Annotated in this window: 58 protein-coding genes (1 of these 58 running past the window's edge); 52 read left to right on the forward strand and 6 right to left on the reverse strand. The window is 55.4% G+C overall.

Annotated elements, in window-relative coordinates; all coding sequences use genetic code 11:
- Positions 1-223 precede the first annotated feature (223 nt).
- The 5 genes from MHI24_RS30335 to MHI24_RS30355 are packed head-to-tail and all read left to right on the forward strand — an operon-like array spanning position 224 to position 3,755.
- Positions 224-1,198, forward strand: a complete 975-nt coding sequence (locus MHI24_RS30335) for an ABC transporter ATP-binding protein (RefSeq protein ID WP_340023270.1) — start codon at positions 224-226, stop codon at positions 1,196-1,198.
- Positions 1,191-1,937, forward strand: coding sequence for an ABC transporter permease (locus tag MHI24_RS30340; RefSeq protein ID WP_340023271.1), 747 nt, complete (start codon positions 1,191-1,193; stop codon positions 1,935-1,937). The genes MHI24_RS30335 and MHI24_RS30340 overlap by 8 nt, the downstream gene beginning before the upstream one ends.
- Positions 1,937-2,311, forward strand: coding sequence for a GntR family transcriptional regulator (locus MHI24_RS30345; RefSeq protein ID WP_340023272.1), 375 nt, complete (start codon positions 1,937-1,939; stop codon positions 2,309-2,311). The genes MHI24_RS30340 and MHI24_RS30345 overlap by 1 nt, the downstream gene beginning before the upstream one ends.
- 14 nt (positions 2,312-2,325) lie before the next feature.
- The gene (locus MHI24_RS30350) at positions 2,326-3,027 is read left to right on the forward strand and encodes an ABC transporter ATP-binding protein (protein ID WP_340023273.1); all 702 of its coding nucleotides are present in this window, start codon (positions 2,326-2,328) and stop codon (positions 3,025-3,027) included.
- Entirely contained in the window at positions 3,021-3,755 is a 735-nt protein-coding gene (locus MHI24_RS30355) for a hypothetical protein (RefSeq protein ID WP_340023274.1), read from the forward strand. The genes MHI24_RS30350 and MHI24_RS30355 overlap by 7 nt, the downstream gene beginning before the upstream one ends.
- A 78-nt stretch (positions 3,756-3,833) precedes the next feature.
- Here the strand turns inward: MHI24_RS30355 and MHI24_RS30360 are convergent, their stop codons facing one another.
- The gene (locus tag MHI24_RS30360; protein WP_340023275.1) at positions 3,834-4,217 is read right to left on the reverse strand and encodes a PilZ domain-containing protein; all 384 of its coding nucleotides are present in this window, start codon (positions 4,215-4,217) and stop codon (positions 3,834-3,836) included.
- A 95-nt stretch (positions 4,218-4,312) separates the two neighbouring features.
- Here MHI24_RS30360 and MHI24_RS30365 point away from each other — a divergent pair, with 95 nt between their 5' ends.
- The 6 genes from MHI24_RS30365 (at position 4,313) to MHI24_RS30390 (ending at position 8,986) form a co-directional block, all read left to right on the forward strand.
- Complete coding sequence (locus MHI24_RS30365) at positions 4,313-4,918, forward strand: pentapeptide repeat-containing protein (protein WP_340023276.1); 606 nt, start codon at positions 4,313-4,315, stop codon at positions 4,916-4,918.
- 117 nt (positions 4,919-5,035) lie between these two features.
- Positions 5,036-6,667 (forward strand): diguanylate cyclase, encoded by a 1,632-nt coding sequence (locus MHI24_RS30370; protein ID WP_340023277.1) that lies wholly within the window; start codon positions 5,036-5,038, stop codon positions 6,665-6,667.
- A gap of 421 nt (positions 6,668-7,088) precedes the next feature.
- Positions 7,089-7,892, forward strand: a complete 804-nt coding sequence (locus MHI24_RS30375) for a glucosaminidase domain-containing protein (protein WP_340023279.1) — start codon at positions 7,089-7,091, stop codon at positions 7,890-7,892.
- Positions 7,893-7,896: 4 nt separating this feature from the next.
- Positions 7,897-8,178 (forward strand): holin, encoded by a 282-nt coding sequence (locus MHI24_RS30380; protein WP_340023280.1) that lies wholly within the window; start codon positions 7,897-7,899, stop codon positions 8,176-8,178.
- 99 nt (positions 8,179-8,277) lie between these two features.
- Positions 8,278-8,700, forward strand: coding sequence for a hypothetical protein (locus MHI24_RS30385; protein ID WP_340023281.1), 423 nt, complete (start codon positions 8,278-8,280; stop codon positions 8,698-8,700).
- Between the two features lie 151 nt (positions 8,701-8,851).
- Positions 8,852-8,986, forward strand: coding sequence for a YjcZ family sporulation protein (locus MHI24_RS30390; protein WP_340023282.1), 135 nt, complete (start codon positions 8,852-8,854; stop codon positions 8,984-8,986).
- Positions 8,987-9,053: 67 nt separating this feature from the next.
- Here MHI24_RS30390 and MHI24_RS30395 read toward each other — a convergent pair whose 3' ends face one another.
- On the reverse strand, positions 9,054-9,629 hold the full coding sequence (locus MHI24_RS30395) for a hypothetical protein (protein ID WP_340023283.1): 576 nt from the start codon (positions 9,627-9,629) through the stop codon (positions 9,054-9,056).
- 398 nt (positions 9,630-10,027) lie between these two features.
- On the opposite strand from MHI24_RS30395, the gene MHI24_RS30400 reads away from it, so the two are divergent.
- The 3 genes from MHI24_RS30400 (at position 10,028) to coaD (ending at position 11,928) form a co-directional block, all read left to right on the forward strand.
- Entirely contained in the window at positions 10,028-10,450 is a 423-nt protein-coding gene (locus MHI24_RS30400) for a hypothetical protein (RefSeq protein ID WP_340023284.1), read from the forward strand.
- 367 nt (positions 10,451-10,817) lie between these two features.
- The gene (rsmD, locus tag MHI24_RS30405) at positions 10,818-11,426 is read left to right on the forward strand and encodes a 16S rRNA (guanine(966)-N(2))-methyltransferase RsmD (RefSeq protein WP_340023285.1); all 609 of its coding nucleotides are present in this window, start codon (positions 10,818-10,820) and stop codon (positions 11,424-11,426) included.
- Positions 11,410-11,928 (forward strand): pantetheine-phosphate adenylyltransferase, encoded by a 519-nt coding sequence (gene coaD / locus MHI24_RS30410; RefSeq protein WP_340023286.1) that lies wholly within the window; start codon positions 11,410-11,412, stop codon positions 11,926-11,928. The genes rsmD and coaD overlap by 17 nt, the downstream gene beginning before the upstream one ends.
- Here coaD and MHI24_RS30415 read toward each other — a convergent pair.
- Positions 11,894-13,138 (reverse strand): nucleoside recognition domain-containing protein, encoded by a 1,245-nt coding sequence (locus MHI24_RS30415; RefSeq protein WP_340023287.1) that lies wholly within the window; start codon positions 13,136-13,138, stop codon positions 11,894-11,896. The genes coaD and MHI24_RS30415 overlap by 35 nt on opposite strands.
- A 159-nt stretch (positions 13,139-13,297) precedes the next feature.
- Here MHI24_RS30415 and MHI24_RS30420 point away from each other — a divergent pair, with 159 nt between their 5' ends.
- On the forward strand, positions 13,298-14,338 hold the full coding sequence (locus MHI24_RS30420) for a PDZ domain-containing protein (protein ID WP_340023289.1): 1,041 nt from the start codon (positions 13,298-13,300) through the stop codon (positions 14,336-14,338).
- Here the strand turns inward: MHI24_RS30420 and MHI24_RS30425 are convergent.
- On the reverse strand, positions 14,328-15,566 hold the full coding sequence (locus MHI24_RS30425; RefSeq protein WP_340023290.1) for a nucleotidyltransferase family protein: 1,239 nt from the start codon (positions 15,564-15,566) through the stop codon (positions 14,328-14,330). The two genes, MHI24_RS30420 and MHI24_RS30425, sit on opposite strands and share 11 nt — an antisense overlap.
- A gap of 249 nt (positions 15,567-15,815) precedes the next feature.
- On the opposite strand from MHI24_RS30425, the gene MHI24_RS30430 reads away from it, so the two are divergent.
- The 22 genes from MHI24_RS30430 to MHI24_RS30535 all read left to right on the forward strand — a co-directional run bounded on the left by MHI24_RS30430 (position 15,816) and on the right by MHI24_RS30535 (position 40,153).
- Positions 15,816-16,337 carry a DUF177 domain-containing protein gene (locus MHI24_RS30430; RefSeq protein WP_340023291.1) on the forward strand — a complete coding sequence of 174 codons (522 nt, stop codon included), beginning with the start codon at positions 15,816-15,818 and terminating at the stop codon, positions 16,335-16,337.
- Positions 16,338-16,388: 51 nt separating this feature from the next.
- The gene (gene rpmF, locus MHI24_RS30435; protein WP_019911234.1) at positions 16,389-16,562 is read left to right on the forward strand and encodes a 50S ribosomal protein L32; all 174 of its coding nucleotides are present in this window, start codon (positions 16,389-16,391) and stop codon (positions 16,560-16,562) included.
- 274 nt (positions 16,563-16,836) lie between these two features.
- Entirely contained in the window at positions 16,837-17,433 is a 597-nt protein-coding gene (fapR, locus tag MHI24_RS30440) for a transcription factor FapR (RefSeq protein WP_238655240.1), read from the forward strand.
- A complete protein-coding gene (plsX, locus tag MHI24_RS30445) occupies positions 17,417-18,406 on the forward strand; it encodes a phosphate acyltransferase PlsX (RefSeq protein ID WP_340023292.1) in 990 nt (329 codons plus the stop codon). The genes fapR and plsX overlap by 17 nt, the downstream gene beginning before the upstream one ends.
- 8 nt (positions 18,407-18,414) lie before the next feature.
- Positions 18,415-19,404: a beta-ketoacyl-ACP synthase III gene (locus MHI24_RS30450; RefSeq protein ID WP_340023294.1), complete on the forward strand. Its 990-nt coding sequence runs from the start codon at positions 18,415-18,417 to the stop codon at positions 19,402-19,404.
- 25 nt (positions 19,405-19,429) lie between these two features.
- Positions 19,430-20,353 carry an ACP S-malonyltransferase gene (fabD, locus tag MHI24_RS30455; RefSeq protein ID WP_340023295.1) on the forward strand — a complete coding sequence of 308 codons (924 nt, stop codon included), beginning with the start codon at positions 19,430-19,432 and terminating at the stop codon, positions 20,351-20,353.
- A 49-nt stretch (positions 20,354-20,402) separates the two neighbouring features.
- Complete coding sequence (gene fabG, locus MHI24_RS30460) at positions 20,403-21,152, forward strand: 3-oxoacyl-[acyl-carrier-protein] reductase (protein ID WP_340023296.1); 750 nt, start codon at positions 20,403-20,405, stop codon at positions 21,150-21,152.
- Positions 21,153-21,275: 123 nt separating this feature from the next.
- Positions 21,276-21,509 carry an acyl carrier protein gene (locus tag MHI24_RS30465; RefSeq protein ID WP_238655165.1) on the forward strand — a complete coding sequence of 78 codons (234 nt, stop codon included), beginning with the start codon at positions 21,276-21,278 and terminating at the stop codon, positions 21,507-21,509.
- A gap of 186 nt (positions 21,510-21,695) precedes the next feature.
- A complete protein-coding gene (fabF, locus tag MHI24_RS30470; RefSeq protein WP_340023297.1) occupies positions 21,696-22,934 on the forward strand; it encodes a beta-ketoacyl-ACP synthase II in 1,239 nt (412 codons plus the stop codon).
- Between the two features lie 14 nt (positions 22,935-22,948).
- Complete coding sequence (gene rnc, locus MHI24_RS30475) at positions 22,949-23,653, forward strand: ribonuclease III (protein ID WP_238655167.1); 705 nt, start codon at positions 22,949-22,951, stop codon at positions 23,651-23,653.
- A gap of 170 nt (positions 23,654-23,823) precedes the next feature.
- Positions 23,824-27,393, forward strand: a complete 3,570-nt coding sequence (gene smc / locus MHI24_RS30480) for a chromosome segregation protein SMC (protein ID WP_340023298.1) — start codon at positions 23,824-23,826, stop codon at positions 27,391-27,393.
- A 36-nt stretch (positions 27,394-27,429) separates the two neighbouring features.
- On the forward strand, positions 27,430-28,428 hold the full coding sequence (ftsY, locus tag MHI24_RS30485; protein WP_340023299.1) for a signal recognition particle-docking protein FtsY: 999 nt from the start codon (positions 27,430-27,432) through the stop codon (positions 28,426-28,428).
- Positions 28,429-29,236: 808 nt separating this feature from the next.
- Entirely contained in the window at positions 29,237-30,700 is a 1,464-nt protein-coding gene (locus tag MHI24_RS30490) for a circularly permuted type 2 ATP-grasp protein (protein WP_340023300.1), read from the forward strand.
- 52 nt (positions 30,701-30,752) lie between these two features.
- On the forward strand, positions 30,753-31,706 hold the full coding sequence (locus MHI24_RS30495; RefSeq protein ID WP_340023302.1) for an alpha-E domain-containing protein: 954 nt from the start codon (positions 30,753-30,755) through the stop codon (positions 31,704-31,706).
- Positions 31,703-32,569 (forward strand): transglutaminase family protein, encoded by an 867-nt coding sequence (locus tag MHI24_RS30500; protein WP_340023303.1) that lies wholly within the window; start codon positions 31,703-31,705, stop codon positions 32,567-32,569. The genes MHI24_RS30495 and MHI24_RS30500 overlap by 4 nt, the downstream gene beginning before the upstream one ends.
- Positions 32,570-32,702: 133 nt before the next feature.
- Complete coding sequence (locus tag MHI24_RS30505) at positions 32,703-33,512, forward strand: SDR family NAD(P)-dependent oxidoreductase (protein ID WP_340023304.1); 810 nt, start codon at positions 32,703-32,705, stop codon at positions 33,510-33,512.
- A 210-nt stretch (positions 33,513-33,722) separates the two neighbouring features.
- On the forward strand, positions 33,723-34,508 hold the full coding sequence (locus MHI24_RS30510; RefSeq protein ID WP_340023305.1) for a DUF2087 domain-containing protein: 786 nt from the start codon (positions 33,723-33,725) through the stop codon (positions 34,506-34,508).
- Positions 34,509-34,565: 57 nt separating this feature from the next.
- Positions 34,566-34,967, forward strand: a complete 402-nt coding sequence (locus tag MHI24_RS30515; RefSeq protein WP_340023306.1) for a GIY-YIG nuclease family protein — start codon at positions 34,566-34,568, stop codon at positions 34,965-34,967.
- A gap of 136 nt (positions 34,968-35,103) precedes the next feature.
- Positions 35,104-35,505: a DnaJ family domain-containing protein gene (locus MHI24_RS30520; RefSeq protein ID WP_340023307.1), complete on the forward strand. Its 402-nt coding sequence runs from the start codon at positions 35,104-35,106 to the stop codon at positions 35,503-35,505.
- A gap of 212 nt (positions 35,506-35,717) precedes the next feature.
- On the forward strand, positions 35,718-38,210 hold the full coding sequence (gene hrpB, locus MHI24_RS30525; protein WP_340023308.1) for an ATP-dependent helicase HrpB: 2,493 nt from the start codon (positions 35,718-35,720) through the stop codon (positions 38,208-38,210).
- 118 nt (positions 38,211-38,328) lie between these two features.
- A complete protein-coding gene (locus MHI24_RS30530; RefSeq protein WP_340023309.1) occupies positions 38,329-38,928 on the forward strand; it encodes a general stress protein in 600 nt (199 codons plus the stop codon).
- A gap of 865 nt (positions 38,929-39,793) precedes the next feature.
- The gene (locus MHI24_RS30535) at positions 39,794-40,153 is read left to right on the forward strand and encodes a helix-turn-helix transcriptional regulator (RefSeq protein WP_340023310.1); all 360 of its coding nucleotides are present in this window, start codon (positions 39,794-39,796) and stop codon (positions 40,151-40,153) included.
- A 49-nt stretch (positions 40,154-40,202) separates the two neighbouring features.
- Here MHI24_RS30535 and MHI24_RS30540 read toward each other — a convergent pair whose 3' ends face one another.
- On the reverse strand, positions 40,203-40,766 hold the full coding sequence (locus MHI24_RS30540; protein ID WP_340023311.1) for a TraR/DksA C4-type zinc finger protein: 564 nt from the start codon (positions 40,764-40,766) through the stop codon (positions 40,203-40,205).
- Between the two features lie 189 nt (positions 40,767-40,955).
- On the opposite strand from MHI24_RS30540, the gene MHI24_RS30545 reads away from it, so the two are divergent.
- From MHI24_RS30545 to MHI24_RS30590, 10 genes are all read left to right on the forward strand, one after another.
- Positions 40,956-41,345 (forward strand): DivIVA domain-containing protein, encoded by a 390-nt coding sequence (locus MHI24_RS30545; protein WP_238655180.1) that lies wholly within the window; start codon positions 40,956-40,958, stop codon positions 41,343-41,345.
- A 76-nt stretch (positions 41,346-41,421) separates the two neighbouring features.
- A complete protein-coding gene (locus MHI24_RS30550; RefSeq protein WP_340023312.1) occupies positions 41,422-44,151 on the forward strand; it encodes a CHASE3 domain-containing protein in 2,730 nt (909 codons plus the stop codon).
- Between the two features lie 169 nt (positions 44,152-44,320).
- Complete coding sequence (locus tag MHI24_RS30555; protein WP_340023313.1) at positions 44,321-45,187, forward strand: PRD domain-containing protein; 867 nt, start codon at positions 44,321-44,323, stop codon at positions 45,185-45,187.
- Positions 45,188-45,207: 20 nt separating this feature from the next.
- Positions 45,208-45,717, forward strand: a complete 510-nt coding sequence (locus tag MHI24_RS30560) for a PTS glucose transporter subunit IIA (protein WP_340023314.1) — start codon at positions 45,208-45,210, stop codon at positions 45,715-45,717.
- 46 nt (positions 45,718-45,763) lie between these two features.
- Positions 45,764-47,218, forward strand: coding sequence for a PTS transporter subunit EIIC (locus MHI24_RS30565; RefSeq protein WP_340023315.1), 1,455 nt, complete (start codon positions 45,764-45,766; stop codon positions 47,216-47,218).
- A 97-nt stretch (positions 47,219-47,315) separates the two neighbouring features.
- On the forward strand, positions 47,316-48,596 hold the full coding sequence (locus MHI24_RS30570; RefSeq protein ID WP_340023316.1) for a stalk domain-containing protein: 1,281 nt from the start codon (positions 47,316-47,318) through the stop codon (positions 48,594-48,596).
- 213 nt (positions 48,597-48,809) lie between these two features.
- The gene (locus MHI24_RS30575) at positions 48,810-49,325 is read left to right on the forward strand and encodes a sigma-70 family RNA polymerase sigma factor (protein WP_340023317.1); all 516 of its coding nucleotides are present in this window, start codon (positions 48,810-48,812) and stop codon (positions 49,323-49,325) included.
- Positions 49,326-49,348: 23 nt separating this feature from the next.
- Positions 49,349-50,464 (forward strand): hypothetical protein, encoded by a 1,116-nt coding sequence (locus tag MHI24_RS30580; protein WP_340023318.1) that lies wholly within the window; start codon positions 49,349-49,351, stop codon positions 50,462-50,464.
- Positions 50,461-51,444 carry an ABC transporter ATP-binding protein gene (locus MHI24_RS30585; RefSeq protein WP_340023319.1) on the forward strand — a complete coding sequence of 328 codons (984 nt, stop codon included), beginning with the start codon at positions 50,461-50,463 and terminating at the stop codon, positions 51,442-51,444. The genes MHI24_RS30580 and MHI24_RS30585 overlap by 4 nt, the downstream gene beginning before the upstream one ends.
- Complete coding sequence (locus MHI24_RS30590) at positions 51,441-52,322, forward strand: ABC transporter permease subunit (protein WP_340023320.1); 882 nt, start codon at positions 51,441-51,443, stop codon at positions 52,320-52,322. The genes MHI24_RS30585 and MHI24_RS30590 overlap by 4 nt, the downstream gene beginning before the upstream one ends.
- A 93-nt stretch (positions 52,323-52,415) precedes the next feature.
- On the opposite strand, the gene MHI24_RS30595 is transcribed toward MHI24_RS30590, so the two are convergent.
- A complete protein-coding gene (locus MHI24_RS30595; RefSeq protein WP_340023321.1) occupies positions 52,416-52,742 on the reverse strand; it encodes a helix-turn-helix domain-containing protein in 327 nt (108 codons plus the stop codon).
- A 164-nt stretch (positions 52,743-52,906) separates the two neighbouring features.
- Between MHI24_RS30595 and MHI24_RS30600 the strand changes: the two genes are divergently transcribed.
- The 5 genes from MHI24_RS30600 to MHI24_RS30620 form a co-directional block, all read left to right on the forward strand.
- Positions 52,907-53,689 carry a GTP cyclohydrolase II gene (locus tag MHI24_RS30600; RefSeq protein ID WP_340023322.1) on the forward strand — a complete coding sequence of 261 codons (783 nt, stop codon included), beginning with the start codon at positions 52,907-52,909 and terminating at the stop codon, positions 53,687-53,689.
- A gap of 79 nt (positions 53,690-53,768) precedes the next feature.
- Entirely contained in the window at positions 53,769-54,824 is a 1,056-nt protein-coding gene (locus MHI24_RS30605) for an ABC transporter ATP-binding protein (protein WP_340023323.1), read from the forward strand.
- A 70-nt stretch (positions 54,825-54,894) separates the two neighbouring features.
- Positions 54,895-55,689 carry an ABC-2 family transporter protein gene (locus MHI24_RS30610; protein ID WP_340026844.1) on the forward strand — a complete coding sequence of 265 codons (795 nt, stop codon included), beginning with the start codon at positions 54,895-54,897 and terminating at the stop codon, positions 55,687-55,689.
- 7 nt (positions 55,690-55,696) lie between these two features.
- A complete protein-coding gene (locus MHI24_RS30615) occupies positions 55,697-56,482 on the forward strand; it encodes an ABC-2 family transporter protein (protein WP_340023324.1) in 786 nt (261 codons plus the stop codon).
- Positions 56,483-56,693: 211 nt separating this feature from the next.
- Positions 56,694-57,384, forward strand: the 5' portion of a protein-coding gene (locus MHI24_RS30620; RefSeq protein WP_340023325.1) for an ROK family protein. 290 nt of this gene lie beyond the right edge of the window; the window shows 691 of its 981 coding nt (coding positions 1-691); the start codon lies at positions 56,694-56,696; the stop codon falls past the right edge of the window.

Raw genomic sequence — 57,384 nt, forward strand, 5'->3', positions numbered from 1 at the left:
CCTCCTCAAAAGAAAGAATAGCAATGCAGTGAGAGACTGCCGGTTGCAATACTATTCTATGTCTGCGGTGAGAGAGTGGTTTGGTTGAAACCCCTGCAGCAATCGCCTGTTTGCAGACAACCCTCGCGAAAATTTTCACAATTCAGCTTTACAAAGTATATTCCCTAGTGTACTATTTAACTAACACACTGATACAACAACCAATCAGCACAAGGAGGCTGTCATGAATTCAACCACACAACATTCAGATGGGCTGTCCGGCCCGGAGCGGGGCCCCGCTGTACTTGAGATGCAGGCCGTCAGCAAAATCATCAAAGGCAAGGCGATTGTAGATAAGCTCAGCTTCGACATCCGCAGAGGAGAGATCGTCGGGCTGCTGGGTCCGAACGGCGCCGGCAAAACGACCACCATCCGCATGATGACCGGACTGATCCGCATGAGCGGAGGGGATGTCCTGATCCATGGGCACAGCATCAGGAACAATTTCAAACAGGCAATCGCGCATATCGGAGCCATCATCGAGAACCCGGAGTTCTATCCCCATATGACCGGGTATGACAATCTGCTGCAGTATCTGCGGATGAGTGACGGGGCTGATGTATCGCGGATTGACGAGGTAGTGGAGCTGGTCGGACTCCAGGAGGCGATGAACAAGAAGGTGAAATCCTATTCTCTGGGGATGCGCCAGCGTCTGGGGATTGCCCAGGCTCTGCTGCATTCACCCAAGCTGCTCATTCTGGATGAGCCGACCAACGGGCTGGACCCTGCCGGAATACGGGAGATGCGCGATTATATGCGGAAGATTGCCGAGGCCGAAGGCATTGCCATTCTGATCTCCAGCCACATGCTGGCCGAGATTGAACAGATCTGCCACCGAGCGGTGGTCATTCAGAACGGCAAGCTTGTCACCGTTACTCAGATCGCTGAAGCGCCGGAGGCACGAAGCGAAGTATCGCTCGCCATCCGGGTAGACCAGGTAGAAGCTGCGCGAAGAGTCGCCGGGGAGCATCAGCAGGTGAAGGTAACCGGTACGGATGAAGCCCATTCCGAGCTGCATGTCCATCTGCCGGATGGAGCAGTGCCTGGACTGGTGGCAGCCTTGAGCGAGGCGAAGGTCGGAGTCTACCGCATCACCGAGAACAGACAAAGCCTGGAAGAAGATTTCCTCAAATGGACAGGGGGCAACCGCATTGCGTAATTTTAACCGGCTTGTACTGAATGAGTGGCTCAAAATAACGAAGAAACGCAGCTACATCGTTCCTTATCTCATGGTGCTGGTGTTTGCGTTAGCGGTGGGCTATATTACGCATACCTTCACGACAGATATGTTCGCCTCAGCGGCAGACTTCACTGCCGAAATGCTGCTTCCTACGGGCGTAGGCCAGATTATGGCGATTCTGGTGATCACCGGCACTGCGGGCATTGTCTCCAGGGAATATAGTCAAGGAACGATCAAGTTTCTGCTGATCCGGGCCCGCAGCCGTACAGCTATCCTGGCGTCCAAGTATGTCACTGTGCTGCTCTATACACTCAGCCTGCTTCTGGCAGCCGGGGCAGCGGTGTTTATCTCAGGGGGGATTTTCTTCGGTCTTAGCGGAGGGAAGGCCGGAATCGCCGGGATTCTCACCTCGCTGCTGTATTGCACCATCTACTGCACGGTGTACGCCACAATTGGCTTCATGCTCGGGATTCTGACCAAATCTACAGGAATAACGATTGGGGCAACGATTTTTGCTACAACCATTGATAAAATGATCATCTCCCGCGAGTTCTACAAGTATGTTCTATTCCCGAACCTTAATCTTGCCGCTTACCGGGATGGCGGTGCGCCTATGCAGGGGATGACCCTGAGCTTCTCGGTTACGCTGTTATGTGTCTACATGGCGGTGTTCCTCTTCGCAGGGTTTGCCGTCTTCAGACGCAGGGATGTTGCTTGATGGTTATCGAATTCGATAACAACCAGCCGATCTACCTCCAGATCATGAATTACATCAAGGGGGAGATTGTTACCGGCAAGCTGAAGCCCGGCGACAAAATCCCCTCTGTCCGGGAGCTGGCCGCTGAATTGCAGATTAATCCGAATACCGTTCAACGAACCTTTCAGGAACTGGAGCGTGAGACCATCGTGGAGACCCGGCGGGGGATGGGCAGATATGTAACCGGAAGCGAGGAGACGATTCTGACGATCAAGCGGGAGATGGCCCGGGATGTGCTGGACCGCTTCATCCGCGGGATGGAGGAGCTGGGCTTCCAGGGGGAAGATATTGTGGCTGCAGTAGCAGAGAATCTTCAGCGGCGGGACCAAGAATAGGGGGATCGACAAGAGTGGATGATTTACTGGAATTACAGGAAGTAAGCAAACGGTTCGGCCACAAGCAGGCGCTAAATCAGATTTCCCTCAAGCTGGGGGCGGGCTCGATCACCGGACTGCTGGGCAACAATGGCAGCGGCAAAAGCACTCTGATGAAGCTGATAGCCGGGCTAGCCTGGCCCGACGCAGGACATATTTCGGTCCTTGGGGTTCCGGTTGGCCGGAGGAGCAAGGAGCTTGTATCCTTCATGCCGGACCGGCCGCTGACTGAATCATGGATGAGTGTAGGGGATGCGCTGAGATTCCAGCAGGATTTCTTCCCGGATTTCGATCAGGCCAAGGCGCTGCGGATGCTGGATTTCATGAAGCTGCGGGTCCAGGATAAGGTTCAGGCATTGTCCAAAGGGATGAACGAACGACTGCAGCTCACCCTTGCGCTGTCCCGCCGGGCCAGGCTCTATATGCTGGATGAGCCGATCGGAGGCGTCGATCCGGTGGCGCGGACCAGAATTCTGAATGCGCTGATGGAATTCTATGAGGAAGACAGCAGCATTCTGATTTCAACCCATCTGGTGACGGATATCGAACGGATCTTTGATGAGGTGATCTTCCTCAAGGAAGGGGAGGTTGTACTGCACCGGCCGGTGGATGAGCTTAGAGCCGAGCGCGGAAAAAGTATGGATGAACTGTTCAGAGAGGTGTATGCTGAATGCTGAAGCTGTTGAAATATGATCTTAGACGCAGAAGGGAACGGATTCTCGTCTTCATCGCCATTGCCGTCCTGATTCAGCCGGCCTTATGGATATCCAACTCCAGGATGGATAAGAACCTTCTGACGCTGAATCTTACAGTGTATACGGTGCTCGCCATGGCGCTGCTTCTGATGGCCGTCCTCGGATACATCCGTAATCTGAGGTCGTACCCGCGGCGGCTGCTGCCGGTGACCGCCCTGCAGACGGTATTGTCGCCGCTCCTGCTGGCTTTGCTGCTGATGATGGTAGTGATTGCTGTGGTTCTGGCCCAATTGGGGCTATACCGTCTGTTTGATCCGCTGGATTTTCTGCCGGACCACCTGTTCACGCTTGGAACTAGAATAGTCCTGCAATTTGTCTGGTCTGCGGGAATTCTGATGATTATGATGATGTTCGCCATAACTGCGGCACTCAGCCTGCGCTCCAAGTGGAGGGTGTGGATCGGGATTGCTATTCTGTTTGTACTGCAGAACGGAGTATCTTTTCTGGAGAAGGTGATGTTTGACATCTACTTTGTGGGGATGGAACGTACGTTCAATCTGGAGTTTTATAATCAGGAAATGCGGCCGGAGAACGGCATCACACTCCGGTATCTGCCCGATAACCCATGGCCGTTGCTGTTCGAATCCGCCTTAGCCTTCCTGCTAATCTATGGTATGGTTGTAATGGTGAAGCGGAGAATTGAATTATAGTATTCTATTGTACACAAGCAAGGCTCCCGGTCAGCCTTGCTTGTGTTTGTGTGCATAATAATGGTGCAATCGTCTTAACTACAGTCCCTGGGCGCTTGTGCCGCTGGTCCAGATCTCCAGCTCGCGCAGCAGCTGTGCCTCCTCGTCCTCCTGCAGATCCAGCCTTACACCATACTGGTACTGCCCGAGGCCGTACATCCAGCCCCAGCGGACACTGCCCACAAATTGCAGCTTCTCCTCCGCCAGCTGGAAATGAATGATCAGCTTCGTGTCCCCTGCGGTGAAGCGGAGATTCAGCGGGGTGCGGACCTTGCAGCCGGAGCGGCTGAGGTCGAGCAGGACACCTTCGGTTAATTTTCCGGCCCCCGGTCCGGAATTGCCGGCAGGAATCTCCAGCCAGCAGTCGATGGGCTGGTTCATCACGTAACGGAACGGTTCTTTTCTGCTGGAATCATCCATCATTTACCTCCGCGATTTTATTTGCTATTATAGCGGAACGGTTATGCTTGGACAATCTCCAAAAGTAGTATTTTTCAAAAATAAGAGAGGTGCAGACGATGTACCAATATAACAATGAAACCTTCCGGCAGCATAATTTCGATTATGCCTCGCTGCAGGACGGTGAGATTAACGGATGTCTGTTTGAGCAATGCTCGTTCAGAGGGGCTTCCATGGAGGAGATGACCTCAAGCGGCTGCCGCTTCGTGGACTGCGATTTCACCGGCGCGCAGCTTAATGCCTCCGTACACAGTAACGGGGCCTTCACTAACTGCCGTTTCACCGGAGCCAATCTGTTCGTGGCTAAATTTGAGCATTGCAAAATGGTCGGCTCGGACTTCGCCAATGCCTATATGGACGGTATTACACTGACCGGAGGGGACTGGGCCTATACGAATCTGCGCCATCTGAATCTCAGCCGGCAGGATCTGCGGGGCATCCGGTTCACGGAGGCAGATATGCTGGGCTGCAATTTGCAGAAGGCGGATCTGCGCGGGGCAGATCTGAGCCGGGTCCAGCTCAGCCAGTGCAAGCTGGCGGGTGCCGATCTGCGCGATGCGAAGCTGGAAGGGGTAGACTTGAAGAGCCTGGATCTGGCAGGGGTGCGTCTGGATGTGGAGCAGGCCGTGCTGCTGGCCAGGTCCATGGGCGCGAAGGTAGGCTAACCGCGTGCTGTTCTGTTCCCTGGGGGCATCCGAAATCGGCGAATTATGCGGGAGCTTATATTATATTTCTGCCGCGCCTTTCCGATAAATAGGTATCGACCCTTGAGGAGAATGTATATGTCATTAAGTCTTCGTACTCTACTATCCACTGCATTCGCAGTCATTATCATTCTGTTAACGGCTCTGCTCAGCTATGTGATCGGCAACCGCACCATCTCTACCGCCCAGGTCAGCATCGGAAGCTCTCTGGCGGCTGAAGCCAGACAGATGTCCGAGAAGCTCGATCATTTCATGTGGTCGCGTTCGGGAGAGATTGAGGTATTAAGCAAGCTGAATGCTTTTCAGCAGCCGGCAGCCCCTGAAGAAGCAGGGAGGCTGCTGGACCAGCTGAAGAAGAGCCTGCCAGTGTTCACTTGGGTAGGGTTTCTTGATCATCAGGGGAAGGTTCTGGCTGCTACGGATCATATCCTGCAGGGGAAGAACATCAGCCAGCGGCCGGTATTTCAGGAAGGCCTGAAGGGGACCTTCATCGGCGATGTGCATGATGCGGTGCTGCTCTCCAAGCTGCTGCCGAACCCTACCGGTGAAGCGCTGCAATTCGTGGATGTAAGTGTGCCGGTCAAGGACCAGCAGGGCCGGACCACCGGCGTGCTCGCCGCCCACCTCAGCTGGGAATGGTCGCGCGAGGTTGAAGCCTCCATCTTGGAGCCGCTGAAGGAGCGGCTGGATGGCATAGAGGTATTCGTGGTCAGCAAGAAGGATCATACCATCCTGCTCGGTCCCAAGGCGCTTCTGGGCAGAACCATGACCAGTGAGGCCTTGTCCAAGGCGGGCAGCGGCACAAGCTCATGGATGATCGAGCAGGGCCCCCGCAAGGACGGGTATTTGACAGGCTATGCGTATGGTGACGGCTATCAGAATTATCCGGGCTTGGGCTGGACAGTCATCATCCGTCAGCCGGCGGCCATAGCATTCGCTTCGGTGCATCAGCTTGAACGCTTTATTCTGGTCAGCGGGCTGTTGACAGCCCTGCTCTTCGCGGTCATCGGCTGGCTGCTGGCCGGATGGATTACCCGGCCGCTGCGGAATATTACCCGCACAGCCGATCTGCTGAGCTCAGGGGCCGATGTGGAGATTCCATCCTCCAACCGGTTCAAGGACGTAGCGATTCTGTCCGCTTCCCTGCGCAATCTGGTCAGTAATCTGACCAAGACCGAGACGAAGCTAAGCTATATGTCTGATATGGCGCTGCATGACAAGCTTACGGGCCTGCCTAACCGCGCGGCACTCGACGACTTCCTGGCCCATGCGGTCAGCAAGGCGAAGCAGAAGCGGACAACGCTCAGCTTCTTGTATATGGATCTCGACGGCTTCAAAAAAGTCAATGACACCTACGGCCATGCAGTAGGAGATGCCCTGCTGCAGGAGGTAGCCTTCCGGCTGATGGAGTGCACGCGGGACAATGAAATTGTAGCCCGGCTGGGCGGGGATGAATTCGTGATTATCCTCAATACCTCAGCGGCCAAGCCGATGAAGGAAGCGGAGATTGTGGCTTCACGGATTATCAGCCGTATCAACCAGCCGGTAATGATTAAGGGGGAGGAGCTTCGTGTGGGCTGCAGTGTCGGGGCCGCTGTCTGGACTCCCGATGGCGGCGATACGGTGGAGACGCTGCGGCTGGCGGATGAAGCCTTATATATCTCCAAGCGGAGCGGCAAGAACCGGATAACGTTCGAGGCCGCATCTTAAGGGCAAGTTAAATTATCCATAACTGTTCCATACCAACAACCTTTTGTCTGAGTAAGCGGGGGACCCCCGGCTGCCGGACCAAAGGTTGTTTGTTTATATTTGCTGATAGCATTCAGCGTAACCGCTTGCGCGGCTTAGACCACCATTTGACCCACAGAAAACCTTCGTCATCCCGAAAGAACTTAATGCCAATTAGCTTCAGCGGTGTCCAAAATTCCTTGAAATAGTATGAAGGCATAGTTCGTAAGACCCTCCGTTATAGTTAATTGTTACTAGTTTACGCCAGTGTGGAAGATTTTACAATACATATGCAAGGAATATTGTACTGGATTCTGCAAGTTTCCATATACATCATAGCAGGGATAAGCACAGGCCATTTGACTGGAGGCGCATTTAATATAGTAGGAAAGGAAGTGATGACATGACGGAATCCGAGTTTATTGCGAAAATGATCCCGTATGCCGTAGCGGATATGCAGCGCAGCCGTATCGCAGCCTCCCTGACGATTGCTCAGGCGGCCCTGGAATCCGGCTGGGGCAGCAGCAGCTTAACAGTCAAGGCTAACAATCTGTTCGGAATCAAGGGCGAGGGTCCGGCAGGCAGCCTGCCCTTTCGTACAACGGAATACAGGAACGGGCAGGCGGTTCAGGTCACGGCCAAGTTCCGCGCCTATCATAACTGGGGGGAATCTGTGACGAATCATTCAGACCTGATTACCGGCGGGGTCTCCTGGAATCCAAAGCTGTATACCAAGGCTATCAATGTGGACGGCAAGACGGCTGCCCGCGAGATTGCCGCTGCAGGGTATGCCACCGACCCGGGCTATGCGTCTAAGCTGATTCAGATTATGGATGCCTATCATTTAGTTCAATATGACCAAGTGAAGGAGGATGAGGAAATGTCGGCTGAGGACAAACAGAAACTTGCGGATTTGGAGAAAGAGCTTCAGACGCTGCGGACGCTGCTGGCAGAGCTGACGGTCAGCAGAGATACGCTGAAGACCGGTGTCCAGGAGCAGGGACAGACTATCAAGGGCGTAGCGGAGCGGCTGGCTGTAATTGAAGGCCGTGCTGTGATGAATGTGCCTGCCTGGGCAGAGCCTGCGGTGCGGGCTGCTGAAGCTGCCGGGCTGCTGGATACGCCTTCCGGCGGCAGTTATGATTTCTACCGCATGTTGACGGTGCTGAACCGTGCGGGCTTACTGGTTACCGGCAAGGGGGTATAATCCTATGGATTACGATGCCCTGAACAATGTGCTTGCTTTTGCCTCCGTACTGGCTGTATTCGTAATGGCACTGGTCCAATTAGTGAAGAACAGCGTGAACCTGCCGCGCAATATTGTGCCTGCGGTGGGGCTGGTGATCGGACTGCTGGTTGGAGCTGTAGCGTATCCTTTTACAGATATGAATCTTATTCTCCGGCTGTGGGCAGGAGGGCTGGCCGGGCTGTCGGCGACAGGGCTGTTCGAGCTGGCATTCAACAAGCGGAGCGGATCAACGAGGGATGATTAAGCAGAAAATAGCAAATATAGTGTATTTGTAATGGTAATAAAATACAATCATTAGTAGAATTCTGTAAATACACTATTAAGAAGAAAGGAGATGCTTAAGATGGGAACTTATGTAGATGGAAGAACCTCGCAGAATGCCAGTATCGCCAACTCTATTGCTATACCGATTCTGGTTATTGACACTCCTCAGCTCTTCGGGCAGATCGGGCTGATAACAGAAGGAGTAGGCTCGAACCCCCGTGTGCTTCTCAAAGGAACCATATCGCTTCAGCTTCCGCTTGCTCTTGTAGGGGTTACCATAACTATTGTCAGAGGGACCGAAGCCACAGACCCGGTGGTGTATTCAGCAACGTCAACTTTCAGTTTAAGCATACTGGCGCCGCAGGTCATCACCTTCTCGGCAGATGATTTCAATCCTCCGATCACTCCGCAGTTAACGTACACAGCCTTCGTCTCGGCTAACCTGCTCGGAACCATCCGTGTCGGTCCGGAGAGCTTTGACGGCATCCTGGTTTCTGACTAACTGCTGGTGGGGACATTCTGTTCCGCTGGAGCCTCCTGGCGGGCAGGATGCCCTTGTACATATGCCCTAAATTTAGTCCGTTTCGCCCAATCGGAGCGGAGATTCTGCTCATATTCTGTTCTGTAGTCATAATCAAGAAGGAGGTAATCTCATGGGTGCAGATTGCGGATACGGTGGTAATGTAGGCGGCGTTAATAACTGTGCGGTTGGTCCCTGGACATCCACAGGCGCGATTCTGGTTCTTTATATCCTGCTCGTTATTATTCTGAGTGCCTGCTTCTACTAATCACCGACTTCAGTCGGCACAGCTCCGGTGACAAGCCGGGGCTGTGCTTTTTGTGTTGAATACCCGTTTATTTTGCACCAAGCTCCGCAAGTGTCTTGTCCATCCGGGCTTGATTCGACTGGACGGCGTCACTGTCTGCGGCATTCTCTTCGGTGAAGACAAGCCTGGTATTCTGGCCGAAGTCCACGGCAAATGCTCTGATCGCCTCAGCATCCGGGTGTTTCTGGATAATGACAGCGGATTTAAACAGGTTCACCAGCATATATTCGCCATCCTCGGGATGAGCCAGATAATTCCCCGCAGTATACTCTTCCACGATCTGGGCTTCAAAATCCTTCAGCTCCTCGGCAGACGGAGTGTAGGACTTGGCCAAGACTTCCACTGCGTCGGCCTTCTGCGCTGACGGTGTATCGGTCTGTGCAATCTGCTTGATGGCCGATTCCCAGCTGGCGGACGCCGGATCAGGGCTGGCTTCGGATGGAGGTACGGGAGTAGGGGCAACTGCGGTCGGCTCTGCTCCTGCTGTTGCGGTTGGAACGGCTTGCTCACCCGGATCACTGCAGCCTGCGGCCAGTCCGATCATGCCTGCGGCGGTAATGGCGATGGCCAGGGATTTCCATTTTGTATACAAGGGCTTGTTCATAAGGGTTCCTCCTGAATATATTTACAGAGACTGTATTATACATTAACCTTGCCGGAGCCGATTGAACATACCTATGAACAATCTGTGAGTCTATAGAACTATGTCATTTGAACTGATATAATTGGGTGCACTACTGGAACGATTAAGCTCCGCGCGGAAGCTCAGGAGCAGGACAAGATCCCGGAGGAGGGATCAGCCAGCGCCTCGCTGAAGGTATCCTCCTTGAAGGCAAGCCAGACCAAATCGCTGACCGTCAAGGTCATAGAAACCCGCGGCCGTTATTCCGGTAACTCGGCCTCCTGGAAGTTTGTGTTCAAGATCGAAAAGGTGAAATGATGTAGAATAATAAATTTGATTCTGATACAATCTAATGTACCAAGTTTGAAGGAGCGGAGCGGATGGATAACGAACTGGTGCAGGTACTGCGGACGGTCATTCGGGAAGAAATGGGACAAGTTAATGAACGGCTGGAAGGTATGGAAGGGCGGCTCGGAGGAGTCGAAGGACGCCTCGGAGGTATGGAAGGGCGCCTCGGAGGTATCGAAGAGCGCCTCGACGGTATGGAAGAGCAGCTCGGAGGTATGGAAGACCGGCTGGATGTTATAGAAACCGAGCAGCGGGAAATCAAGCAGAATCTGAGCCAAATTGCAGATAATCAGCAAACGCTATCAGTAGATATGGAAATGGTTAAACGTGCTGTACTCGAAACGAATGAACGTGTAATTAACATCGAATCCATGTTAGAGAACCAGCATACAATTATTGAACTGCTGTCGGCCCGCTCCATTGAGCAGGAGGCTAAGCTGAAGCGGATTAAATAAAGCATACCGGGTCCGGTGCCTTAAGGCATCGGATTTTTTGCTTTTAACGGTTATTATTGTATAAAAAATCGGAGCCCTATTTCTAGGGCTCCTTTCATGGGAGAGGAGAAACCGGACGAAGAGCTTATGGGGAAACGTAAGCTTACTCCGCGGTTGTCTACGACATTTTGCGATGTCGATAATTACAGGATGAACCGTATGAAGGAATTTTATACATGAAGGCCTGTAAAAAATTGCGGTTTGCGCATTGTGACAAAGTAGGACAATCTTTTTATTTCATGGAATAATTGTGGTACTATAGGCTTGGACTTGTGCCCTGACACGGCAATATATAGAGACATTTATGGTAAAAGCAGGTGGATAATCGGTGAGAGTCATATCGGGAAGTGCAAAAGGCAGGCCGCTCAAAAGTGTACCAGGCAATGGAACACGGCCTACTACCGATAAAGTGAAGGAAGCTTTGTTCAGTATGATCGGTCCTTATTTCGATGGAGGCACGGCGCTGGATTTGTATGCCGGCACCGGCGGCCTGGGGATTGAAGCGCTGAGCAGAGGGATGGAAGCAGCAGTGTTCATCGATATGGAGCAGAAGGCTATCGATACGGTGCGTGCAAATCTGAAAGCGGCGAGACTGGAGGCCCAGGCTGAGGTCTACCGCAACGATGCCGGGAGAGCGCTGGGCGCGCTGGAGAAGCGAGGGAGATCGTTTGACCTGGTGTTTCTGGACCCGCCTTACCGCATGAAGCACGGGGATGAGCTGATGACGGCATTAGCGGCCAAGCAGCTGCTGAAGCCTGAGGCGGTAGTGGTGCTGGAGCATGAATCCGGGTATGCGTATCCGGAGGATATTCCGGGATTCCGCAGAATGAAGCAGTCTGTGTATGGTGAGGTGACGATCTCTATTTATCAGTATGAAGCTGCTCTTCCGGAAGATGCCGCGGGCGGCCAGGAGGTTAATGATGAGTCTGCAGATTAGAAAAGAACGTGTCGCCATCTATCCGGGAACCTTCGATCCGGTAACGCTGGGACATATGGATATTATTCAGCGGGCAGCGAAGCAGTTTGACCGGCTGATCGTGGCTGTGCTGAACAACTTAAGCAAGAACCCGCTGTTCACGGTGGAGGAGCGTACAGGGCTGCTGCGCCAGGCGACAGCGGATATTCCGAACGTTGAGGTGGACAGCTTCCGCGACCTGCTGGTGAATTATGTCCGGCACAAGGATGCCCAGGTCATCGTCCGGGGCATCCGGACGGTTACGGATTTCGAATATGAGCTGCAGAATGCGTCGATTAATCATAATCTGGACCCGGAAGCGGAAACGATATTTATGATGACCAATCCGAAGTATTCCTATCTTAGCTCCAGTGTGGTGAAGGAGATCGCCCATTTCGGCGGAAAAGTCTCTGACTTCGTAACACCTGAAGTGGAACAGGCCATGAAGCTTAAGTTCGACCGGTTGGACGGCCGCTCCAGGTAAACAGCCTGACGGCTGCCGACAATGCCAGCAGCAGCAGAATCAGCAGGCCTTGCAGTCCCAGAAGCTGGGGGATGAAGCTCCATAGACCATGGGCTGAGCTTATATCTTGCTCCACCGTACCGGGAGTGAGGCCCGCGCTTGCCGGAAGCACGGCGGAGCGGAGGTTCATCAGCGGCGTCCACAGGAGCAGCGTCAGCACAAAGGCAAGACCGCTGTGCAGCAGCCGGACAGCGGCGAACGGAAGGAACCGGACCTTTGCTACCTTCATGACGGTCAGCGCCTGAAGCTGGGCACAGATGCCGCTCCAGGCCGCTGCCGCAGAGAGCAGTGCCGGCCCCAGCGGGCTGCTGAGGAAGGCTCCGTCAGCACCCGCTGCAGATGTGATAGCACGGGCGCCGAGATGAATCTCCAGCAGGCCCGCTGCCAGAAGCGGCGGCAGCTGCGGAAGCAGCCTGGCTGCGATGTTAATGACTACGGCGAACATGATCATATAGCCGCCGACGATCATCAGGTTCTGCACGGCGGCGGATACCGATTCGCCGAGCACCTTGCCGAAGCCCCGTCCGTCTCTTGCGCGGGCTTCTGCTGCTGCCTGCCGGATTCGGCCGGGCAAGGAGGCCTTGGGACTGGCCGGACTGGCGGTAACAGGGGCCGGGCCGGCCTTCCGCAAGCCATAGCCCTCCAGACGGGAAGCGATGCCGCCTGCCGCAAGGCCAGACAGCCAGTGCAGGCCAAGCAGGACATACCCGGCGGCCGGACTGTGCAGGAAGGCGGTTCCGAACACAATCAGGAGGGTCACCGGACTGGCGTAATGGACGAGGGAAGCCAGCCTTCCCGCCTCCTTGTCCGTAAGATCCCCCTGGCGGTGTAACTGCATAACGCCCTCTGCCCCGGCCGGGAAGCCTGCGGTAAGGCCGAGCACCAGGGTCCAGCCGCCCGCCCCGGGAAGCCGGAACAGCCGCTTCATCAGCGGCTCCAGCAGCACGCCGATGCCATGCACGAAGCCTGAGGCGGTCAGCATCTCCGACAGGATCAGGAAGGGCAGCAGCGCCGGGAAGACGATGGTCCACCAGAGCTTCAGCCCTGCAAGGGAGGCCTTGAACGAGGACTCCGGGGCAAGGACAATGGCGGCGGCGAGCAGGACGGCCGCTGCACCTGCCGCAAAGGGGGCCGTCCCTCTGAGCAGACGGCGTATTCTGAAGTTTATCATTAGAAGCGTCACCTCTTCATAGCTTAGGACATGGGCATAGCTTGTTAACAATCTATGCGGAGGAGACAACCATCATGCCACGGCCGGGGGCTTCCCTCCGGCCGTGGCATCATATTCCATTGCCGGGGCCGCAGGCCGCGGGAAAGAAGGGGAACAGACTTGAGGCAGCAGAAACGCCGGGTGGGCATCCGTGCTACAGCCTATTTATTTTCATTCGTGGTCATTCTCTATGTTGTAGTCTTCATGAATACGCCTTATATTGTCTATCAGCCGGGCAGCGCCTCGGAGGTAGCCCCGATGATCAAGGTGGAGAATGCGGACCCGCAGGAGCAGGGCACCTTCATGATGACCACAGTCTCGGCCAGTTACGCCAATGTGGCTCTACTGATCGCTTCCCTGTTCAACTCCAATTCGGAGGTTGTGCTGAAAGAGACCCGCCTGCAGGATAAGACTGAGCAGGAGTACGCGGCAGAGCAGGTCTTCTATATGAACAGCTCGCAGTCTTATGCCGTTCAGGCCGCTTATCATGCTGCCGGTATCCCGTATGAGGATATTGTGGATTATCTGTATGTGTTCTCTGTGCCGGAGGCGGCCAGCCAGGGCCAGTTCAAGCCGGGGGACAAAATCATCAGTGTGGAAGGCCAGCAGGCCGCCGACCCTGAAGGCCTGTCCAAGCTATTGTCCGTCCATGCGATCGGCGACACTGTGAGTGTAGTGCTGGAGCGCGGCGGCAAGCAAATGAAGGAGCAGGTGAAGCTGGTAGGGGTCAAGAACCCGGAGACCGCGGCGCTGCGGCCGGGCTTCGGTGTTGCCATCGGTGCGGTGCAGAAGGTGGAGCCTAAGGAAGCGGGCAAGGGTGTCAGCTTCGTGGATACGAAGGTGGGCGGCCCGTCTGCCGGGCTGATGTTCACTATGGAAATATATAACCGGCTCACTCCTGGCGACCTGACCCGGGGCCACCGGGTAGCGGGAACAGGTACAATCGATGCAGAGGGCAAAGTGGGAGCGATCGGCGGGGTGAAGCACAAGATTGTGGCCGCAGACCGCAAGGGCGCGGAAATCTTCTTCGTGCCGAAGGACAACTATAAGGAGGCCAAGGCCAAGGCAGACCAGATCGGTACTAAGATGAAGCTGGTCTCTGTGTCCACCCTGTCGGATGCCTTGAAATACATGGAGGAGCTGCCGGAGATCAAATCCTGACCGGCGGCTCCAGATAATCGCTGTAGAGATCGCTGCGCAGCGGGTTCTTATAGGCTCCGGCGAACACAGCAGCAGCCTGGAGGTCCCGCTCCAGCATAGGATGGTCGAAGCGGGCCGGGCTGGTTACCACCGGGAGCGTTGCCCGCTGCTTCATAGCTTTCAGCAGCTCCCGGCCGCTCTTGCGGAAGCCAAGGATGCGGATGTAGCCCGGCCCCCGGGAGAGTGCAAGCGGGGACAGCTCTGCCTTGCTGTGATTCAGCAGGGTATGAAGCAGCAGGCGCTGGAGCCGGGTAAGGGTGTACCGCTTGCTCTTCAGCTCCTGGAGCAGTCCGCTGACGGTGAACTGTTCGAGCCGGGGCAGGATGCGGAGCAGGCGGTTCTCCAGCCCTTCGTTCATGTCCTGCACCGCATTCAGCTCCGCAGCGGTGCGGGTGGATAGCACATGGCGCAGCGGGATGCGGAAGTCCTCCAGGCCGACCGGGCCGCGGCCTGCGGCGATCTCCCGCTCCAATATGGAGCGGCTGTACTCCGGCATGTACGCCGCCGGAGAACCGCCCTCGTGCAGCAGCCTGCGGATGGCTGTGGCACTGGCAATGCCAGACCCGCCGGTTAGCGGGTCGTGGAAGCCCGCGCCGGTGCGCGGCACGGTCAAGGGCGTGATCGCGCTGCCCAGCCGGCGCAGCGCGATCAGGTAGTGCAGGCCGAGGCTGTTGTTGGGCTGGCGCAATATATGTAGGACATCATCCGGTTTCTCCTCTCCCATGAAAGAGGCCTCCCAGACCGCCGCCGCCGCTGCGCTAAAGGCAGCGGGGAATCCCGCGCCCTGCGACAGGCGAACGCGGATCTCCTCCTTAAGCGCACTGCTCTCCTCGGCCAGGAACCCGGCCAGGGGCAGCAGCGCGCCCAAAGTGCCGGCTTCGGAGCCGAAGCACAGCAGGTCCGCAACCCCGGTTGCTTCCAGCAGGGAGACCGCTCCGAAGGCGAACCATTCCGCCGGCTGGACCGCATACGCCACAGGCAGCTCAATCACCAGATCGGCGCCCATATGCAGCGCCATCTCGGTGCGGGCGCGCTTGCTCACCGCAGCCGGCTCGCCGCGCTGGGTGAACGGGCCGCTCATGATAACGATGGCGCGGTCCGCGCCCGATATTCTTTTGGCCTCATTGAAGTGATGGACATGCCCGTTATGTAAAGGGTTATATTCGGCTATAATACCTACAGTTCTCACAGTTGCTTCACGCCCCGATCCGGGTTTTCTGTTGAAATATAAGAATTTATATGTTGCACACGATAACTTATCCTTATATTTCTCGCTGAAACGATACCGTCCTTAAAAAGGCCGGCAAAGCCGTTTCTGCTTGTATAACATAGGTATATCATAAATTGTCCCGGCCTCTGAAACAATATCAAGGGAAATTGGTTGACAAACTCAGGGAATAATAGGTATAATAAATTTTGTTTGTTTGGAGTGATGAAGATGAACATTCACTTTCGCAAATTAGCGAATGCCGACGAACCTGCCGTGCTCCATGAAGTTGTGGATGTACGCGAGTTTGTCAAAGGACGCAAGGATATTCTTGCTGTAGCCCCACTCTCAGTAGACCTTAAAGCGCTGCCCGCGGGAACCGATAGTGTGAACGTGGTGGGAACATTGAAGGGCGAAGTGGACATGTTATGTTCACGTTGTCTGAGTGAGGTCAGCAGCAAGCTGAACATTCCTTTCGTTGAGACTTTCAAGTGGCTGAAACAGCCCATTCTTCCAGAGGACGAAGATGAGGAGATCATCTACATCCAGGATGAGATGGTAGATCTGATCCCGTTCGTGGAAGAAACTTTCGTACTGCACTTGCCGGATTCGGTATTGTGCAAGGCAGACTGTCTTGGTCTTTGTCAGAAATGCGGACAGAACTTGAACGAAGGCACCTGCAGTTGCGACAACACAGTGATCGATCCAAGACTCGCTGGGTTGAAAGGATTCTTTACCAAGCAAGATAACTAAGAACAAATCCCAAGTTCATTGGGTCACAACACAATCAGGGGGTGTAACACAATGGCAGTACCACAACGCAGAACGTCCAAGACTCGCCGTGACAAGCGTCGTACTCACTTCAAACTGGTGGTTCCAGGTATGGTGAAATGCGAACAATGCGGCGAACTGAAGCTTGCTCACCATGTATGCAAAGTTTGCGGAACATACAAGGCAAGAGAAATCATCAAACAATAGTTTGCACAAGAAGAGTAGCACTTCATCTGCGGGTGAGGTGCTATTTTTATGGGAAAAATAGAGCCGGACGGCATGCAGGAAGGCCTTGCGGGGCGCGGGTTTGCAGTGCTTTTCAAGGCAAAGCTTTATTTTTGCAGCGTCATGCTTTATACTACATATTAGTACCTGGTTCTAATTGTTAATGAATGACAGAGCTTAAGGCTCTGGCGGCCACTCTTGCGGGCCGGATGCTACACATCAGGCCTGTGACGGGAGGTGAACCGCTATGGAGCGGATGTCCAAGAAAGAACGCCAGCAGAAGCTGCTGTCTATAATTGAAGGGAACCCTTTTGTAACCGACCGGGAGTTAACCCGCCAGCTGAAGGTAAGCATTCAGACGATCCGGCTGGACCGGATGGAGCTGGGAATACCGGAGCTGCGCGAACGCATGAAGCAGATGGCAGAGCATTCCTACGATCAGGTGCGTTCGCTGCCTGCTGATGAGGTGGTCGGTGACATTGTCGATCTGCAGCTCGACCGGAGCGGCATCTCGATCTTCGAGATCCGCGGGGAGCATGTCTTCTCCCGGAACGGGATCGCCCGGGGGCATTACGTCTTCGGCCAGGCGAATTCGCTCGCGGTTGCTGTAATTAACGACGAGATTGCCTTAACAGCTTCGGCGGAGGTCCGGTTTGTACGCATGGTCAGGCTGGGGGAGAAGTGTATTGCCAAGGCGCAGGTGCGCTCCCAGGCAGGCAGGGCCGGCAAAGCTGAAGTGGACGTGTTTACATATGTCGGGGAAGAACTGGTATTTCAAGGCCATTTTATAGTGTATCGTTCAGCGGTTGAAGAGTACAGCGAAGGGGGAAACCGGAGTGCGGATCGCCATTGATGCTATGGGCGGGGACAATGCTCCAGAATGTAATGTGGAAGGTGCGCTGGCAGCGGCTGCGGAATGGAGTGATCTCCAGATCATACTGGTCGGCGATGAAGCCAGACTGGAGCCGCTGCTGAAGAGCAGGCCATCCAATGTGACAGTACGCCATGCGGGGGATGTAATCGGTGCGGAGGATGAGCCGGTGAAGGCCGTCCGCCGCAAGAAGGATTCATCTATGGTCGTAGCCGGACGGATGGTCCGCGAGGGTGAGGCGGATGCCATGATCTCCTCGGGCAACACCGGAGCGCTGATGACCACCGGGCTGCTCGTAGTGGGGCGGATGGAAGGGATAGAACGGCCGGCGCTGGCTCCGATGATTCCTACGCTGGATGAGGTCGGTGTCCTCGCTCTGGACTTAGGGGCCAACATGGATGCCAAGCCGCAGCATCTGGCCCAGTACGCCCTGATCGGCAGCGTCTACCGGAACAAAGTTCACGGCATAGCGAAGCCCCGCGTGGGGCTGCTGAATGTGGGCACCGAGCCGGGCAAGGGAAATGAACTGACCAAGGAGGCGTATCCTCTGCTGGAGAGTCTGCCGGGGATTCATTTTGTCGGTAATGTGGAGGCGCGGGATGTTCTCACCGGAGCATGTGATGTGCTGGTCTGTGACGGCTTCGCCGGCAATATACTGCTCAAGTCCCTGGAGGGAACGGCCGGTGCCATGTTCTCGCTGCTGAAGGAGCAGTTCAGCAAGTCGCTCAAGACGAAGCTCGGCGCAGCGATCCTGATGCCGGAGCTGAGAAGCCTCAAGGGTAAGATGGATTATAAGGAGCATGGCGGAGCCCCGCTGCTGGGGCTTTCCGGCCTGGTCGTGAAGGGGCATGGCTCCTCGGACGGCAATGCGGTGAAGAATGCGGTAAGACAGGCCCGGCTTGCGCTGCAGGCCGATCTGGTATCCAGTATATCTAAGGAAATTAGCGGGAAGTGAGTGACAACATGAAACAATTACGTCCGGTAGGCATCATCGGGACAGGGAAATATGTACCTGAGCGAATATTGACCAACAGCGATCTTGAGAAAATGGTCGAAACCAACGATGAATGGATCGTCAGCCGAACAGGCATCAAGGAACGGCATATCGCCGCTCCCGGCCAGGCAACCTCGGATCTGGCATATGAAGCAGCGCTGAAGGCGCTGGAATCTGCGGGGATGAAGGCGGAAGAGCTGGATCTCATTATTGTAGCTACGGTTACGCCGGACAGTGCGTTTCCGTCCACAGCCTGCATTCTGCAGGATAAGCTGGGAGCCAAAGGAGCGGCCGCATTCGATCTGTCGGCAGCCTGCTCCGGCTTCGTCTACAGTCTGGCCACAGCTACCGGCTTTATCCAGAATGGCATGTACAACAATGCGCTGGTTATCGGTGCCGACACCTTGTCGAGCATCACGGATTATACAGACCGCAATACCTGCGTGCTGTTCGGAGACGGCGCCGGCGCTGTAATCGTGGGCGAGGTTCCGGAAGGGCGCGGCTTCCAGTCCTTCGACCTGGGGGCAGAGGGCTCAGGCGGCAGTCTGCTTCATCTCGAAGCAGGCGGCTCACGCCTGCCGGCTTCGCATCAGACCGTTGATGACAAGAAGCATTTCATCTATATGAACGGCCGTGAGGTCTTCAAGTTCGCGGTGCGTGTGATGGGCTCGGCTACGGAACGCGTGCTGACCAAGGCGGGAATAACCAAGGAGAGCATTGACCTGTTCGTACCGCATCAGGCGAACATCCGGATTATCCAATCCGCCATGCAGCGCCTGGAGCTGCCGCCGGAGAAATGTGTCATTAATGTTGATAAATATGCCAACACCTCTGCAGCGTCCATTCCGCTTGCCCTGGTTGAAGCGGCGGAGCAAGGCCGCATGAAGGAAGGCGACACCGTGCTGATGGTCGGCTTCGGCGGCGGATTAACCTGGGGCGCTTCGGTGCTGATCTGGTAGTAGACGGGAAGGAGCAGAATACCTTATGACGAAAATCGCATTTGTCTTTCCCGGCCAGGGTGCACAGGCAGTCGGTATGGGTAAGGATGTATATGAAGCATTGCCCGAGAGCCGGGCGGTCTTTGACAAGGCTGATGAAGTGCTCGGCTTTCCGCTGAGCAGGCTCGTATTTGAAGGGCCTGACAGCGAGCTTAAGCAGACGGTGAACACCCAGCCGGCACTCGTCACAGCCAGTACGGCCTATCTGGAGGCGCTGCGGAGCAGCGGGATTACACCCGATTATGTGGCGGGCCACAGCCTTGGCGAATACAGTGCGCTGGTAGCTGCCGGTGTCCTTGCTTACGAAGATGCGGTCAGACTGGTGCGCCTGCGCGGCCAGTTCATGGAAGAGGCTGTGCCCGGAGGACAGGGCGCTATGGCCGCTGTGCTTGGCGCTGACCGCGCTGCACTGGCGGAACTGTGCCGCAGCATTTCAGCGGCGGGCCATTCTGTAGAGCTGGCGAACGTGAACTGTCCGGGCCAGATTGTGGTCTCCGGTACAGCGGCGGGTGTCGCTGAAGCTGCTGAGCGTGTGAAGGAGGCCGGAGGCAAACGGGCTATTCCGCTGGAGGTCAGCGGCCCGTTCCACTCCTCTCTAATGAAGGGAGCCGCCGAGCGTCTGGCTGCCGAGCTGGAGAAGGTGCAGTTTAATGCTCCACAGGTGCCGGTTATCGCCAATGTTACAGCTGCTCCGGTTACCGATCCGGATGCCATCCGCAGTCTGCTGGTTGAGCAGGTATACTCGCCTGTACTCTGGCAGGACAGCGTGGAGCGGCTGATTGCAGAAGGCGTGGATACTTTTGTCGAGATCGGCTCCGGCAGTGTGCTGTCCGGGCTGATCCGCAAGATTGACCGCAATGTCAAGGTTGTAAATATCAACAGCCTGGAGAGCGCCAGAGCGGGATTATAAGCGTACTCGAAGGCTTGGCGGATTGAGTATTGAAGGGGGACAACTGAACATGTTTGCAGCACTCAAAGGTCAGACAGCCCTGGTTACCGGAGGTTCCCGGGGGATCGGCCGCAGCATTGCCCTGGCACTCGCTGCCCATGGCGTGAAGGTGGCGGTCAACTATTCGGGCAGCGTTCAGGCGGCCGAAGAGACCGTAGCCCGGATACACGAGCTGGGCTCGGAAGGAATCGCCCTCCAAGGGAATGTCGGCAGCAGCGCGGATGCTGAGCGCCTCGTTAAGTCCGTTACAGACGCCTGGGGCAGAATTGATATCCTGGTGAATAATGCCGGCATTACCCGGGACAACCTGATTATGCGGATGAAAGAGGAAGAATTCGACCAGGTGATTGAGACGAACCTGAAGGGGGTCTTCAACTGCCTGAAGGCAGTGACCCGCCCGATGATGAAGCAGCGCTACGGCCGGATTATTAACATCTCCTCTGTCGTAGGCGTGACCGGGAATCCCGGGCAGGTGAACTATACCGCCGCCAAGGCAGGCGTTATCGGGATGACGAAGTCGGCGGCACGCGAGCTGTCGGCGCGGGGGATTACCGTGAACTGTATCGCTCCCGGCTTCATTGATACCGATATGACCCGTGAGCTGTCCGATGAGGTCCGCAGCGAGCTGCTCAAGGGGATTCCCCTGGCGAAGCTCGGGCGGGCGGAGGACATTGCGAATGCGGCGGTATTCCTGGCCTCGGAAGGGGCAGCCTACATGACAGGCCAGACGCTTCACGTGGACGGCGGCATGTACATGTAGGTCTCCGCCAGCGTCAGATTCGTACGGGGGAATGAGCAAAAAGGCTGCCGGAAAGCGTTTTTAGTGCTCTATGGTATTTTGACTTCATATCTCGTATAATACCAAAAGAGGAGGTGAACCGGAATGTCCGATGTATTGGAGCGTGTAAAACGCATTGTCATCGACCGCTTAGGTGCCGATGAAGCTGAGGTAACATTAGAAGCGTCTTTCAAAGATGATTTAGGTGCTGATTCTCTTGATGTTGTAGAATTGGTTATGGAATTGGAAGATGAATTCGATATGGAAATCTCTGATGAAGATGCAGAGAGAATTACGACCGTGGGTGAAGTTGTGAAGTACATACAATCTCATACCTAGAGTCATATGATTGAGGGTCCCGTTCCTGCCAGGGCGGGACTTCTCCTCATTTTAAGCATCTTTTATGAAGAAAATTACAGAACCGCAGACGATAATGGTACTGCGGCGATTGCAGTATATAGACTTCGGGCGTGGATACCTTTACAAGCCGTAGAAGTACACAGCCTACAGATGGGGTGATTGTGTTTGAAGCATAGAGTAGTTGTGACAGGCATGGGAGTAATAACATCACTGGGGAATGATCTTGAGACGTTCTGGGACAGCCTGATGAGCGGCAAGTCGGGAGTCTCCCTGGTCGATAGTTTTGATGTCAGCGAGTATCCGACCCGGATCGCTTCTTCAGTTAAGGATTTCGACCCGGAGGCCCGGTTCGGACGCAAGGAAGCGCGCAAGATGGACCGTTTCGTCCAATTTGCGGTGGCTGCCGGCGAGGATGCACTGAAGGACAGCGGCCTGACCATTGGTGAGGATATCGATGCAGAGCGGATCGGCGTGTCGGTCGGCTCGGGAATCGGCGGCCTGGGGACTTGGGAAGACAACCACAACCTCCTGCTTGAAAAGGGTCCGAAGCGCGTCAGCCCGTTCTTCATTCCGATGATGATCGCGAATATGGGCTCCGGCCAGCTGTCGATTAATCTCGGTGCCAAAGGGCCGAATACGACGACGGTAACCGCTTGTGCCACAGGCAGCCACTCCATCGGGGAATCCTTCCGTCTGATTCAGCGCGGCGATGCCGATGCGATGATCTGCGGCGGTGCCGAAGCAACAATCCGTCCTACAGGGATGGCCGGTTTCTGCGCCATGAGAGCGATGTCCACCCGCAATGACGAACCGGAGAAGGCCAGCCGGCCGTTCGACATTGACCGTGACGGTTTCGTGATGGGCGAAGGGGCAGGGATTCTTATTCTTGAATCACTGGAGCACGCCGAGAAGCGGGGCGCCAAAATCTATGCTGAAGTGATCGGATACGGCCTGAGTGCCGATGCCCATCATATGACAGAGCCTGATCCGGACGGTGCGGCACGCTGCATGAAGATGGCGATCCGTGATGCCGGTATTGCCCCTGAGGATATCGACTACATTAATGCACATGGTACTTCTACTCCGGTTGGGGACAAGTCAGAGACGGCAGCGGTGAAGAAAGCCCTGGGCGAGCATGCCTACAAGGTAGCTGTCAGCTCCACCAAATCAATGACCGGGCACCTGCTTGGCGCTGCCGGCGGGGTGGAAGCGATCATCTGCGGACTTTCGCTGCAGAAGGGCATGATTGCACCTACGATCAATTTGGACAACCCTGATCCGGAATGCGATCTGGACTATGTTCCGAACGTGCCGCGCAAGGCTGATCTGAACATCGCTATGTCGAATTCCTTCGGCTTCGGAGGACATAACGCAACCGTAATTCTCCAAAAATACACTAAGTAAGGGGAGACAGTGCAGTGAAAGGAGACCTGAAGCAGTTACAAAGCCAACTTCAAATCCAATTTCACGATCCTGTACTTCTGAAGCAGGCCTTTACCCATGCCTCGTATGTGAATGAACACCGGTTCAGTCAGCATCAGGACAATGAACGCCTGGAGTTCCTGGGTGATGCGGTGCTGGAGCTTACGGTGTCCGAGTATTTGTACAATCTGCTCCCGGACAGGCCGGAAGGGGAATTGACCAAGCTGCGGGCTGCGATTGTGTGCGAGCCGTCGCTGGTCCGTTTTGCCGAGACGCTTGGCTTCGGCCGGTTTGTACTGCTGGGCAAAGGGGAAGAGCTGACGGGCGGGCGCACCCGCCCGGCCCTCCTGGCCGACGTATTCGAAGCCTTTGTGGGGGCACTTTATCTGGATCAGGGTCTGGAGACAGCCCGCAGATTCCTGGATAATCATGTATTCCCGCTGGTGGAGACCGAGGGGAAGCTGCAAATGCAGATGAGCGATTTCAAAACAGAGCTGCAGGAGCTGATCCAGCATCATGGTATGGGTACGCTGGAATACCGGATTATTGAAGAACGCGGGCCCGCACATGAGCGTGAATTCGTCTCGGAAGTATACATGGGCAGCCGTTCCCTTGGCCGCGGCAGCGGCCGCTCCAAGAAGGAAGCGGAGCAGCAGGCCGCAGCTGCGGCGCTGATGCTTCTGAAGGAAGACGGTGCCTGAAGATCCACTGGATCGGTTAAGCGGAGTAGAGCAGCAATGGTCTGAATACCGGCGTGCAGGCGGAGGTCAGACCTTTGCTGCTCTTTTTCGGAAATCAGGTGCAGCACTTTGTGGGGTTGTTTTGGCAATGAAACACTATGGTATAATGGGTCAGAGGTGATTGGCGAGTTATGTTTCTGAAACGGATTGAATTAGCGGGCTTCAAATCATTTGCCGACAAGACGGAAATGGAGTTTGTGCGCGGTATTACCGCCGTGGTCGGCCCGAACGGAAGCGGCAAAAGCAATATCTCCGACGGCATCCGCTGGGTGCTGGGGGAGCAGAGTGCCAAATCACTGCGCGGCGGCAAGATGGAGGATATTATTTTTGCCGGAAGCGATGCCCGTAAGGCGGTTAATTACGGCGAGGTCTCGCTGACGCTGGACAATGAGGATCATGTGCTGCCGCTGGATTTCAGCGAGGTGACTGTGACCCGGCGTGTCCACCGCAGCGGAGACAGTGAATATCTGATTAACAAGCAGGCCTGCCGGCTGAAGGATATTACCGAGCTGTTCATGGATACCGGTATCGGCCGTGAAGCTTATTCCATTATCGGACAAGGCCGGATTGAAGAAATCCTCAGCACCCGTTCTGAAGACCGGCGGGGGATCTTCGAAGAGGCTTCAGGCATTGTTAAATATAAGTCACGCAAAAAGGACGCCGGCCGCAAGCTCGACGAAACCGAGCAGAATCTGCTGCGGATTCACGATCTGATCAGCGAGCTTGAGGATCAGGTGGGTCCGCTGAAGGACCAGTCCGAGAAGGCTATACGTTATAAAGAGCTGCGCGGGCAGTTGAAGCATCTGGAGATTTCGGTCTATGTGCATCAGATTGAAGGCATACATACGGCCTGGCAGGAGGGCAGCGACCGGCTGGAGCAGCTTAAGAATGAACAGCTGGAGCTGTCCACTGTCGTCTCCGCCCATGATGCCAAGCTGGAGAGCGGCCGGGCCGAGCTGCGCCGTCTGGAGCAGGAAGTCGAGCGGCTGCAGGAGCAGTTGCTGCGCTTCAGCGAGGCGAACGAGAAGAGCGAAGGCTACGGCGAGCTGCTGAAGGAACGCCGCAGGAATCTGGAGAAGAACCGTGAGCAGCTTCTGCAGACACTGGGTTCTGTAGGCGAGCGTTCCGAAGGAAGGCAGCGTGAGCTGGCAGAGCTGGAGCATAAGCTGCTGCAGTCCAGACAAGCGCTGGCGGAGCTGCGCGCGCAGATTGAAGAAGAGGAATCGAAGCTGCAAGGGGTAGCCGGAGGCATCAGCCAGAGCAAGGAAGAACAGCTGAAGAGCTCCCTGCTGGAGCTGATGAACCTGATGGCCCAGGCACGCAACGAGATCCGCTATGCGGATCAGCAGAAGGAGAGCCTGGAGCGGCGGATGAGCCGCAGCCAGGAGGAGAGCGGCAAATGGACCGCCCGGCTGGCGGAGCTGACCTCGGCACAGAGCGGGCTGAAGGACAAGATTGCCGCGCTCGGCAAAGAGATCGGCCTCCTGCGCGGAGCGTACATTACCGAGAGCGAGCAGACCAGCAAGCGCCAGAAGCTGCTGGAGGAGACGCAGGCCGGGCTGCGCAAATGGGAGCAGAAGCGCGAAGCGCAGGTCTCCCGGCATGAGACGATGAAGGAAATGCAGGATGATTTCGACGGCTTCATGCTCGGGGTCAAAGAGGTACTGAAGGGTGCGCGCAAAGGACAGCTGAGCGGTGTGCACGGTGCAGTGGCGGAGCTGATCTCCGTTCCCGAGAAGCTGGAAATGGCGGTTGAGACTGCGATGGGAGCTTCCTTGCAGCATGTAGTCATGGAGAATGAGGCGGTTTCGCGGCAGGCGATTGCTTTTCTGAAGCAGCGCCAGCTGGGCCGGGCCACCTTCCTGCCGCTGGATGTTATCCGTCCCCGCCAGATTACCGGCACCGACCGCAGACTGGTGGAGGATGCGGAGGGCTTTGTCGGAATCGGGTCTGAATTGGTTGGCTATGATGATAAATATGCAAGTATTATCGGCAGCCTGCTGGGCAATGTGGTTATTGCGGAGCGTCTGGAGCAGGCGAACAAGATTGCGGCAAGATGCCAATACCGCTACAGAGTCGTTACCCTTGAGGGTGACGTTGTTAATGCCGGCGGCTCCATGACGGGCGGCAGCCAGCACAAGAAGAACAACAGCCTGCTCAGCCGCAAGCGGCAGCTGGATCAGCTGTCCGGCGAGATCGCGGAGAGCGATGAGCAGATCGCCAAGCTGAAGCAGGGAATCAGCCGTCTGCGGGCGGAGCAGGACAAGGCAGCGCAGAAGCTGGAAGAGCTGCGGCATGACGGGGACGAGAAGCGCCTCGAAGAGCAGCGGGTGTCCGGTGATCTGAAGCAGCTGGAGCAGGAGCTGCGCCATGTGCAGGAGCAGGTTGAGGGTGCAGGCGCAGAGCGCAGCGGCTTCGAGAATGAGCTGCGCGCACAGGAGGAGAGCCGCAAGCAGGCAGAGGCGGAGCTGGTCCGGCTGGAGAAGGAAGAGGCCGAGGCCCATGCGGCCATCCGCAGCGCCGAATCGGACCGCAAGGCCAGCGAGACGGCTAAGGAAGAGCTGCAGGGCAAGCTGACCGGCATGAAGGTTGCGGAAGGCAAGCTTGACCAGGAGATCTTCTCCCTGGAGGAGCAGCTGAAGCGTATGCGGCAGGATGCCGGCTCCCAGGAGAAGGAGCTGCGCCAGAGCCGCAGCCTGCTGATGACCATCGAGCAGGATCTCGAAGAGAATGGCCGCGAGGCGGTCAAGCAGAAGGAGGAGCTTAACAGCCTGCGGCTGAATAAGGAAGAGACCTCTGCCAAGCTAGATCTGGCCCGCGCGGACCGCGCCGCGATCTCGCGCAAGCTGGAGCTGGCCGAAGGGGAAACGAAGGACCAGCGGCAGGCGCTCCGGGCGGTGGAGGACAAGCTCCGCTCCACCGAAGTCGCCGTCGGGCGGCTGGATGTGGAGCTGGACAACATCCTGCGCAAGCTGAGCGATGATTACGAGCTGAGCTATGAGCTGGCGAAACAGCGGTATCCGGTGCCGGAGGATGTGCCGGCGGCGCAGCTTGAGGTGCAGCGCCTGAAGCGCAGCATCTCCGGGCTGGGCGAGGTCAACCTGGGCGCGATTGAGGAATATCAGCGGGTGCATGAACGCTATACCTTCCTCAGCGGACAGAAGGATGATCTGGTTGAAGCGAAGACCACGCTCTACCATGTCATCCGCGAGATGGAGGAGGAGATGTCGAAGCGCTTCAAGACAACCTTCGATGCCATCCGCCGCGAGTTCGGCACGGTATTCACCAAGCTGTTCGGCGGCGGCCGGGCAGATCTTCAGCTCCTGGACCCTGATCATATGCTTGATACCGGGATCGACATCGTGGCCCAGCCGCCGGGCAAAAAGCTGCAGAACCTGCAGCTGCTCTCCGGCGGCGAACGCGCCCTGACCGCAATGGCGCTGCTGTTCGCCATTCTGCAGGTGAAGCCGGTGCCGTTCTGTGTGCTGGATGAGGTGGAGGCAGCGCTCGATGAAGCCAATGTGGTGCGCTTTGCCCAATATCTGCGGGAATTCTCGGGGCAGACCCAGTTCATTGTAGTTACACACCGCAAAGGAACGATGGAGGAGGCCGATGTTCTCTATGGTGTAACCATGGAGGAGGGCGGTGTATCCAAGCTCGTCTCGGTACGGCTGGAGGATGAAGAGGCGGAGATTGCCTAACCATGAAGTAACCTTTATATCATTAGGAGGAACCGTATGAGCTTTTTCAAGAAACTGAAGGACAGCATCTCCGGCAAAACAGAAAGTGTAACGAAGCAGTTCCGTGACGGGCTGGAGAAGACGCGCAAGGGCTTCGTTGAGAAGGTTACTGATCTGATCATCCGCCGCAAAAAAATAGACGAAGAATTCTACGAAGAGCTGGAAGAAATCCTGATCGGCGCCGATGTCGGTGTGAACACGGTCATGACTCTGGTGGAGGAGCTGCGCGCCGAGGTGAAGCAGCAGCGGATCGAGGATGCAGCCGAGCTGCAGCCGATTCTGTCCCGCAAGCTGATGGAGCTGCTGCGCGGCGACGATGATAACCGTCTGCGGGAGAACCCGGACGGCATTACCGTCATTCTGTTTGTCGGCGTGAACGGAGTGGGCAAGACGACGACCATCGGGAAGCTGGCGCACCGTTACAAGCAGGAAGGCAAAAAGGTGCTGCTGGCGGCAGGCGATACCTTCCGTGCCGGCGCAATTGAGCAGCTTGAGGTCTGGGGCCAGCGCGCCGGTGTAGATGTCATTAAGCAGCAGGCGGGCTCAGACCCGGCAGCGGTGATGTTTGATGCCGTGCAGGCGGCCAAGCAGCGGAATGTCGATGTCTTGATCTGCGATACCGCAGGCCGGCTGCAGAACAAGACCAACCTGATGGAAGAGCTGAACAAAATCTTCCGGGTCATCCAGCGTGAGATCCCGAGCGCCCCGCATGAGGTGCTGATGGTGCTGGACGCGACCACCGGCCAGAATGCGCTCAGCCAGGCCAAGCTGTTCGGCGAGAAGAGCGGTGTCACCGGCCTGGTGCTGACCAAGCTGGACGGTACGGCGAAGGGCGGTATTGTCATCGCCCTCCGGCAGGAGATGAACCTGCCGGTGAAGCTGGTGGGTCTGGGCGAGAAGATGGAAGACCTCCAGCCGTTCGATTCCGACCAGTTCGTGCATGCCCTGTTCGCAGGCATGATCTCGGAAGAGGAAGATGAACAGGCCGGGAACTAACAATTCTATATTAGTTGATGCAACCTCCCCCGGAGCCCGGCTCCAGGGGAGGTTTTTGCGCTTGGGCCGGATGTAATCGAAAAACCGACTACAATGAGCAGTGTGTGGGCGCGTGGGGCAAATGTAATCGGAAAACCGACCACGATGGGCGTGGTGGAGGCGCGTGGGCGAAATGTAATCGAAAAACCGACTACAATGGGAAGTGTGTGGGCGCGAGGAGCAAATGTAATCGAAAAATCGACCACATTGGGTGTGGTGGAGGCGCGTGGGCAAAATGTAATCGAAAAACCGACTACAATGAGCAGTATGGGGACGAGTGAGGGCAATGTAATCGAAAAACCGAACACAATGGGCAGTGTGTGGGCGTGCGGGCCTAATGTATGCGGAAAACCGAACACAATGGGCGGAGCATAGGTGCGTGGGCCGAATGTAATCGAAAAACCGAACAGAAACGAGCGAAGGGCGACTGAGTAGATTCCTAAAAAAACAACATATGAAAAATTCATATTAGGACAGTCAGCACTTGTGCAAGTTGACGACTCCGGTAATGCTTGTCAGCACACCGGCATACAATTGGAGTGGAATCTCTACTGGTGCGCCCGAAAAACACAGAATAGACAAAGGAAGCGATACCAATGAAAAACAGTAATGTATAAACTACATTTTGTTGTTATATATATTGACATGGTTAATGGGATTTACGTATTATGAAAGTAGTTATTCATATTTTCGTGATATTTTCTTAAAATCACCGCACGAATTGTTAGATTACTTAACACATTATACTGATCCGAAAGGAGTCGGGCTCATGTCCAAACTTGATCCTTTGCCCGGACTCGCTCCCTATCCCTTGCAGCATTTCTATGATGAGATGTATGCGGATGAACGGAGTGTCCGGCCTCACTACAAACATGTGAACCGCATGTTCACCGGGATGAGCCCCGAAGAGCTGCAGAACAAGCAGAAGCGGATGCAGCGCCGGATGATGGAGGAGGGCATTACCTTCACCCTGTATAACCCGGCCCAGGATCAGCCGATGGAGCGGACCATTCCCTTCGATATGATCCCGCGTATCATCCCGAAGGGGGAATGGGAACGGCTGGAGGCGGGAATTGTCCAGCGGATTACCGCGCTCAACCTGTTCATCCACGATATCTACCATGAACAGTATATTGTGAAGGACGGGATTGTACCGCGGCGGATGATTCTCTCCAACTGTTATTTCCGGCCGGAGATGAGCGGCCTGCGCGTTCCCGGCGGTGCGTATATCACTACTTCGGGCATCGACCTGATCCGGCATCACGACGGGGAATATTATGTGCTGGAAGACAATCTGCGCACACCCTCAGGCTTCTCTTATCTGTTCAAGGGCAGATCGCTGATGAACCAGCTGTTTCCGGAGATGTCTTTTGCCCGTTCGATACGCGATGTGGACCATAGCCTCAACCGCTTCCTGTCCGTGCTGCGCAGCCTGTCTCCGTCCCGGATCAAGGACCCGGTGATCGCTTTGCTGACCCCGGGTGAGTATAACTCGGCTTATTATGAGCATGCTTTTCTGGCTCAGCAGATGGGGATTCACCTGGTAGAGGGGCGCGACCTGGTCGCCCAGGACCATAAGATCTACCTGAAGGAGATGAACGGCCTGCGCCGGGTGGATGTGCTGTACCGCAGGCTGGACGATGATTTCATCGATCCGCTTGCTTTTCAGCCCAGCTCGCTGCTTGGGGTTGCCGGTCTGATGAATGCCTACAGGGCAGGCAATATCGCCATTGCCAATGCGCCCGGAACCGGAGTGGCCGATGACAAAGCGATGTATGTGTATGTTCCGGATATGATCCGCTATTATCTTAACGAGGAACCGATTCTAAGCAATGTGCCGACCTATCTGCTCTCCCGGCCGCAGGAGCGCCAGTATGTGCTGGATCATCTCCAGGAGATGGTGGTGAAGGAGACCTCGCTCTCCGGGGGATACGGAATGCTGATTGGATGCGAAGCCACGAAGGAGGAGCTGGCCGAATTCCGGCTCAAAATCCTGACGGACCCGGACCGCTATATTGCCCAGCCGATTATGTCGCTGTCCCGTGCCCCTGTCTTGTCAGAGGAGGGGATGGTTCCCCGGCATATTGACCTCAGAGCGTTCGTGCTGATGGGGGCGGACCGGAAGCCGCATGTCATTCCCGGCGGGCTGACCCGGGTGGCCATGCAGGAAGGGTCGCTGGTCGTGAACTCATCCCAGGGCGGAGGGGTAAAGGACACCTGGGTCATGGCTTGAGAAGTTAGCGCAATAATAAAGTAGAATAACCCGATGAGAGAGGGTGGGGACGATGCTGAACCGCAATGCTGAAGCTTTATTCTGGATCGGCCGGTATATGGAGCGGGCTGAGAATCACGCCCGGCTGATTGATGTACATTACCATGTCCAGCAGGAGGAGGACTATCAGGAGGAGGGGCATAAGTGGTCACGGCTGATCGATGCGCTGGGCGTCCGGGAGGTCTATCTGCGGCAGTTCGAGAGCTTCAGCGAACAGGATGTGCTGGCCTTCATCACGCTGGATCTCGGCAATGCGAACTCATTGTTCTCCTGTGTGCACCACGCGAGGAATAATCTGCGGACCTTGCGCCAGCATCTGCCCAGCGAGCTGTGGGATATTGTCAATGCCTTCAACCTGTGGCTCGGCGGGCAGTCGGTTGCCGATATTATGAGCGGCCCGCACCAGTTCTACCAGCAGATCAAGGAGCGGACGGCTACGTTCCTCGGCGCTGAACAATCGGTAATGCTGCGCAGCAACGAATGGCGGTTCATCGAGAGCGGGCGCTTTCTGGAGCGGGCGGAGAATACGACGCGGATTCTGCAGGCCGTCACCGTATCCTCCAGGCTTAAGGATATTTCCTCCATTTACACCCAGCTTCAGGCGGTGTTGAAGTCGGTGAGCGGCTATCAGGCCTTCCGCCGGTATTATGCCGATGATATGTCGCCGGAATGCATTCTGGAATTCCTGATCGCGAATCCTTATTTTCCCCGTTCCATCCGCTTCTCGTTCCACAAGCTGGAGGAGCATCTGGCAAGACTGGAGCTGGACAGCACCGAGAAAGGCTCCGGGCATGAGAAGGTGATCCGTCAGGCGGGCAAGCTTAAGGCTGAACTCGACTATATGGAGAAGGAAGAGATGTCCGGCGAGCGGGTGGGGGATGTGCTGGAGGCCCTGATGGTATCGTGCCAGCGGCTGGGGCAGACGATGGACGGTGCATTTTTTCGCCGAGAAGGAGTGTCCGTATGAAAATACAGATCAACCACACCACCACCTACAGCTACACGGAGCCGGTGACGGACAGTGTCAATGAGATCCGGCTGACGCCGCGCACCAATTACCGGCAGTCCTGTTACCACCATGAAGTGGAGGTGCATCCGCCAGCCAATCTGCTGACCTATGAGGATTTCTTCGGCAACCGGGTCCATGCCTTTTCGGTGAACAAGCCGCATACCGAGATGACGATCCACACCAAGGCTACGGTAGTCACGCTGGACAAAGCGCAGGGCGCCGGCCTGCCGCGTATTCCTCTGGCGGATCAGGTGAAGCTGCTGAACGATGAGAAGTTCCAGAACCGTTATATCGAGTTCATCCTGCCCACCCGGTACACAGAGGTCACGCCGGAGCTGGTGGAGTTTGCGTCGCAGCATCCTTTTGAAGAAGCGGAGGATATGTATGAATGGACCCGGCGGATCTCCTCCACCATCTATGAGCAGTTCACCTATGATCCCGAAGCCACTAGCGTCAATACGACCGTCAAAAGAGCGCTGAAGCTCAAACGCGGAGTCTGCCAGGATTATGCGCACCTGATGATCGCTGTCTGCCGGAGTGTCGGCCTGCCGTCGCGGTATGTGAGCGGGTATCATTTTGTCGGGGATCTGCAAGGGGGCAATGCAGATTTCGAACAGGCCTCCCATGCCTGGGTGGAAACCCATATTCCGGGGACAGGCTGGCTGGGCTTCGACCCGACCAACAATGCCGAGGTGAACTGGCGTTATATCAAGCTGGGCCATGGGCGGGATTACAAGGATATCGTACCGGTCAAAGGCGTCTACCGCGGAGTAGCAGGTACGCTGACGGTCAAAGTGGATGTGCGGCAACTGGAGAACTAAAAGAGCCCTGTGCAAATTGCACAGGGCTTGTGCAATTTTTTGCATGATATGATTATAAAGCGCCATCAATTGGGTAATCTTGAAACAGAGCCATTACCAGCGGAAATGGTATTCATGAAAGGAGAGTGTACAGATGAGCCCGAATATAGAGAGCAAGCAGCGTTTTCAGGGGAAAACAGCCATCATTACAGGTGCGGGCTCGGGAATCGGCAGAGCGGCAGCGATCCAGTTCGCACGTGAAGGGGCAAATGTCGCCTTGTTCGATCTGGTGAATGAACGTACCTCGATCCTGGAGAAGAAGCTGAACAAGCTGCGCCCGGATTGCGCACTCGCGATTGATGTGGATACTTCGGATGCCGGCCGGATGGAGGAAGCGGTACGCAGGACGGCGGAGCATTTCGGGGGCCTCGACATTGTGTTTGCGAATGCGGGCATTAACGGAGTGGTCGGGCCGATTGAGGAGCTGAGTGTGGACGATTGGGAGAAAACTCTGTCGGTCAATCTGACCGGAACCTTCCTGACGCTAAAATACACCATTCCCCACCTGAAGGATAAGGGGCGGGGCAGTATTATTATCACCAGCTCGATTAACGGGAACAGCAGATTCACCAGCTTCGGCTGGTCGCCATACAGCACCACCAAGGCTGGACAGGTTGCCTTCGCGAAGATGGCTGCGCTGGAGCTGGCCAAGTTCAAAATTCGCGTCAATGTCATCTGCCCGGGAGCCATCGCCACGAATATTGATGAGAGTACGGAATTCAATGAAGAGGTTGAATCGATCGTCATCCCGATTGAGTTCCCGCAGGGGGCGCAGCCGCTTGCAGACGGACCGGGTAAGGCGGAGAATGTAGCCGATCTGGTGGCCTTCCTGGCCTCGGAGGAGTCCAGCCATATTACAGGAGCGCAGATTGTGATCGACGGTGCGGAGTCGCTGTTGTCCTGATCCATTTGGCCGGGTAATCTATAATCTGATACCACTTTGTATGCAGGCAGTCTTGTGCCGGGAGCCGTCGGGTTTCTGGACAAGGCTGTTTTTGTTAGCCGGATGGCTAAGGGAGGATACTGAAATCAAGCTAATTAGATACTTGTAAAATAACAAACGAAATGATAATATGTCTATGTAAATACAAACGTTGATTGTGGTGATCTATTAATGGATGGCAAAGAAGCAGTAAGTATCTCAGAGAGGTTCTGGAATGCTTCGCTGGCGGAATTGAAGCAGGGGTATGTCTGTGAAGCGGAGGGAAGTCAGGCCGTGTTCCATTGCCTGGTCTGCGGGGAAGCCTTCGAGAAGGGCATGATCTATAAGGCTGGAGACCGGTTCTATGAGGCGGAGAGGTTCGTAGCTATGCATGTGGAGCAGAGCCATGGGGGCATGTTCAACTGGCTGCTGACGCTGGACAAGAAGCTGACCGGACTGACCGAGCTGCAAAAAGGGCTGCTGGCGGCCTTCCGCCGCAGCTTAAGCGATGCCGAAGCGGCGAAGGAGCTGGGCATTGGCAGCACCTCCACGGTGCGTAATCACCGGTTCACGCTGCGCGAGAAGGTGAAGCAGGCCAAGCTGTTCCTGGCGGTGATGGAGCTGGCTGAGGAGAAGCCGGGAGCTTCCTCGCCGCTGGTCAGTATTCCGCGCACCGCCGTGATGGTGGATGAGCGGTTCGCCATGACCGAGCAGGAGAATAACGACATTCTGGGCGCTTATTTCAAGCAGGGGCTGGACGGCCCGCTGGCGGAATTCCCCAAGAAGCAGAAGCGCAAGGCCGCGATTCTCCGCCATCTGATCCAGCGGTTTGAGGCGGGGCGTACCTATAGCGAGAAGGAGATCAATGCCGTGCTGGAAGCGGCTTACCCCGATTACGTGACACTCCGGCGTTATCTGATCGATTACGGCCTGCTGGACCGTGAGGAAGATGGAAGCAGCTATTGGGTGAGATTATAACGAGGGGTAGGGTTGTGCTGGAGTGAGAAGCACCCGGCGACGAAGGAAGAGAGACAAGTGAAGAAGGAGAGAGATGCAATGATGGACAAAGCCAAACGCAAAGAGATGGGATATAATTATGCGCACTCGCACAGGCCAATGGGGGTCTACCGGATTCTGAATACCGTGAACAATAAATCGTATGTCGGCAGCAGCCTGAATCTGGACGGGGTCTGGAACAAGCACAAATTCATGCTGGATATCAAGAGCCACGATAACAAGGAGCTGCAGGCGGACTGGAATGAATACGGCGGGACCAGTTTTCAATTTGAGATTCTGGAGAGCATCAAGCCGGAAGAAGATTTTGTAGCCGATGTGAAGGACCTGAAGAAATACCGCGATATGCTGCCTGACCTGGAGGAGAAGTGGATGGGGCAGCTGTCCCCCTACGGGGAGCGGGGATATCATAAGCAGAGATAGACAGACGTGCAGCTGCTGACGCGTGAATGGAAGGTATTTTGCCGGGACCTGTGCTAAAATAGGGGCATCACTTCAGTGGCTGTGCCGTACAATTAGAAGCTGGAATACGGGCTGCTGAGAAAAGGGGGCGGAGAAGATGGCTGTACTATCCTGGCTCGCAGAACAGAGAATTCAGGAGGCGATGCGCAGCGGTGAATTCGACAATCTGCCTGGTCACGGCAAGCCGCTGGAGCTGGAGGATCTCTCCGGCGTTCCTGAAGAGCTGCGGATGTCTTATATGATTATGAAGAATGCTGGCTTGCTGCCTGAGGAAGTCACGCTGCGTGCCGAATGTGTGACACTGGAGGGATTGCTGCTGGCCTGCCATAACAGCGGCGGCGAAGATAATATTGAACGGCGTAAGGAACTGCAAGGACAGCTGTCGCTTAAGCGCCTACGTCTGCAGATGCTTATTCAGGAGCGCGGGCTGGAGAGCAGCGCAGCCTATCCGGATTATGGCGATAAGCTGCGGGCACGGCTGGCAGGAATGGAAGAGTAGGGCAGCCGGATAATTCGATAAATAAAGGTTATGGATGTAATGGCCTCCAGTCTAAGGGACTGGGGGTTTTTATATGTTTTGGGGGTCCCCGCAAAGTACCTGAGTCATCACTACGCTAAAGCCCCGCTTTGTGGGGCTATTTTGCTTGCTATCCAGGACGCTTTCGCCCATGATAATGTAATAGCACTACTACTAGATGATGGAGAGATTACATGAATCAGCTTCCTATTAACCAGGTCCTCCCGGATCTGAAAAAAATGATGAAAGAGCACACCGCGGCCATTCTCATTGCCGAGCCGGGGGCAGGCAAGACGACCGCGGTTCCGCTTGCGCTGCTGGAGGAGCCGTGGCTGGCCGGCAAAACCATACTGATGCTGGAGCCCAGACGGCTGGCCGCCCGCTCCGCCGCAGGGTATATGGCTTCCACTCTCGGTGAGAGCGCCGGCGGGACGGTCGGCTACCGGATGCGGATGGATACCCGTGCCGGGAAAAATACACGCATTGTGGTCGTCACGGAAGGCGTGCTGACCCGGATGCTGCAGAGCGACCCTTCGCTCGGCGATGTGGGCCTGATCATCTTCGATGAATTCCATGAACGCAGCCTCCATGCGGATCTTGGACTGGCGCTGGCTCTGGAAGCCCAGAGCGTGCTGCGGGAGGATCTGCGTATCCTCGTCATGTCGGCGACACTGGACGGGGAACGTGTCTCTTCGCTGCTGGGCGGAGCGCCGGTCATCTCTTGTCCCGGGCGTACCTTCCCGGTGGAGACGGTCTATGTGCCGGACACCGGCACGGCCGCCCCTGAGCAAGCGGCGGCGGCTGCTGTCCGCCGGGCGCTGGCCGAGCAGCCGGGGGATGTGCTTGTTTTTCTGCCCGGCGAGCGGGAGATCCGCCGGACGGAGCAGGCGCTGGCGGCGGGAAGCCTTCCGCCGGATATCCGGCTCCGCCCGCTCTATGGACAGCTCCCGCAGGAGCAGCAGGAGGCTGCCGTAGCGCCGGCTGTGGCCGGTGAGCGCAAGGTTGTGCTGGCGACCTCAATTGCCGAGACGAGCCTGACGATTGAAGGCGTACGGACGGTTATTGATACGGGGCTGAGACGGACGCAGGTCTTCTCGCCGCGCACCGGCATGCCGCGGCTGACCACGGTGCCGGTCTCGAAGGCCTCGGCGGATCAGCGCCGGGGCCGGGCCGGACGCACCGCCCCGGGCGTCTGCTACCGGCTGTGGAGCCTTGAGGCGCACAGCCGCCTTCCGGACGAGAACGCGCCGGAGATTATGGAGACCGACCTGGCGCAGCTTGCGCTGGAGCTGGCGCTGTGGGGCGTGCGCGAGCCCGGAGCGCTCGCGTGGCTGGACCCGCCGCCTGCCGCGCCCTATGCGCAGGCCACGGCGCTGCTGCGCCAGCTCGGCGCGCTGGACGCCGGCGGCGCCATTACGCCGCACGGCCGCCGCATGGCCGCGCTGGGCGCGCACCCGCGCATCGCGCACATGCTGCTGCGCGCGGAGGCCCTGGCAGCGGCGCCGCTCGCGGCAAGGCTCGCGGCGCTGCTGCAGGAGCGGGACCTCCTGCGGGGTCCCGCGGCCCAGGACAGCGACCTCACGCTGCGCGTGGAGTCGCTGCTGGGGTTCGAGCGCTCCGGCGCAAGCTCCGGAGCGGACCCGGCGGCTCTGCGCGCGGTGCAGCGCGAGAGCCGGGCTTTCCTGGCGCAGCTTGCGGCAGCGCCGGGCGAAGCCCCTGTGGACAGCAGCGCCAGCGGGCTGCTGCTGTCGTTCGCCTACCCCGACCGCATCGGGCAGAAACGCGGCGACGGCGCGTTTCTGCTCTCGGGCGGACGGGGGGCGGCGATGCGCGAGGGCCAGCCGCTGGCGCGCTCGCCCTACATCGTGGCGGCCGGCGTGGATGACCGCGCCGGGCAGAGCCGGATTATGCTTGCCGCAGCGCTCTCCGAGCAGGATCTGCTGAAGCATCATGCGGACAGCCTTCTAGAAGAACGCGAAGTTTACTGGGACGGGGAGAGCGGAAGCGTAAGAGCGCGGAGGCTGACCAGACTGGGGGTGCTCGTTCTCAAAGAGACCACCCATGAACGGCCCACGGCCGAGGAGACGGAGAGCGTGCTGCTCAAGGTGATTGCAGAGGAAGGATTGGGGCTGCTCCCATGGGACAAAGGAACGGTACAGCTGCGGCAGCGGATGGCCTTCATGCATAGCCTGCGGGCTGATTGGCCGGACATGTCGGATGAGGCGTTAACCGGTACGCTTGCGGAATGGCTGGCGCCATACATGCAAGGGATGCGCAATCTCCGTGATCTGCAGCGGGTGAAGCTGGCGCAGGCGCTGGAGGGCATGCTGGACTGGAACAGCCGCCAGACCCTGAACAAGGAGGCGCCGACGCATATTACGGTGCCAAGCGGCTCGCGGATTCCGCTGGATTACAGCAACCCGGGCGCACCGGTGCTGGCGGTGAGGCTGCAGGAGATGTTCGGCTGGGCCGGTACCCCGCGCATTGGCGGCGGCAAGGTTCCCGTGCTGCTGCATCTGCTGTCCCCGGCCAGAAGGCCGATGCAGATTACTGCGGATCTGGCCAGCTTTTGGAAGAACACCTACTTCGAGGTCAAAAAAGATCTCAAAGGCCGTTACCCCAAGCACTACTGGCCGGATGACCCGCTGCAGGCGGTCCCTACTAACCGCACCCGTCCTCCAAAATAGAACAGGCTGGAGAATGTCTACCGGCTGCATATAATTTCGTCGCATCTGAATCCCCTGTTTGGCCAAGCTGTCAACGGGTAATACAATAGCGAACAACAATTACGAAGGAGGGCTTCAAGTGGCTGACAAAATTATTGGTGTTTTTGACACAGAACAAGAAGCGACCAGAGCAATTGAAAGTTTGCAGGCTCAAGGGATTAAGAGTGATGAGATATCGGTAATTACACGTGACCGGGATGAGCAGAAGAGCATCTCCGAAGATACAGGAACAATGGCGCCGGAAGGCGTGGCAACAGGTGCAGCTACAGGCGGAGTTGTCGGCGGAGTGGCCGGACTGCTGGCCGGCATTGGCGCGCTGGCGATTCCGGGAATCGGCCCGATTCTGGCAGCCGGTCCGATTGCGGCCACACTGACAGGGGCGGCGGTTGGAGTAGGCGCAGGCGGTCTGGTCGGCGGTCTGATCGGCCTAGGCATCCCTGAGGATGAGGCCCGCGAATACGAAGGCTACATCGACAGCGGCAAAATCCTCGTCCTGGTCGATGACAACGGCCGCGGCAGGGATATCCATACGATCTTCAGCGGCAACCGTTCGCTCAATGCCGGCCGTTACAACAGCCTTTACCCGCTGGGTGAAACATTAACTCCCGGAGGGACGGTGCAGGATAACAGAAACCGGACAAGCAACAATACGGATGCAGATCTCTACAATCCGCGATAAGGCCAGCTAATCCGATAACCGCCTCCAGAGCTTAGGCCCTGGAGGTTTTTTGCCGTATACATATGGCTTTATTAATTGAAAGCATTATTTATTTTATTTCAACATATGAAAAATTCATAAAAGAGGGGAGCTCGACAGCCAGCACAGGCGCATAATTGCATTTCGTACAGCTAAATGGGCAGATACATGACCTAATTTGACTTTAACAGCAGTTTGTACAACTATAATTGGGCATATCGGCGCAGAAGTTGAATTCTGCAGTTTTTAATTGTACAGAATGCAGCAAACGTTGGGATTTGGATGGTACGACTGCTTTTAAATGTACAAAATGCAACTATGTCCTATATATCTTGTCCCACTTCAGCCGATGCACACAGATTTCCTCCCATCCCGTCCTTATCCTACCCACGCGCAACTAATATAATTATTTCAACATATGAAAAATTCACAATAGAAAACCACAAACACACACTCACCCTATCTACTACCACCTGCGCAAACCAAACCATGACGCACCTTACCCGCACAGCAAACGGAAAAAGTACCCTCTAAACTCCATCCAACCCCAGTCCAACCCTAACATTACACCACAAAGATCGGGTTCAGCAGGGCAATCACTGTTGCGGTTGTCCGAGACGTGAAAGGTGAGCAGTTGGAAAGATAGCAGACATACGAGGAGATATCAGATGATTTTCGGGGAGGACGCCGGGCCGAGCTGTAAAAGGTTACTGAGAGCAGCCTGCCGTTTCAATCCGCCCGTTCCTGTGTATAGCATCATAGTGTGCGGAAATCGCTGTAAGCCGCATCAATTACTTGTTGTGAATGCTGGGAAATAGCGTTTATACTAGGGGATGGGAGGTGTCTTATGGCGTTTATGATTGCCCAGCGGGCGTTTATAAAGGTGTATCTGATTACGATGGTGGAACAGCATAAGGGGTACGGATACCAGATGCTTGAGGATTTGCGGAGGGATTTCAAGGCCCACGGCTATTCTCCTCCCCAGAGTGAAATCTACCGCGCCCTGCATGAGCTGGTGCAGCAAGGGATACTCTACCGCACCAAGCAGCTCAAGGGGAGCGATCCCAAGGTCGATTTCCAGGAAATCGTCTTATATCATTTCACTTCTGACGGGGAGGAGAAGGCCAGGCTCTACAAAAAGCAGGTGAAGACCGACCTCGACCGCTGTCTGGGCATACTCAACAAGGCGGTAGCGGACAACTACTGACAGAAGGGACTGCTAGGCCGCCCAGGGGTACCATTTACAAGTGACTGAATCAGGTATCCTCTTCTTCCGTATCCTGTCCGGGCGGAGTGACCGGCGAGCTTGCACTGCCATAGTCCTCCACGGCATCCCAGGCTCCGGCATCGTCAAATCGGCCGCTATGCTCCTGGCGTCCCTGTCCTGCACCGGCAGGAGGCGGCGTCATCACTTCCTCTTCTACAGGGCGTTCGCCGGAATCCCGGCTGGCCGGAGCGTGTTCCACGGTATAGCGCGTGAAGGGAATGGCTTCAAGCCGTTCGAAGGGAATCGGTTCGCCGCTGGCTTCACAGATGCCGTACGTCCCGTCCTCCATCCGCTTGAGTGCAGCTTCAATTTCCGCTAATTCTTCGGATAACGAGGTATTGATCGACAAGTCGCGGCTGCGCTCGAAGGTCTCGGTTCCTGTATCGGCAGGGTGATTATCCACGGAAGAGAGCTCACCCGTAGAGAGTGTGAGTGATTCGCCCAGCAGGCTGTCCTCTGCTCCGTCACCGGAGAAATGCTGCTTCAGCCCGGCTTTGCGTTCCTCCAGGGATTGCTTCAACTGCTTGAGTTCAGCTTCGGTTAAATGGCTCATCTGGTCATCTTCCTTTCTGGCGGGTTAGTGGTTATACTGTCGTCATCTTTCCTTACCCTAATGTCCTGGCATGCAATCAGCAGGCATTGCTGTGCAGAATTGGAACTTTAGTGATATTTTCAGGCTGCTATCACCCTGTTATAATAAGTACTGCCGGATGAATGCAGCACACACATGGAGGTTACTGATATGGACGAACATATGAAACGCCGGCTGGATAAGCAGAGGAAGCTGTTCAGCCAGCTGGGTATTACACTTGATGCACTTACCATTCATGAGAAGGAATTCAGCATGAAGCTGCGCGGATATGATGCCGAGGAGGTGGACACCTTCCTTGACAGCGTAATTAAGGATTACGAGCGCTTCTATGCTACCATTGCCGATCTGATGGATAAGTGGCAGGAGCAGCAGATTGAGATGAAGGAATTGAAGGCGGCGGCCAAGGCGGCAACCGTGCCTGCTCCAGTTCCGGTCATCAAGGGGATTGATCCGATGGATCTGGAGGATGTCATTATGAAGCTGGAGGCGAATGTCCGGCAGCTCAAGGACCGTCTGCCCCGCACTGAGAGCTATTTATAAGCTCTGAACAACTGGAAGCCTGAGGATGAGAATTAGAACATACTTAATAGCATAACTCTGGATGGGGGTTGTACCGTTGCCGGAGAAGCAACCGTGGAGCTTGAAGATCCGTGGCAAGATTGCTTTGGGATACATGATTATACTAGTGATGCTGGGGCTGTTCCTGGTGATCGTCTCCAGCAGAATTACCAGCCTTGAGAAGGAAACGGTGTTCCTGAGCGACCACGATATCGAAGTTCATGAACTGACCTACCAGATTGAGAAAAATGTACTCGACATGGAGACCGGACAGCGGGGCTACGTCCTCACCGGCGATGAAGCGTACCTGGAGCCTTATAATGACGGGATGGTGCAATGGCGGATCAACGCTGCGAAGCTGAACAGCCTGATTACCGATAATCCGGATCAGGTCCGTAACCTGAACACCATTACCGCTAATATCGAGAAGTGGATTGAAGTGGCCGGGCAGCATGTCGTAGAGCTGAAGAAGAACGGCCATAGTGCAGCTGTAAGTGCTTTTTTTCGCAATGATACCGGTAAAAGCGTGATCGACACGATCCGCTCCCAGTCCGATTACTTCCGGGACATCGAACGCACGCTCACCAATGAGCGGATCAGCAGTCTGAAGGACAGCAATCATAAACTGTTAATTACGATGTACATTCTCTGGGGACTGGTAGTCCTGCTGGCGCTGCTGATTACCTATCTGATCTCGGCCAGCATTGTCGGCCCGCTGCACAGTGTCATTCAGGCCATTAATGGTATCGCCTCGGGCGGTAACCGCGCAGACCGTATCCAGGTAAGAACCCGGGATGAGGTCTATGACCTGGGAACTGCGACGAACGGCCTGCTTGACAGCGTGCAGAGAGAGCAATGGATGAGTGACCAGCTGACCGCCATGTCGATAGCCCTTCAGGAGACAACGGATTTGCCTTCGCTCTGCAAGGTATTTGTGAATCGTCTCTCGGTCATGCTGGAAATGCAGTATGCCGCCATCTTCGTAATTAACAGGGAAGAAGCGTTCGAGCGGATCTACAGCTATGCCGGAACCGGAAATAACGGAGATAGCAGCGGTCCGGAAGTGATAGAGCCGGGAGAAGGGCTGGTCGGACAATGTGCCCTGGACCAGCGGTTGAACATTGTGAAGGCATTGCCGGAAGATTACATATCGATTCATTCAGGACTGGGCAGAGCTGCGCCGAAGTTTGCGGTGATTGCCCCGATCGTTTTTGAGAATAAGACGGTTGCGGTGTTGGAAATTGCTGCGCTCACGCACTGGGCTGCTTATCATTATAAATTGCTGAACGAACTGCTGACGATGATGGGGGTTACAGTGAATTCCGTCATGACGCGGATGGAGATCCAGCGGCTGCTGCAGGACTCGCAGATTATTAATGAAGAGCTTCAGGTCCAGTCCGAGGAACTGCAGAGCCAGTCCGAGGAGATGCAGATGCAGACAGAAGAGCTGCAGAGCCAGACCCGTGAGCTGATTGCCGTGAACAAGGAGCTGGAGAACCAGAAGGCCGTTGCCGAGAACGCAGCGATTGAGCTGGAGCGTTATAATGAGCAGCTGGAGCAGAGCTCACGCTACAAAACCGAGTTCCTGGCCAACATGTCCCATGAACTGCGGACCCCGCTCAACAGTATGCTGATTCTCTCCCAGCTGCTGACGGAGAACCGGAATAACACCTTAACGGAGGAAGAACAGGGTTATGCCTCGGTCATCTACAATTCGGGCAGCGATCTGCTGAACATGATTAATGACATCCTGGATCTCTCCAAGGTGGAAGCCGGCAAAATGCATGTGGAAATGGATGCGGTGAATCTGACCGAGCTGCCAGCGCTGCTGAAGGGGTACTTCAGCAAGGTGGCCGAAGCCCAGAATGTTGCTTTCAGCGTAAGCTTGGGCAAGGAAGTCCCGGATCTGTTCTACACCGATGAGCTGCGGCTGCATCAGATCCTGCGGAATCTGCTGTCCAATGCCTTCAAATTCACGGAGCAGGGATTAGTGTCGGTAGAGATCCGGAAGCTGGACTCTTATACGGACCATAGTGTTACCGTGCAGGGGCCTGTCCTGGCCTTTGCGGTCCGCGATACCGGCATCGGAATTTCGCCTGAGAACCGGGCGCTGATCTTCGAGGCCTTCCGCCAGGCGGACGGAACAACAGCCCGCAAATACGGCGGGACGGGGCTTGGCTTATCCATCTCACTGCAGCTGGCCCGGCTGCTGGGCGGACATATCGCCCTGGAGAGTGAGGAGGGGAGAGGCAGCACCTTCACGCTGTACCTTCCCTGCCGCGAAGGAGAGCATGAGGAAGAGGGGCCGGCACCGCAATTAACTGAAGAGATGCAGACAGGTTCTGAACCCGAAGGAGAACCTGCCGGAAGCGAGGATACCTTGTCCGGGAAGGAATATGATAAGCTTCATGGCCGTACTGTGCTGATCGTAGATGATGATATGCGAAATATCTATGCACTTCGGCAGGGGCTTGCCCTATACGGAATGAACATTCTGACGGCCCAGACCGGTTATGAATGCCTGCAGATGGTCAGAGAGCAGCCGGACCTGGATATTGTACTGCTCGATATCATGATGCCTAACCTCGATGGCTATGACACCTTATCTATTATCCGCGAGGAGCTGCGGCTTACAGAACTGCCGATTATAGCGGTCTCCGCCAAGACGATGAAGGAAGATAGGGAGCGGTGCCTGTCCGCAGGAGCGACTGATTTCATCAGCAAGCCGGTGCTGCTTCAGGATGTCATCACCCGGTTGTGCCGCTGGATGCCGGAGCGCAGAAATTGATTGACGGAATAACCGGTATGCCTTATTATGAGAGCATAAATGATCATTTATATGCAGTTGGCGTGTTACCTTAACAGGGCATGAGCCAAGATTTGTACTCACTACATTGAGACAATCTTGGCTCTTTTTTGTGCAAAAAATCAGGCTTTGGGCCGAAAGGAGGGGCAACTTGGCGAGGGAGAACGAACTGTACCGGGTCCTGCGGGTGATCGGAAATAATGTCGTCATGGTCGAGGGCGGCAAGAAAAGCAAAGAATACGTCATTATCGGCAAGGGCATCGGATTTGCACTGAAGGATACAGGGGTCATCGATGCGGACGATCCCCGGATTGAGAAGCTGTTCCGTCTGGAGGACCGGGAGGAATGGAGCCAATATCAGATTCTGCTGGAGGATATCGATCCCAAGGTGATGACGATAACGGATGAGATTATCTCCGATATCAGCAGAGCGTTTCCCGGTACGCTTAACGACAAGGTGTATTTGGCGCTCCCCAGCCATATCCAGTTCACGATTTTTCGTCTGCGGAGCGGGATGGATATTGTCAACCCGTTCCTGGAGGAGACGCGGATGACCTTTCCCAAGGAATATGAGATCGCTTACACGGCAGCGGAGAAAATCAGTGCAGCCTTCGGGGTGGAGATCCCGGAGGATGAGGTCGGCTTCCTGACCTACCATGTCTATTCGGCGGTCAGCAATGTGCCGGTCGGCCAGCTCGTGAAGGCTTCCAACCTGGTCAGCGAGATGATGGAGCTGGTGCGCCAGGAACGCAAGATTACTTTTGAACACGGGAGTATGAATCATGTCCGGCTGGTAGTCCATTTGCGGTTCTCGATTGAACGGATTCTGCAGGGTTCGCTCATCGACAACCCGTTCGTGAAGCATATCAAGAAGGAATACAAGGATGAATACAAGCTCGCCCAGCGGATGGGCAAGATCATGCAAGGCAAGCTCAGTGTAGACGTACCTGAAGAAGAAATCTGCTTCCTCGCCATGCATCTGCACCGGTTATTCCAGACGATAGAGAAAAATAAATAGCAGGGCAAGGAGTGAACGTAATGTTCTCAAGATGGAAATCCAAAAAGGAAGAGAAACATGCTGCTGCCGCCTTGGCGGTAATTGCCCCTGTCAGCGGGCAAGCGGTTCCATTATCGGAAGTGCCGGATGAGACGTTTGCCGGTGGGCATATGGGCAAGGGTATCGCCATAGAACCTGTAGAGGGGAGATTAATCGCTCCGTTTGACGGAAGTGTAGCACATGTGGTCCGTACGAATCATGCGCTGATCCTGGAGCATGCTTCGGGCCTGCAGCTGCTGATGCATATCGGCATTGATACCGTTGGGCTGAAAGGGGAGGGCTTCACCAGCCATATTGCCGGCGGGGATGCCGTGAAGGCAGGCCAGACGCTGATTACATTCGATCTGGAATCGATCCGCAGCGCCGGTTACCGGACCGTTATTCCGGTGATCGTGACCGGCAGCGGGGAGGACACCCCGGAGGTAGAGTGCCATTACGGTGCGGTCTCCGCAGGAGAGAGCCGGATTCTTACAGTGGCTTCAAGGCAATAAAACATAATTGTACTTAATAAAATGAAACCAGGGGGATGATTTCATTATGTTAGCTTTTCTGCAAAAGCTCGGTAAATCGTTGATGCTTCCGGTAGCCACCTTGCCGGCGGCAGCCATTCTGCAAGGGTTCGGACTTCTTAATTATGAAAAGGATTTGCATCTGGGCAGCACGGTAGGCGGATTCCTGAACCAGTATGTCGCTCCTTTCTTGAATGCAGGTGCCGGCGCAATCTTTGGCAATCTGGCCTTGATTTTTGCTGTAGGTGTTGCCATCGGCTTTGCCGGAGATGCGGTAGCTGCACTGTCGGCACTTATTGCTTATATGGTTCTTACCAAAGTATTGCTGATCGTTCCCGGGACCTTCGGCTTCATTGGTGACGATGTAGTGCTGGATATGGGCGTGCTTGGGGGGATCTTTGCCGGAGCATGGGCAGCGTTCCTGTACAAGAAGTATCACAATATTAAACTGCCTGATTGGCTGGGCTTCTTCGCAGGTAAACGCTTCGTTCCAATTGTTACCGCAGCTTCGACAATGGTGCTGTCGATCTTCATCGGGATGATCTGGAGCCCGGTTCAGGATGTAATCAGCGAATTCGGCAACTGGGTAGTAAGTCTTGGCGCGATTGGTTCTTTCGTGTTCGGTACCGCCAACCGCCTGCTTGTTCCGATTGGTCTTCACCATGTAATCAACACCATTGCGTGGTTCCAACTCGGTGACTTTACCAATGCAGCCGGTGAAGTCATCCATGGTGACGTCTGGCGTTTCCTGGCCGGTGATAAGAGCGCCGGGATGTTCACAACCGGGTTCTTCCCGATCATGATGTTCGCTTTGCCGGGAGCGGCGCTTGCTTTCATTCACACCGCCAAGCCGGAAAAGAAAAAGATGGTAGCGTCCATCTTCATAGGATCTGCGATTGCATCGATTCTGACGGGGATTACTGAACCGCTGGAATTCTCGTTTATGTTTGTAGCACCGCTTCTGTATCTGGTTCATGCGCTTCTGACTGGCGTGTCGATGGCAGTGATGTACCTGCTGGATGTAAGGCTAGGCTTCAGTTTCTCCGCAGGTCTGATTGACTACCTGACCAATCTCAAGCTTTCCACAAATGCATGGATTCTGTTCCCTGTCGGGATTGCATTCTTCCTGCTGTATTATGTATTATTCCGGTTTGTAATTACGAAGTTCAACCTCAAAACACCCGGCCGTGAGGACGATGTTGACGATGAAGCCATTGACCTCTCCAAAGGCGGAGCCTCCGTATCCGGTTCCTCCAGAGCGGCGAAGATCCTGGAGAACATCGGCGGGCCGGAGAATATCCGCAGCATCGATGCCTGCATTACCCGCCTGCGCCTGAACGTGGCTGATGAGAAGGCGGTGAAGGACGCAGCCCTTAAGCAGCTTGGTGCCTCCGGTGTCATGCGGCTCGGTCAGGGCGCGGTACAGATCGTCTTCGGACCCCAGTCCGAGCAGATTAAGGATGAGATTAAGAAGCTGATGTAGCATCAAGTTTTATACAAATATTTCTATGGTTTGTGTTTTGGACACCTCTCTCCCGGGTATACAACTAAAAAACTGCCCTGAAAGGATGAGAGTCGGGATGACTATGAGGCGGGAGGCCGGACCCGGAATCCGGCGGATATGGATGGCTGCACTATGGCTGGGAATAGCCCTGTTATTGATTGTGTCAGCGGGCAAGGCGGAGGCTTCGCCTGCGGCAGGCAAAACGATCGAAGTTAACCTGGATGATAAAACGTTGTCTTTTGAAAAAGCCCCGCTATTGGATAACGGTACAACGCTGGTGCCTTTCCGCCCTCTGTTCGAGGCCATGGGCCTTAAGGTAGGCTGGGAGCCTGCACAGCAGAAGGTAACCGGTACCAAGGAAGGCCTGACGATCGTCATGACCATAGGCAGCAAGACCGCTTCTGTTAACGGAAAGAATGTTCAACTGATGCAGGCGCCTAAGATTGTTGACAGCTATACCATGGTTCCGCTCCGGTTCATCGGGGAATCCACTCAGGCACTGGTAGCGTGGAATCCATATAAGCCGCAAGTTCTCGTCTACACTGACCCGTATTTGACCGGTAAAGGACTGACCAAAGCAACGGCTAAGGCAGAGATTGACAAGAAAATCGCCGAATTCAAAAAGATCTATGATGAGCAGGTGGCCAGCAATCCGCCGCAGCCTAAGCCGCCAGCGCCGGGTACGGTGCCAAGTGCGCCTGCCGGAGACGGCTCCTATAAACCGGCCGCTTCGGACCAGGTGAACCTCAGTCAGCTGCAAGGGATGTACTATGGCTTCAGCCCGGATTACGACGGGTATGAGTGCGGGGGGATGTGCTGGAATATCATCACCTTCCTGCCCGGGAACAAAGTGCTGGTAGACGCTCCGCCGCAAGGCGGGCCGGAGACGATCAACTGCTCACGGGATGGCTGCCAGACCTACACGATTCAGAACGGCAAGCTGAAGCTGAGCGGCGGCGAGTCCTATGACATTGCGGTGAAATCCGGCAAGCTGTATATCGATGATGTTGAATTAGGCCGGGTCAAGACGGTCAAAAGCGGGCTGACGCTAAGCGGAACTTATGTGCACCGCGGCTTCCAGGGACTGGCGGGCATCTCGGCCGGATCAACCTCATGGGAGCGGACACTGGTTCTGAACACCAACGGAACCTTCACCGGTGACAATCTGATGCTTGGCAGCGTGCAGGGAGGCGCACCCACCACGGGCGGGGCCGGCGGTTCTGATAGCGGCTCATACAAGATCAGCGGCAATACTATTGTTTTTGCCTTCAGTGACGGTAAGGTATCCAGCTCATTATTCTTCCAGCATGATGACGGAAGCATTCAGATCGGTGATGAAAATTATGATAAGGAATAGTGTAGGGTAATGGAATAAAACGTACGGAAACGGTCTCCAGGATGTACCTGGAGGCCGTTTTTTGCTGTTCAATATATTAGTGAATGAATCGACGGGCTTGTATAATAATATGCAGAATCGGATCTCAATGAGAATTTCTTGAAGCAAGGTGATACAAAACGGCGAAAACGTTCGTCTTTCTTATAGCTGCAGCGGATAAGGAGGATTTACCTAATGACTATTCCGGAATCAGACCATTTCAAACTGATTTTTTATGAGCATTACCCGAGTGTGCGCCGCAAGCTGGCGGCACTGGTGCGGGACGAGAGTGCGGCCGATGATCTGGCCCAGGAGGTCTTTCTCAGACTGTACCGGAATCCGCCGGATGATCCGGCAGCGCTTGGAGCCTGGCTTCACCGGGTGCTTACACGGATCGGATACGATTATCTGAATAAAAAAGTGAGAGAGCAGCGTCTGATCAACAAGCAGGAGCTGATGTATGATCCGCAGGCGGCTGCACCTACAGGGGAAGAGGTTGTCCTGAGCAAGCTCGATCAGGAGGATGTGCGGAGCTGGCTGGAGGATCTGCCTGAACGGGACCGGCAGGCGCTCTTGCTGAAGTACTCAGGCTACAGCTACGCTGAGATCGCAGGCGAGCTGGGCGTGAAGCCGCCGGTGGTCGGAACACTGCTGAGCCGGGCAACAGCTAAACTGAAGCATCATGCGGTGAAATCCATTCCGCAAGACTAAAGAAATCCGGGAGGAATGAAGCAATGAATAGAGCGAACGGAAATTCCTTGCCCTTGGGCACCGACGAAGCCTGGGCTAAATTACAGGAGAAGCTTGGAGATGAGCCGGTTAATCCGGTATGGGCGTCATGGGGCAAGCAGGAGACAGCACCTGCAGAAGCGGCAGAAGAGAACCAGCTAACCGCGCCAGCCGCAATGCTGGCGGAAGAGGAGATGCCAGCGCCATCTGCTGCACCATTCCAGACAGAAGCTCAGCCGCATAACAGTGGCCGCAAGCCGCGCAGACCTCTAATGAGCCGCGGCCGCAAATGGGCAGCAGCGGCAGCAGGTGTAGCCGTCTTCGCCGCCATTCTGGCGACCCCGGTGGGGAATACAGCCATGGCTGCTTTGCTGAACCAGTTCAAGATGCAGGATGCTACTGTTGTGAATGAAGGTGACCTGCGGAGTATGTTCTATCAGCTTTCAGAGGATGGGAATATATGGAATTCTATTGAGACCTTCGGCGATATCTCGATTACGAATGGAGAGATGAAGGGCAGTGTCCCGGTTAAGGATATCCAGGGATTGCTGGGCTATGAGCCGCTGAAGGGGGCGGGAGATGTAAAGTACGCCCAGGTTACCGGAAATCATGAAATCACGCTCAAGCTGAAGGTGAACGAGGTGAACAAGGCGCTGAAGCGTATGGGCTCAAGCGATCTGCTGCCTGAATCTGTGGACGGCAAGCCGATTACGCTCCAGATTCCTGAGACGGTCAATTATGACCTGTCCACCGGTCAGGACTGGGCCAACCTCTCGCAGATGAATACCCCTGTGGTTACTGTAGATCCTTCTGTTGATCTGAATGAAGCGATTGATGCGGTCGTGAACTTCCCGCTGATTCCTGATGAGCTGAGAAGCAGCCTGCAGAAGAGCCGGATCTTGTCCGGCGACCTGCCGATGCCGCTGATTAAGGGCAGTCTTGATGAACAGATTACGGTTGCCGGCACACCGGTAATTCTGACCGAAATGAAGTTCGCCAGCGGCAACAACTATACGGCGGTCTGGGTACAAAAGGGGCAAGTGCTGCAGTTGAGCGGCGGGGACGTCTACCCTGACCGGGAGCAATTCCTTAAGAAGGTAGAGGAGCTGATGGCACCATGAGCAACATCCCTGCCATTGATACGAACGGCCTGACCAAAGTATATACCAATGGACGCGGCTGCCGGGACATTACGCTTACTGTAGGGAAAGGGGAAGCCTTCGGCTTCCTCGGCCCCAACGGCGCAGGCAAGAGTACCTTCGTCAAAATGCTTGTCGGACTTCTCTCGCCGACGGGCGGCCAGGCTTCTATTCTGGGCCATCCGCTGGGCTCGCTGGAAGCCAAAATGAAGATCGGCTATCTGCCGGAGCTGTACCGCTATCAGGAATGGCTGACCGGTGAAGAGGTAGTCAGGCTCCATGCCAGACTATGCCGGATTCCGAAGGCAGACGCGGACCGGAGAATTCCCCGGCTGCTTACGGAGGTGGGCATCGGGCAGCGCGGGAAGGACCGGGTCAAGCATTATTCCAAAGGAATGCAGCAGCGGCTGGGCCTGGCCTGTGCGCTGGTGAACGAGCCGGAGGTCCTTTTCCTGGATGAGCCGTCCTCGGCACTTGATCCGATCGGGAGGATGGAAGTGCGGGAAATCCTGCAGCGGCTTAAGGAGAGAGGAATCACCATTTTTCTCAACTCTCATCTGCTTGAGGATGTTGAAGTGCTGTGCGACCGGATGGCCCTGCTGAATGGCGGGGCGGTCCTGCGGCACGGCAGTGTAGCGGAGATGCTCAGCAAGCAGACAACCTGGCGGTTCAAGGTAGGCGGATACACGCCTTTTTTGCTGTCCTGGTTAAATGAGCATACAGGGTTAGCGGTCCGTCAATCTGCGGCACCGGGCAATAGAGCAGGACAAGAGCCTTCGCCGGATGACAGCATCGTATGGCTGGAGGCGGAGTTGGATCACGAGGAGCAGGCGGGCTGGCTGAACGGGCTGATCGTAGAGCAGGGAATGACCTTGTATGAGGTGATCCGCCAGACGCAGCGGCTGGAGGGTTGGTTCATGGATGCAGTATCCGGGCTGAATCATAGGGGGGAGAAGGAATGACAACCATACTTGCGATGACCTGGAAGGAAATGCTGCGCAAAAAAGTAATGCTGCTGACCTTGCTGCTAACCTTGGTGTTCCTGATTGCCTTCTGGTTCGTAGCCGGTACCATCGGAATGAACGATCCGGGTCCTGACTCGCTGGCTAACGGCAATGAATTATTCACGCAATATATAAACGGGGCTTTTATCTTAAGCCTGGGGTTCTTCTTCGGTGCGTTCGTTATCGCCTTTCTGGCGATATTCAGCTCCTTCTCCGTTATTGCGGGAGAGGCGGAGCAGGGAGTAATGCAGGCGCTGCTGCCCCGGCCGCTGCCGCGCTGGAAGTGGTACCTCGGGCGCTGGCTCGGCTTCGTCACGCTCGGGATTGTCTATGCCTTCATTCTATTCGCAGCCATTCTGCTGGTTACCAGCGCCCATGCGAATGTTCCAAGAGATGTCTTTGTGCTCACAAAGTCATTTCTGCTGTTTGCTTCCGTGGTCCCGCTGTTGATTTCTGTGTCTATGCTGGGCTCTGGTATATTCTCCGCTCTCGGGAACGGAGTGTTCATGACGATGCTGTATGGTGCCGGGTTTCTCGGGGGAATGATCGATAAGATCGCCGGAACGCTGCGGCTGGAGGATGACGCCTGGGAGGTGCTGCAGAATCTGACCGGAATGATATCGATGCTGATGCCGGCGGATACGCTCCAGCGCAGAATGACCGTCGAACTGTTCAGCATGAAGGATCTGAACGGGTTCGTATCGCTGAACAGCGGGCCGCTCAGTATGCTGAATATCAGCTCTTTTCCGTCCAATACCTTCCTTATGTACGCTGCGGGCTACACAGTAATTGTATTTGCACTGGGACTTCTGCGTTTCCAGCGTAAAGATCTGTAGAATGAATACTCTATTCGCAAAAAACGAAGCAGCGCCCCCAAAGTCTCCTTGCTAAGGAGCTTCAAGGGCGCTGCTTCGTGTGCAGACGGGCACTCATTTGGCCGCGCCAATCTCGATCCATTCCGTGGACCAGTTGCTGATCTCCCCAAGGATAGGGGCCAGTGCTGTGCCTTTCTTGGTCAGCGAATACTCAATCCGTACAGGAATCTCGGGATATACAGTACGCTGGATAATGCCTTCGTTCTCCATCTCCTTGAGCCGGTCGGACAATACCTTACCGCTTAAGTTGGATAAGCAATGCTCGATCTCACCGAACCGCCGCGGACCATCCATCAGGACGAATACGATGAGCGCTACCCACCGTTTGCTGAGTACATCCACTGCCTTCTCAAAGCGGGGACACATTTCGAATTCATTCATAAGGATCACCTCGACATTCATTATATCATAAACTTACAATAAGTAATTATAAATATTTAAATATATGTTATAACTTGACGAAGTTATATTACAATGATAAACTTACTTACAAATAGTTACTGAAGTTAAACATAGGTGATCAAAACTTTTAGGACGGTGCTATCATGACGAAACCAGATATCCTTACTATATTACAGAACAAGATCCAGCATATCTCCATGGACAATTCCACCAACATCCTCGTTGGACCTATTAAGCTGCCTGTTAATCTGGATGGAGAGACGGTTACCTTCCAGTGGTACAGCTGGTTGAAGGTGACGGATGATGAACTCATTCAGGCTGAAGGCGCAGCCGCAACAGAGCTGCTCATACAGCGCCTGTCTTCAATGAACCTGGCGGATGGACAACAATCGAGCGTGCTTGTATACGGCGATTTCCAGCATTCCGACGATGCGCTGATCCGCATGCACAGCATCTGCCATACCGGCGATATCTTCGGCAGCAAGCGCTGCGATTGCGGCTTCCAGCTGCACCAATCGATGAAGATGATCGCAGAGCATGGCTCCGGAGCGCTGTTCTATCTCGCGAATCATGAAGGCAGAGGCATCGGCCTGTTCAGCAAGGCGATGGCTTACCTGCTTCAGGAAGAGGGATATGATACGGTCGAAGCTAACCTGGAGCTGGGATTTGCCGATGATTCCAGAGATTACAGAGACGCGATCAGCGTGCTTCAGCGCTTGCGCAGCAAGCCGGTTACTCTGATTACCAACAACCCGAAGAAGCTGGAGGCGCTGAGAGCCGCCGGAATGAATACCGTCAAGCGGGTGCCGCTGTGGGGGGATGTTTCGGTCTTCAACGAGAAATACCTGCGGACCAAGGTTGTCCGTTCCGGGCATCTGGAGGCTGTGCCGGATGCCGGTTATCTGGAAGGCCGGGTGGCCAAATAAGCAGGAAACAGGTAGTACTTTTAGGATCATTCTATTATAATGAGGTACTGAACCCAATTCTAGCTTAGTGAGGTAACCTATGAATGCTATTCAAGTACAGGACTTGCGCAAGACCTTCAAAGTCCAAAAAAACCGCGAGGGCCTCAAAGGGGCCTTCGCTGATTTGTTTAAACGGCAATATTCCGAGGTGACCGCAGTCAAGGATATTTCATTCGCTATCCCGGAGGGTGAGATCTGCGGCTACATCGGGGAGAACGGAGCCGGGAAGTCAACAACGATCAAGATGCTTACCGGGATTCTGGTGCCTACCGCCGGCAGCCTGTCTGTTGGCGGCTTCGTGCCGTATGAGGAGCGGGAGAAGTTCGTTCAGAATATCGGCGTGGTCTTCGGCCAGCGCAGCCAGCTCTGGTGGGATATCGGTGTCATCGAGTCGTTCCAGCTGCTGCGCAAGGTGTACCGGGTGCCTGAGCAGGAATTCAAGAAGCGGCTGGATGAGCTGGTCGAGCGGCTGGCGCTGCAGGAGCTGCTGAACCGTCCGGTGCGCAAGCTGAGCCTGGGCCAGCGGATGCGCTGTGAGCTGGTCGCCGCGCTGCTGCATAATCCGTCCATTCTGTTCCTGGATGAGCCGACGATTGGACTCGACATTGTTGTGAAATCGGAGATCCGCGAATTTCTCAAGGACATGAACCGGGAGCATGGAACCACCATTCTGCTGACCACCCATGACCTGCAGGATATTGAAGCGTTGTGCTCCCGTGTGATTATGCTGGATGACGGACGGATTATCTATGACGGTGGTCTGGATGATCTGAAGCAGCGCTGGGGAACCGGACGTGAAGTGCAATTCCAGTTCGGAACAGCCACGAAGCTTCAGCAATTGATTGGCTGGACAGAAGGGATGCCGGTGACCTGGACTGCCGAGAATGAGCTGGGGGCCAAGGTCTGGATTCCGCTGGAGCTGAATGTATCGGATGTGCTGGGCCGCGTTGTAGGACAGGCTGATATTACCGATATCAAAATCATCGAGACCAACACGGACGACATCGTGCGCAGCATCTACCAGTCGGGCTCGGCGGAGAAGCCGGAAGAGCGGATCGCTGCACTGAGCGATGAGAAAGAGGCGGTCCATGTCTAGGCGGCTGGCAACGGCAGCATCCTCCTCCGGCAGAGGCTCAGGCAATGCCCCAAACAGCGGGTGGAGGCTGCTGCTTGGCGCTTATTTCGACTTCATCCGTATCCGGTTCCTGACGATGCTCGCTTACCGTGTGAATTATTATTCGGGCATCCTGATCTATACGCTGAACATCGGGGTCAATTATTTCACCTGGCGGGCGATCTACGGGGACGGCCAGTCGCTTGGCGGCTTCACCGGAGCGCAGATGACTACGTATGTTGCGGTCTCATGGATGGCGCGGGCCTTCTATTTCAATAACCTGGACCGGGAGATTTCTACGGATATCCGGGACGGCAGCATCGCCATCCAGTTCATCCGGCCTTATAATTACGTGCTGGTCAAAATGATGCAGGGACTCGGCGAAGGCCTGTTCCGCTTCATGATGCTGATGATTCCGGGCATGGTAATCGCCATTCTGCTGTTTCCGGTGCAGCTCCCGACCGAGCCTTCGGCCTGGGCGGGCTTCCTGGTCATGCTGTTCTTCAGCTTCCTGATCAGCTCGCAGATCAACATTATTACCGGTCTGTCGGCCTTCTTCGTCGAGAACAATGAGGGGATGATGCGCATGAAGCGAGTGGTCGTGGACCTGTTCTCCGGCCTGATTGTGCCGATCACCCTGTTCCCGGACTGGCTGGCCTCGGTGCTGAAGCTGCTTCCCTTTCAAGCCATTACGTATCTGCCGGGCTCTGTATTCACAGGCCGCGTGCAGGGCGTAGGCATCTGGAATGTGCTGGGAATCCAGGTGATCTGGTTCCTGCTGCTGCTGATTCCGATTGTCTGGCTATATCACGCGGCGCGTAAGCGGCTGTTCGTGCAGGGAGGTTAAGCGAAGCATGTATTACCTGGGCTTATTGATTGAATATCTGAAGAATTATATGAAAACACGGCTCACCTACCGCGCGGATTTCTGGGTGGAGGTGATCTCCGACCTGCTGTTCCAGGCCACGAACTTCATCTTCATAATGGTCATCTTCATGCATACGGACAGCCTGGGCGGCTGGAATCAGAACGAAGTCGTCTTCGTCTATGGCTTCTTTATGGTGCCGTTCGGAGTGTTCAGCTGTTTCGTGAATATGTGGGGCTTCAGTGAACGCTATATCGTCAAAGGCGAGATGGACCGCATTCTCACCCGTCCGGCGCATAATCTGTTCCAGATTTTCCTGGAAAATGTGGACCCGCCTGCCTTGTTCGGCTCCGTCATCGGGCTGATTATCATGGGAATCAGCGGCAGCAACCTGGGCCTGCCATTTGAATGGTGGACCCTGCCGATGCTGATTCTGCTGACGCTCAGTGCGGTAGCCATCTATACAGGCATTTATACGACACTAACCTCGTTGTCGTTCTATTCGGATGCGCCGACCGGTATTCTGCCGCTGATGTACAACATCCAGACATACGGGCGTTATCCGGTAACCATCTATAACCGGGCGATTCAGGTGCTGCTGACCTGGATCATCCCGTTTGCTTTTGTCGGCATCTATCCGGCGGCCTTGTTCCTGCACCGCGATGAGATGCGAACGATGGCGCTGCTCACTCCGCTTGTGGGTGCGGTCTTCCTCAGCATCGGCCTGATGGCCTGGAGCTATGGCGTCAAGCGGTACAAGGGTGCCGGTTCTTAACGTGTGTTGAGACATAGAGTGGAGAAGTAAACATAATAGGGTTGTCCCGCAGCTTGTCATCAGGGCTGCAGGGGCAGCCCTGTTTGTGTTGCATTATTTTAAGTGAAATGTGCTATAAGGAAGCTCGGAAATTACTACCTGCCTGTATTCTGAAAGCGCATAATTAAGATCGAAGAAATCAGAAATCTGTTAAAGGAAAGAAGGGTGAAGTGTGGAGGATACATATATCATCGGAATCGATTTAGGCGGAACCAATATCAAGGCAGGTTTGTTTAATAAGCAGTTTGCAGCAATAGAGGAACTGTCCATTCCTACAGAAGCGGCGGAGGGTCCGGACCATGTGCTGGAGCGGATCAGGCTTGCTGTAGCACAGCTATGTGAGCGGGGCGGGATTGAGGAGCGGCAGATCAGTTGTATGGGATTGGGCATACCGGGCCTGCTGGACCCGGAGGAAGGGCTGTCGGTGTTCTCGCCGAACTTCCCCGGCTGGGAGCAGGTTCATGTGGTCAATGAAATGAAGCCTTACTATGGATTTGATATCTATATCGATAATGATGTACGGGTCAATCTCTATGGGGAGTGGCAGGGGGCCGGGCGGGGCTACCGGAATTTGCTGCTGCTTACTCTTGGCACCGGCCTTGGCTCAGGCATTGTCCATGACGGCAAGGTGCTCTACGGGACCACCTTCAGCGCAGGAGAAATCGGACACATGAATATGTTCCGGCAGGGGCGTCCCTGCCGTTGCGGCAGCTCCGGGTGCCTCGGGCGGTATGTGTCTGCCGTGGGAATGGTTAATACGTTCAAGGAGAAGCTTAAGGAAGGGAGAGCCAGCGTGATTGAGACCTGGACGGAGCATAATACTGAGCGAATCACCGCGAAGATGATATCTGAGGCTTATGATC

Origin of the sequence: Paenibacillus sp. FSL K6-1096 (assembly GCF_037977055.1) — a bacterium.
In the GTDB taxonomy this organism is placed as follows: Bacteria; Bacillota; Bacilli; order Paenibacillales; family Paenibacillaceae; genus Paenibacillus_AQ.

What these genes read in the sequence shown, in the direction of transcription:
- MHI24_RS30335 (WP_340023270.1), top strand. Translation starts at nt 224, where the DNA reads ATGAATTCAACCACACAACATTCAGATGGGCTGTCCGGCCCGGAGCGG.
- MHI24_RS30345 (WP_340023272.1), top strand. Translation starts at nt 1,937, where the DNA reads ATGGTTATCGAATTCGATAACAACCAGCCGATCTACCTCCAGATCATG.
- MHI24_RS30355 (WP_340023274.1), top strand. Translation starts at nt 3,021, where the DNA reads ATGCTGAAGCTGTTGAAATATGATCTTAGACGCAGAAGGGAACGGATT.
- MHI24_RS30360 (WP_340023275.1), bottom strand. Translation starts at nt 4,217, where the DNA reads ATGATGGATGATTCCAGCAGAAAAGAACCGTTCCGTTACGTGATGAAC.
- MHI24_RS30365 (WP_340023276.1), top strand. Translation starts at nt 4,313, where the DNA reads ATGTACCAATATAACAATGAAACCTTCCGGCAGCATAATTTCGATTAT.
- MHI24_RS30370 (WP_340023277.1), top strand. Translation starts at nt 5,036, where the DNA reads ATGTCATTAAGTCTTCGTACTCTACTATCCACTGCATTCGCAGTCATT.
- MHI24_RS30375 (WP_340023279.1), top strand. Translation starts at nt 7,089, where the DNA reads ATGACGGAATCCGAGTTTATTGCGAAAATGATCCCGTATGCCGTAGCG.
- MHI24_RS30380 (WP_340023280.1), top strand. Translation starts at nt 7,897, where the DNA reads ATGGATTACGATGCCCTGAACAATGTGCTTGCTTTTGCCTCCGTACTG.
- MHI24_RS30385 (WP_340023281.1), top strand. Translation starts at nt 8,278, where the DNA reads ATGGGAACTTATGTAGATGGAAGAACCTCGCAGAATGCCAGTATCGCC.
- MHI24_RS30390 (WP_340023282.1), top strand. Translation starts at nt 8,852, where the DNA reads ATGGGTGCAGATTGCGGATACGGTGGTAATGTAGGCGGCGTTAATAAC.
- MHI24_RS30395 (WP_340023283.1), bottom strand. Translation starts at nt 9,629, where the DNA reads ATGAACAAGCCCTTGTATACAAAATGGAAATCCCTGGCCATCGCCATT.
- MHI24_RS30400 (WP_340023284.1), top strand. Translation starts at nt 10,028, where the DNA reads ATGGATAACGAACTGGTGCAGGTACTGCGGACGGTCATTCGGGAAGAA.
- coaD (WP_340023286.1), top strand. Translation starts at nt 11,410, where the DNA reads ATGAGTCTGCAGATTAGAAAAGAACGTGTCGCCATCTATCCGGGAACC.
- MHI24_RS30415 (WP_340023287.1), bottom strand. Translation starts at nt 13,138, where the DNA reads ATGATAAACTTCAGAATACGCCGTCTGCTCAGAGGGACGGCCCCCTTT.
- MHI24_RS30430 (WP_340023291.1), top strand. Translation starts at nt 15,816, where the DNA reads ATGAACATTCACTTTCGCAAATTAGCGAATGCCGACGAACCTGCCGTG.
- rpmF (WP_019911234.1), top strand. Translation starts at nt 16,389, where the DNA reads ATGGCAGTACCACAACGCAGAACGTCCAAGACTCGCCGTGACAAGCGT.
- fapR (WP_238655240.1), top strand. Translation starts at nt 16,837, where the DNA reads ATGTCCAAGAAAGAACGCCAGCAGAAGCTGCTGTCTATAATTGAAGGG.
- MHI24_RS30450 (WP_340023294.1), top strand. Translation starts at nt 18,415, where the DNA reads ATGAAACAATTACGTCCGGTAGGCATCATCGGGACAGGGAAATATGTA.
- fabD (WP_340023295.1), top strand. Translation starts at nt 19,430, where the DNA reads ATGACGAAAATCGCATTTGTCTTTCCCGGCCAGGGTGCACAGGCAGTC.
- fabG (WP_340023296.1), top strand. Translation starts at nt 20,403, where the DNA reads ATGTTTGCAGCACTCAAAGGTCAGACAGCCCTGGTTACCGGAGGTTCC.
- MHI24_RS30465 (WP_238655165.1), top strand. Translation starts at nt 21,276, where the DNA reads ATGTCCGATGTATTGGAGCGTGTAAAACGCATTGTCATCGACCGCTTA.
- smc (WP_340023298.1), top strand. Translation starts at nt 23,824, where the DNA reads ATGTTTCTGAAACGGATTGAATTAGCGGGCTTCAAATCATTTGCCGAC.
- ftsY (WP_340023299.1), top strand. Translation starts at nt 27,430, where the DNA reads ATGAGCTTTTTCAAGAAACTGAAGGACAGCATCTCCGGCAAAACAGAA.
- MHI24_RS30490 (WP_340023300.1), top strand. Translation starts at nt 29,237, where the DNA reads ATGTCCAAACTTGATCCTTTGCCCGGACTCGCTCCCTATCCCTTGCAG.
- MHI24_RS30495 (WP_340023302.1), top strand. Translation starts at nt 30,753, where the DNA reads ATGCTGAACCGCAATGCTGAAGCTTTATTCTGGATCGGCCGGTATATG.
- MHI24_RS30500 (WP_340023303.1), top strand. Translation starts at nt 31,703, where the DNA reads ATGAAAATACAGATCAACCACACCACCACCTACAGCTACACGGAGCCG.
- MHI24_RS30505 (WP_340023304.1), top strand. Translation starts at nt 32,703, where the DNA reads ATGAGCCCGAATATAGAGAGCAAGCAGCGTTTTCAGGGGAAAACAGCC.
- MHI24_RS30510 (WP_340023305.1), top strand. Translation starts at nt 33,723, where the DNA reads ATGGATGGCAAAGAAGCAGTAAGTATCTCAGAGAGGTTCTGGAATGCT.
- MHI24_RS30520 (WP_340023307.1), top strand. Translation starts at nt 35,104, where the DNA reads ATGGCTGTACTATCCTGGCTCGCAGAACAGAGAATTCAGGAGGCGATG.
- hrpB (WP_340023308.1), top strand. Translation starts at nt 35,718, where the DNA reads ATGAATCAGCTTCCTATTAACCAGGTCCTCCCGGATCTGAAAAAAATG.
- MHI24_RS30535 (WP_340023310.1), top strand. Translation starts at nt 39,794, where the DNA reads ATGGCGTTTATGATTGCCCAGCGGGCGTTTATAAAGGTGTATCTGATT.
- MHI24_RS30540 (WP_340023311.1), bottom strand. Translation starts at nt 40,766, where the DNA reads ATGAGCCATTTAACCGAAGCTGAACTCAAGCAGTTGAAGCAATCCCTG.
- MHI24_RS30545 (WP_238655180.1), top strand. Translation starts at nt 40,956, where the DNA reads ATGGACGAACATATGAAACGCCGGCTGGATAAGCAGAGGAAGCTGTTC.
- MHI24_RS30560 (WP_340023314.1), top strand. Translation starts at nt 45,208, where the DNA reads ATGTTCTCAAGATGGAAATCCAAAAAGGAAGAGAAACATGCTGCTGCC.
- MHI24_RS30565 (WP_340023315.1), top strand. Translation starts at nt 45,764, where the DNA reads ATGTTAGCTTTTCTGCAAAAGCTCGGTAAATCGTTGATGCTTCCGGTA.
- MHI24_RS30570 (WP_340023316.1), top strand. Translation starts at nt 47,316, where the DNA reads ATGACTATGAGGCGGGAGGCCGGACCCGGAATCCGGCGGATATGGATG.
- MHI24_RS30575 (WP_340023317.1), top strand. Translation starts at nt 48,810, where the DNA reads ATGACTATTCCGGAATCAGACCATTTCAAACTGATTTTTTATGAGCAT.
- MHI24_RS30580 (WP_340023318.1), top strand. Translation starts at nt 49,349, where the DNA reads ATGAATAGAGCGAACGGAAATTCCTTGCCCTTGGGCACCGACGAAGCC.
- MHI24_RS30585 (WP_340023319.1), top strand. Translation starts at nt 50,461, where the DNA reads ATGAGCAACATCCCTGCCATTGATACGAACGGCCTGACCAAAGTATAT.
- MHI24_RS30590 (WP_340023320.1), top strand. Translation starts at nt 51,441, where the DNA reads ATGACAACCATACTTGCGATGACCTGGAAGGAAATGCTGCGCAAAAAA.
- MHI24_RS30595 (WP_340023321.1), bottom strand. Translation starts at nt 52,742, where the DNA reads ATGAATGAATTCGAAATGTGTCCCCGCTTTGAGAAGGCAGTGGATGTA.
- MHI24_RS30600 (WP_340023322.1), top strand. Translation starts at nt 52,907, where the DNA reads ATGACGAAACCAGATATCCTTACTATATTACAGAACAAGATCCAGCAT.
- MHI24_RS30605 (WP_340023323.1), top strand. Translation starts at nt 53,769, where the DNA reads ATGAATGCTATTCAAGTACAGGACTTGCGCAAGACCTTCAAAGTCCAA.
- MHI24_RS30615 (WP_340023324.1), top strand. Translation starts at nt 55,697, where the DNA reads ATGTATTACCTGGGCTTATTGATTGAATATCTGAAGAATTATATGAAA.